Below are 56,481 nucleotides of genomic sequence, written 5' to 3' on the forward strand. Positions count from 1 at the left end.
TTCATTACTACAACCATGACCGCATCAAGCTAAGGCTTAACGGCCTGAGCCCTGTTGATTACAGGGCTCAGGCTGCTAGCTGAAACTGTCCAACTTTCTGGGGGCAGTCCACATTGTGGGAGCGGGGTTTACCCGCGAAGAGGCCCGTGCAGACAACCCTGAAATCAGCTTATGTCTGGGTTGTATAGGCAACTGCTGAATCGATGGTTTAGAGTGCTGTTCTGCGTCGTTCACAGGACCGTGTCATGACAGATAAGAGCCAACAATTCGCCAGCGACAACTATTCCGGCATCTGCCCCGAAGCCTGGGCCGCCATGGCCAAGGCCAACATGGGCCACGAACGCGCCTATGGCGATGACCAGTGGACCGAGCGCGCCGCCGAGTACTTCCGCAACTTGTTCGAAACCGACTGCGAAGTGTTCTTCGCCTTCAACGGCACTGCAGCCAACTCCCTGGCCCTGGCCTCGCTGTGCCAGAGCTACCACAGCGTTATCTGCTCCGAGACCGCCCACGTCGAAACCGACGAATGCGGCGCGCCGGAGTTTTTCTCCAACGGTTCCAAGCTGCTCACCGCGCCCAGCGTCAACGGTAAGCTGACGCCTGAGTCGATCCGAGAAGTGGCGTTGAAGCGCCAGGACATCCACTACCCCAAGCCACGTGTGGTAACACTCACCCAGGCCACCGAAGTGGGCACCGTGTACCGCCCCGACGAGCTCAAGGCGATCAGCGCCACCTGCAAGGAACTGGGCCTTAACCTGCACATGGACGGCGCACGCTTCACCAATGCCTGCGCGTTCCTCGGTTGCAGCCCGGCAGAGCTGACCTGGAAGGCCGGCGTCGATGTGCTGTGTTTTGGCGGCACCAAGAACGGCATGGCGGTGGGCGAGGCGATCCTGTTCTTCAATCGCCAGCTGGCCGAAGACTTCGACTACCGCTGCAAGCAGGCCGGGCAGTTGGCGTCGAAGATGCGCTTCTTGTCTGCGCCCTGGGTCGGGCTGTTGGAAGATGGCGCCTGGCTGCGCCACGGCACGCACGCCAACCACTGCGCGCAGCTGCTGGCATCGCTGGTGAGCGACCTGCCAGGGGTGGAGCTGATGTTCCCGGTGGAGGCCAACGGGGTGTTTCTGCAGATGCCAGAGCACGCGATTGAAGCGCTGCGGGGCAAGGGCTGGCGGTTCTATACCTTTATTGGCAGTGGCGGGGCGCGGTTCATGTGCTCCTGGGATACTGAAGAAGACCGGGTGCGTGAGCTGGCGGCGGATATCCGCGCGATCATCACTGCCTGATAGATCGCATTCGCGGGGCAAGCCCGCTCCAACAGGTCCTGCACAGTTTCAGCATCTGTGAGGACCCTGTGGGAGCGGGCTTGCCCCGCGAATGCGATGCCAGCAGCTCCAACAATCTAAAGCTTGAACCCACCCATCTGCCGCGCCAAATCATCAGCCAACCCACGCAACGCCTGGCACTCCGCCCGGCACCCCTGCACCTCCGCCGCCGTCTCCCTGGCCAGGTCGGAAATCCCCTGTACCGTCCGGTTGATCTCCTCCGTCACCGCTGACTGCTCTTCAGTCGCTGTCGCCACCTGATGGTTCATGTCGCTGATGTGCTCGACCTTGTCGGTAATCGCCCCCAGCGAGGCACCGGTACGTTGGCTCGACTCAACGCCGCTGCCCGTCGCCTGCTGCCCTGCCTGCATCGACGTCACCGCCGAGCCTGCGCCCTGCTTCAAGCGCTGGATCATCTGCTGCACTTCATCGGTAGACAGCTGCGTACGCCGCGCCAGGGTACGCACCTCATCGGCGACCACGGCAAAACCACGCCCCATCTCCCCTGCCCGCGCCGCCTCGATGGCAGCGTTCAGCGCCAAGAGGTTGGTTTGTTCGGAAATACTGCGGATCACCGCCAATACTTCATCGATCGAGGCGACTTCGTCGGCCAACTGTGCGACCGCATCCGCCGCCTTGCCGATGTCGCCGGACATGCCTTCAATACCCTGGATCGAGCGCCGCACCACGTCACGCGCCTGTAAAGCTTCGTCGCGCGCCGATTGTGACGCTTCAGCGGCATTGCCAGCATTGCGGGCGATGTCCTGCACGGTCAGGCCCATCTCATGCACGGCGGTGGCGACCATTTCGGTCATTTCCTGCTGGCGACCGGAGCGCTCGGCCGTGTTGTCCACCACCTGGGTCACCTGCTCGACGGCCAGGTGCAAGCGTTCAGTCGTGCGCAGCACCTCGCCGATCAACCCGCGCTGGCTGTCGAGGAAGCGGTTGAAGCCTCGGGCCAAGTCACCCAGTTCGTCTTGGCGCGAATCATCCAGGCGGTGGCTAAGGTCTCCCGCGCCGCTGCCGATCTGCACCAGTGCGGCCGTGACGCGGCGGATCGGCCGTACCAAGCCGCGCGCCAGCAACACCACCAGCAGCAACGACAACAGCGCCACGCCGCCACCGATCAAGGTGGTAAGCCAGACTGCCTGATGCATCTGTGCGTAGATCTCGGCCTCAGGCACTTCGGCGACCAAGGTCCAGTTCAGGTCGCGCAGAGGCAAGCCTAATGCCAGGTAGCCTTCGCCATCACGCTGGAAGCGGCTGGTACGCAGGCCCTGGTCGCCACTCATCACCGCTTTCGCGGCCTGTGCGTCAAGCTGGTCGACAAGCTGGCGCTTGCCGCTGAAGGCGCTGTCCGGGTGCACCTGGATCAGCCCATCGTTGCGTACCAAAAATACCTTGCCGTGCTCGCCAAAGCTGAAATCGTGGATCAGCTTCGACAACTCGGTCATGCGCAAGCCCATACCCGCCACGCCAACCAGCTTGCCGTCTTTTTCCACGCGATAGTCGATGAACAGCGCCAACTCGCCCGTGGCACCGTCAATGTCGATATTAATCAGGCGCTCGGCGCCGCTGTCGATGTAGCCGTAGAACCACGTGTCCTTCGGGTTGGCCCGGCTGAGTGTGCGGTCCAGCCCCTTCTCGTTGTAGTAGTGGCCGGTTTCGGTGGAGGCGAACAGCGTGGTAAAGGCTTTGTTGCGCTGCTTGGCAGCCTCAAGGTATTCGATAAAGCGTGAGGTTTGAGCGGGGTCTTCGCCCTCGGCAAGCCAATCGCGCAGCAGGGTATTGCCGGCTATGTCGGCGGCCGCCACCAGCGGCTGGCCGAGCATGCGCTCGATATCGTTGCGGATTGCCTCGACACTGGCTGGCAGCGCGGTGTCGACCAGGTAGCGTTCGGTGAGGCGGTTGAGCGCCACCGTGAAAATGATCACCACCACCAGGATGCTCGCCAGCAGGGCTGCGCCCATGCTTGCGATCAATTGCCACTGGATACTTTGCCGCCAGATACGCATGCCCGTGCTCCCCGCCAATTATTGTTTTGGGGGAAGTGTATACACTCACGTATCCAGTTATTCCAGTGATCTGGGACATTGTAGGAGCAGCCTTGTGCTGCGAAGAGGCCGGTGACAGCAGCGGAAATCACTGCGTTTTCACCGGCCTCTTCGCAGCACAAGGCTGCTCCTACAAGGGATCGCGGAGTGCTTTATTGTTCGGCGATAGTCCGAACGATCGCGTCCACCGTGGCGTCGATCTGCGCCTGGGTACGCGCCAGCGTCTGCTGATGCTCTTTTTTCAGCTCAACCTGCTTGGAACACAGGTTCAGGGCCGCCAGCACCAGCAGCTTGTCACCGATCAGGGTCGGGTAGGAACGCTTGGTCTCGGCCAGGGCGGTGTTCAGCATCCGCACCGCCTGCGCCAGGGTTTCTTCCTGGCCTTCGGGCGCCTTGATCGAATAGTCGCTGCCGAGGATCGACACGACATTGACCGGCTGCGCTTGCAGACTCATGCGTTGACGACACCCGCATTGGCGCGGTCAACCAGCGCCTGAATGCGCGCGGCGGTGGCGCCGTTCTTCTCTTCCTGCTCCATCAGCGACAGCTGCAGGGTCTCGTTTTCTTCCTTGGCCTGGGCCAGTTGCTGACCCAGGGTAGTGTTCTGCTCGGTGAGTTGAGCGTTTTTCTGCATCAGGTCGCTGACCAGTTGCTCGATTTGATTCAGGGAGGCTTCCAGCATGGGGTCTATCTCAGGTTGTTGCAAAGGCCGCACACGATAAAGAAAAGCGTGAGTCCTCGCCATTAAATATCGGATTCTTAAGGTTTCTAACCCGCAGATTGACAGGGTAAGCGCCTGCTTGTTCCGACTTGGATCAACCGCCGGTCAGGAAAAGGTTAGCGCGCTCACAATTTTCACCGGTCTCGCTCAAGACTGACCAGTCACGACCGATAGCCAGGCAAGTCATATTTCGTCGCCCTCCCCTGCGACCTCTTTCCCTTGCCTGGATTACGCCCCTCATGTCCCTACGCAACATGAATATCGCCCCGCGCGCGCTGCTCGGCTTCGCGCTGATCGGCCTGTTGATGCTCGGCCTCGGCATCTTCTCGCTGATGCAGATGGGCAACATCCGCCAGGCCGGCGTTGCCATCGAAAGCATCAGCGTGCCCAGCATCAAGACGCTGGACGAACTTACTGCGCTGAACCTGCGTATGCGCACCCTTTCCTATCGCCTGCTGCTCAACCGCGACCCAGAGACGCAGCGCGACACCCTCAACCTGCTGGACCAACGCAACACCCAGATCGACCAGGCGCGCCGTGCCTACGAGCCCATGATCGGCGCACGCGACGAGCAAGCGGCTTACGATCAATACAGCCAACTGCTCAATCAGTACCGCCAGCTGGAGACGCGCATGCGTAGCCTGAGCCAGGCAGGCCGCACCGACGAATTGCGCGACCTGCTCAACCGCGACATGCTGGCCAACTCCGAGCAGATCAACAAGGTCATGGACACCTTGGTGCGCATCAACACCGACCAGACCCGCGCCACCAATGAAACGGCTGCCAGCCAGTACGCCTCTGCCTTCGCCCTGGTGATTGGCCTGTTGATCGCAGCCACGGTGCTGACCCTGCTGTGCGCCTTCCTGCTGACCCGCAGTATCGTCAAACCGATTGAAGAGGCGCTCAAATGCGCCGAGCAGGTGGCCGACGGCGACCTCACCCACGTCATCCGTGCCGAAGGCACCGACGAAGCCGCGCGCCTGCTACGCGCCATGGCCCGCATGCAGGAGAAACTGCGCGACACCCTGCAATTGATTGCCGGTTCGGCGACCCAACTGGCCTCGGCCGCGGAAGAGCTCAACAGTGTCACCGACGAAAGCGCCCGTGGCTTGCAGCAGCAGAACAACGAAATCGAGCAGGCCGCCACTGCGGTCACCGAGATGACCAGCGCCGTGGAAGAAGTGGCGCGCAATGCAGTCAGCACCTCGGAGGCCTCTGGTGAAGCCAGCCGATCGGCCGGCGACGGGCGCGACCTGGTACTGGAAACCGTCGGCGCCATCGAGCGCATGAGCGGTGATGTGCAGGCCACTGCCACGCTGATCACCCACCTGGCCGAGCAGTCGCGCGACATTGGCAAAGTGCTGGATGTGATTCGCGGCCTGGCCGACCAGACCAACCTGCTGGCGCTCAATGCCGCGATCGAAGCGGCCCGTGCCGGTGAAGCAGGCCGCGGTTTTGCCGTGGTGGCGGATGAAGTGCGGGCATTGGCCCATCGTACCCAGCAGTCGACCAGCGAAATCGAGCGGATGATTGGTAGCATCCAGGGCGGGACCGAAGAGGCGGTGGAGTCGATGCGCACCAGCACAGAACGTGCCGCGTCGACCTTGAATATCGCCCGGGGTGCGGGCATGGCGCTGGACACCATTGCGGGTGCGGTGGCGCAGATCAACGAGCGTAACCTGGTGATTGCCAGTGCGGCGGAAGAGCAGGCCCAGGTGGCCCGTGAGGTGGACCGCAACCTGGTGAATATCAATGACCTGTCGGTGCAGAGCGCGACCGGGGCGCATCAGACCAGCGCGGCGAGTGCCGAGTTGTCGCGGTTGGCGGTGGATTTGAATGGGCTGGTAGCGCGCTTCCGCACCTGATCTGCGGCCCCTTTCGCGGGGCAAGCCCGCTCCCACAGGTTCACCGCATACTTCAGGCTTGCGCAGAAGCTGTGGGAGCGGGCTTGCCCCGCGAAAGGGCCGGCACTGCCCTCCCTCCAACATCCAGCAACCATTTCCAGTCTCAGGCCACTACCCGCTAACCTAGTGTTTCACCTGAATCTTAATTCAGGGAGCATCACATGGACCGTGCCCAATCCCACCTACTGCGCCGTGGCCGTTTTTCTCAGCCGGGCGGGCTTTACCTGCTGACCACGGTCACTCTTGAACGCAAGCGGATCTTCACTCAACTGCAGTTTGCCCGAGGCGTGATCCAGCAACTGAGACAGGCCGAGCTCGACGGGCTTTGCCGATCCCTGGCCTGGGTGGTAATGCCTGACCACGTGCATTGGCTGATCGAACTGCGAAGTGGCACGTTGTGCTGCCTGATGCGCAGGTTCAAGTCGCGCAGCAGTCATGCGCTTTATCAGCGGGGTATGCGGCGCGAAAAGGTATGGCAGCCGGGCTATCAGGACCGGGCTTTGCGCCGGGAGGAGAGTGTGCTGCAAATGGCGAGGTACATCGTTGCCAACCCCATAAGAGCAGGGCTGGTAAACCGTGCTGGCGATTATCCACATTGGGATGCTGTGTGGATCTGATGGCCCCTTCGCGGGGCAAGCCCGCTCCCACAAAATCACCGTAACCCTCAAGACTGCGGTGAACCTGTGGGAGCGGCCTTGTGCCGCGAATGGGCCGCAGAGCTGCCCCAAAATCTGCAGATCAGTAATCGATCCGCACATCCCCTTTCGGCACACTGCAGCACGACAGGATGTACCCCTCGGCCTCGTCATCCTCGGTAATGCCGCCGTTGTGTTCCATCTCCACCTCGCCACCCAGCTTGAGCACTTTGCATGTCCCGCAAATGCCCATGCCGCAAGCCTTGGGGATCATCAGCCCAACTTTCGCCGCCGCCGCATGCACGGTCTCGCCCGGGGCGATGCGGATGCTCTTCTCGCTGCCGATGAACTCCACCAGGTTGAGGTCCGAAACATCCACTTCCGGCGCATCGGCAGCCTGCTCGGCATGCTCCACGGCATCGGCCTTGGCTTCTGCGGGCGTCGCGCCGAACGACTCTTCGTGGTAGTTCTTCATGTCGAAGCCGACGGCTTCCAGCATGCGTTTGACCGCGGTCATGTACGGCGTCGGGCCGCAGCAGAATACCGTGCGCTCCATGTAGTCGGGCGCGATCAGTTCCATCAAACGCTGGTTCAGGTAACCGCGGTAACCGGCCCAGGGCTCGCCCAGCCCGTGCTTCTCGCAAATGATGTGCAGGCTGAAGTTGGGGATGCGCGAGGCCATCTGCTCCAGCTCGCGGTGGAAGATGATGTCTTTCGGCGAACGGGCGCTGTGCACGAAGACCATGTCGACATTGGCGTTGGTGTCGTAGAACCACCGCGCCATCGACATTACCGGGGTAATACCGACACCGCCCGAGAGGTACAACACTTTGCCCGACGGGAAGTCGATGGCGTTGAACAGCCCCACCGGCCCGTGCACAGGCAGTTCGGCGCCTTCGTGCATGGTGTCGTGCAGGTAGTTGGAGACATGCCCACCCGGCACCCGCTTGACGGTGATAGAGAAGCTGTATGGCACCGACGGCGAACTGGAGATGGTGTAGGAGCGCATCACCGGCTTGCCTTCGATCTCAAGCTCCAGGGTGACGAACTGCCCTGGCTTGAAGAAGAACATGATCGGTTGGTCGGCCATGAAGCAGAAGGTGCGCACGTCCCAGGTCTCCTGGATGACCTTGACGCAGCGCACGATGTGGCGGCCGTTGGCCCAGGTCTGGGTGGTGACCGGATTGAGGAAGGTATCGGACATGTTCATCTCCAGCAGCCGACTATTGGCCTTTTTATGGCGTCGATAATGCGCAAGCTGAAGGCGACGTACATTCCTGCCTGCGACATCGGCGTACTTATCGCGACCAGCCCCATGCTACAAGGGCTGTGGCGTCGTTATTCCAATCGGCCATGTCGCCCATGGATACGGTTCACGACGCCTTCGGACGCACACTCCACGGCAAAAGAACCTGCTGTTTTTTTAACGACAGCCTTGCGGCACCACAACAATGATTAGCCACCTTTTGCCGGCCGCACACGGCCCCGAGGACCACACGATGGACGTCACCGCAACCCTGAGCCTGGGCGATCCACTGGAAGCAGCACGCAAGGCCACCGCCGAGATGCTGCAAACCCGCGAGCGCACCTACTCGCTGCCCCAGCCTTTCTACACCGACGAGCGTCTGTTCCAGATCGACATGCAGGAGATCTTCCACAAAGAGTGGCTGATCGCCGGCATGACTTGCGAGATTCCGGCCAAAGGCAACTTCATCACCCTGCAGATCGGCAAGAACCCGATCATCGTCATCCGTGGCGCAGAAGGTAAGGTACACGCCTTCCACAACGTCTGCCGCCACCGCGGCTCGCGCCTGTGCACCAGCGACAAGGGCAAGGTGGCCAAGCTGGTCTGCCATTACCACCAGTGGACCTACGAGCTGGACGGCCGCCTGCTGTTCGCCGGCACCGAAATGGGCGCCGACTTCGACATGAAGGAATACGGCCTCAAGCCTGTGAACGTGAAGGTCGCGGGGGGTTACATCTTCATCAGCCTGGCGGAAAACCCGCCAGCCATCGACGAGTTCCTGGCCACTTTGGACCATTACATGGAACCGTACGACATGGAGAACACCAAGATCGCGGTGCAGACCCAGTTGCTGGAAAAGGCCAACTGGAAGCTGGTACTGGAAAACAACCGCGAGTGCTACCACTGCAGCGGCTCGCACCCCGAGCTGCTGCAGACCCTGCTGGAATGGGACGACACCAACGACCCGCGTGCCAGCCAGGAATTCAAAGACCACGTGGCTGCCTCTGCCGCCGCCTGGGAAGCCGAGAAAATCCCGTACCTGCACAAGAGCCACGGCCTGCGTAACCGCATCGTGCGCATGCCGCTGCTCAAGGGCACTGTGTCGATGACCATGGACGGCAAGCAAGCCTGCCAGAAGCTGATGGGCCGTATCAAGAACCCGGACCTCGGCTCGATGCGCATCCTGCACCTGCCGCACTCGTGGAACCACTGCATGGGCGATCACATGATCGTCTTCACCGTGTGGCCGATCAGCGCCCAGGAGACCTTGGTCACCACCAAGTGGCTGGTGCACAAGGATGCGGTTGAAGGCGTCGACTACGACCCGGAGCGCATGCGCAAGGTGTGGGATGCCACCAACGACCAGGACCGCCGCCTGGCGGAAGAGAACCAGCGCGGGATCAACTCCACGGCTTATCAGCCAGGGCCGTACTCGAAGACTTATGAGTTTGGTGTGGTGAACTTCATCGACTGGTACAGCCAGCGGGTGCTGGAGAACCTGGGGGCGGAGCCGGCGCCGTATTTGAAGGAAGTGCAGGCGCAGTAAACAATAGTGAACCAGGCAGGCAGAAAATTGGCTGCCTGGTTATGACCTTCATGCACGATCAATCGTGCCCACCGGGTTTCCACGGATCTTCTGCACAACGTTACTGACAATCGTCTGCACCGGGCTAATTCCTGTCTGAATCCGCATAAGGTCCACGACCACGCCGGGTATCTGGCCTGGTGATTTCCACAGATAGGGCACCACGACATCCGAGCTCAGCTTGAGGTTCACAAAACGCTCCGTGATACCAAGGCCCGTAGCCACAGCTCCCGCCATTGCACTTTCTGTCACGGACGGAATAGTCGGAGCCCCCTGCTCCTTCCAAGCAAAGGCAGACGCTGCAATTTTCGCAATCCCCTTTTGGGTTTTGGCAAGGACCTGAACTTGTTGCTTAAATGAAGGCGTCGAGCCCAGTTGGCGCGACTGAACGATCAGTTTGAGCGTCGCCATTAATCCATCCACGACGTTAAGTGCACTTTCTGCCAAGACAGCAAAATAAACTGAGTTGGGAAAGGAGAATGCGCCATTGCGATCGACCCGGTTGATCGGATCGTTTAAGCAATAGGCATAGGTATTTATCCCGCCCCTGCCAAACGGGCTGAGCGTATCGGCGCTGTTGAAGCGCATGAGCGCTGGGTTGTAGGCCCGTCGACCGTTACCGAGAAGGTAATGCCCAGCCAATGCGTCGCGGTATTCCCCGCAAAATGCCAGGCGGGAGCCAGACACCACCCCACACACAGCACCCCAGGCGGTATAGCTACGTGAGCGGGTATGGCGCATCACAGCCAAGTCGTCTGTAAATGCTGAGGGGGACTCACCTCCCCAGATCTGACCTCCGAGACTATTTCATGCATCTGAATGCTCATATGGCCCGAGTCCATATCGATTCTGAGCCCCCTGACAGTATTGGAAATAGCAGGTATTGACGACGCTGGGCTAGGCGTGGGAGGCAGAATTTGTTTTTGTTCACGCTTTATACTGAAAACACTGCGGATATTGTCTCCTATAGACCTCCAAGCTTCTCCCAACCCATTTCCCAACCTTTGCCCGATCGTTATTAACGATTTAAAGATCGAAGTTGTATTGCCAGCGGTAACCAAGCCCAACGCCACGGGCTGCAAACTAGGCGAGCCGGTAAACAACATTCCCACGCCTGTCGTCACCAATGCTGTTTCGACTGCCAGTTGCCGCAGCCCCCAGACACCCGCGTTGTTTTGGGCACGCGTCATCCAGGCAGCCACATTGAGGCCGGCATAGGCCGCAAGGGTCGTAGCTCTGGAAGCTTCAATTGAAGTCAGTACCGCCAGGAACCTGCCGCTAGGGTCGATGTGGTTCACAGGGTCCGCTGCACAGTAGGCATATGCATTCAACCCGCCCCTGCCAAAGGGGCTCAGGCGATCTGGGCTCAAGTAACGCATCTGGCGAGGGCCATACAGCCTATGTCCGTTGCCAAGGTGATAGCACCCTGTCAATGGATCATGACGCTGCCCCGCAAAGGCCGTGAGAGGGCCTGCCCCCAGTGGCGCATAGCCGTATGGGGTGAAGGCTCTTTCTATCGAGCTTGAGCTGCGCCCCGCCAACACTGAACGCTGCCTATCGGTCATCAGCAAAAGGTTATTCATCGATAGTCTGAGCTCGTTTCGATGGAATAACGAGACGATAGTACCCGTGAGCACATTAGGAAACTGGCAGAAATGACAGTTGCCTTGGTCGAATTTTGAACAAAACTCTACAGCCCAGGCCCTACAAGGGCTACGACCATTCACGAACACCTTGCCCACAGGTGGATGAACAGAATTCGTTAACAACTCCTCTTGTTGTCTGTTCAAGGCTGTGAATAAACGCTTGAAAGGCCCAGTTGGTAACGGTTTGCGCAATACGGAGAAGACTTGATCATTATTTGAACGATATCGCCAAGCCCGCTATGTGCATGTGCTACAGACGACGGCCAACATCTTATCCACAGAGCCGCCAACAGCGATTGTGGGGAACTTCGCGCATCAGCCCCGCATTCAAACAGCCCAATGCCAGCTTTTATTTGATCATTATTCGATCATGCCCTTGAATCCCGCGTCCCTCTTGGCCTGCAGAGAAGCACGAACACTTTATCCACACCTTGGCGAACAGATTCCGGGGGTAAGATCCCACCGGACCTGTCATTTCTGCCAGTTTCCACATAACCCCCTTTGTGTTTGATTGAAGCCACAGGTTGGGCTTAGCCAGAGGTCACTTATGCACAGGCGCCTGAACGGCACTGTGAAGTGGTTCCACGAGGTGAAGGGAGTGGGAGTGATCAAGGCTGAGGACGGCAGCGGGGACTATTTCGTGGCACGGTGTGCAATTCTGATGGTGGGCAGGGTGCGTCTGCTGGAGGGGAGCGGGTCACCTTCGAACCGGTGATCGAAGGGTTGGCCTTCTGGGCCTTCAATGTGGCTGGCGAGCTGCCTTGACGGCCCAGCAAACCGGCCCTGTAGGAGCAGCCTTGCGCTGCGAAGAGGCCCGTGACAGCAGCGAAGAATCACTGTGCATTTACCGGCCTCTTCGCAGCACAAGGCTGCTCCTACAAAGTGCGCGCATGATGCAAGGCATGTGAAGGGCCTGCTAATTCAGCGCAGGACCCCTTCCTCCACCAATAGCTTGAGGATTGCCTCAGCGCCCTCTTGCGGCGATACATCCTTGAGCACCTTGCCCCCGCCGCCACTGGCCTTGGCCGTTGCCGCTTTCATCCGGTCGGCGCCGCTCTTGGCCTTGATCACCTTCAGTCGCTTGGGCCGTGGGCGGGCCGGTTGCAGCTCTGCCTCGGCCAGCAGGTCGTCTTCGACAATCGCCACGTTACGCGCTGCCAACACACCCCGCCGCGCCGGCCCGAACGCGCTCTGGCGTGGCTTGGGCGCAGCGTTATCCACAGTCGCCAACAACGGCAGGCGCACCTTCAGGCGACGCCGCTGCCCGCGTGGCAGTGCCTGCAGCACCTGGGCGGTGCCATTTTCAATCGACTCCACTTCCGCCAGGCCAACGATCAACGGCCAGCCCAGCTTCTCGGCCAGCAGGAACGGCAACATGCCCGAACCTTCGCCCGTTTCAGCCTGAGTCCCGGTCAGCACCAGCTGGGCACCAGCGTCGCGCAGGTAGTCGCCAAGCACGTCCAACACATCCCCCCCGGCTGGCTGTTCCAGAACGTCCAGGTGCTCCAGCCCCATGCCCAGATAGGCCCGCAGCGCCTCTTCCTGCGGGTCACCGGCATGCACCACCTGCAAGTTATCCCCAGCCAGTTGCAACCCCAGCTCCACGGCGCGGGCATCTTGCTCGGCGCGGCGCGCGCGGCCAGAGCTTGGGTGAGCACCGATGGAAACCAGGCTGATGACTTTCGTACTCATGCTCGTGCCCTTATGCCGCGTCGCGCTGGGCGCCGCTGCGGAAGTTGTCCACAGCCTCGATCAACGCCTTGAGAATCGCCGAACTGTCGCCAATCACCGACAGGTCAGCCCGTTTGATCATGTCGCAGCCAGGGTCCATGTTGATCGCCACCACCTTGTCGCAGGCACCGATGCCCTGCAGGTGTTGGATCGCGCCAGAGATACCCACAGCCACGTACACCCGTGCCGTGACCCAGGTACCGGTAGCACCGACCTGGCGGTTGCGCGGCATGAAGCCGTCGTCCACTGCCACCCGAGAGGCGCCTTCGGTGGCGCCGAGGGCCGCAGTTGCCTTGTGGTACAGGTCCCAGTCCTTGACGCCGTTACCGCCCGAAACGATGAACTCGGACTCGGCCATGGCAATGGTGGCCGGGTCCACGGCCACCGAGCCGAGGTCTTCGATACGCGACAGGCTGCGTGCGACGCTTGTGGACAACTCTACGGGCAGCGCTTCGTGACGGGTTTCGCTGACCGGTTCCGCACATTCTGCCGCAGCCAGGATCAACCGTGGCACGGCGCGTTGCAGGTCCTGTTGACCCGCGCCGGCGCGGCCGATGCATTGGCCGTCCTTGACCTGCCAAACCCGCGTCGCGGGCCGTTCGCCCAAGGCGGCACCGAAGCGCCGCCCCAGCTCGCCGCCACCGGTGCGGCTGTCGGGCAGCAGCCAGTGGCGCGGCGTGAACTGGTTATCCACAGCCCGCAACCCCTGCACAAGCTGCTCGGGTGCATAACCCTCGAACGCTTCGCCTTCGATAACCAGCAGGCGGTCGACGCCGGCTGTGGAAAAGTTGCTTTCCTTATGTTCGCCAAATACCACGGCCAACACAGCACCGTCGTTGCCGGCCAGGCTATGGGCCAGGCCCAGCAGGTCGCGGTCGTGGCTGCTCAGGCGGCCACCGACCATGTCCGGCACCACGGCAATGTAGAACGCCGGCGCCGGCACCTGGTGCAGCGGCAACTGGACGGCCGCCGCCGCTGTGCGTCGCCCGCCGACACCCGTGCCCTGCTGGGCACCGCTGCGGTCGATACGCTTGATGCCACTGGGGCCGATGAAACCGGCGGCGATGGCATGCGGGTTCTTGCGCATGAGGCCGTTGGGCCCCATCCAGCTGGTTTGTTGCGTCTGCATGGCCGCGTGCAGCGGGTGCAGACGGTTACGGGCGATCCACTCGGCGCGTGGGTCGCGGCGGATGATGTCGCTCATCAGTGCACCTCCGCAGGTTCACGTTTAACCGTTGGCGACTTTGGGGCCGCAGGGGTTTCCTCTTCGATCAGCACATCGGCTACCAACTCGGCGAGGTCCTTGATCTGTGGGCGCGGTTCGACAACGCCCTCAAGCATCGCGGTGCACTGTGGGCAGCCCACTGCAACCAGCTCCGCCTGGGTCTCGCGAATGTCGTCCATGCGCATGTCGGGGATACGTTGCTTGCCCGGGATGTCGGTGATCGGCGCACCGCCGCCGCCGCCACAGCAACGGGAACGGAAGCCCGAGCGTTCCATCTCGCGCACTTCGATACCCAACGCCTTGAGCACTTCACGGGGCGCTTCGTATTCACCGTTGTAACGGCCCAGGTAGCACGGGTCGTGGTAGGTGACGCTGCCGCCCTTGTGCTGGCCGAGGTTGAGCTTCTTGGCTGCGATCAGTTCGGCGATGTAGGTGCTGTGGTGCTGCACCTGGTAGTCGCCACCCAGCGCGCCGTACTCGTTTTTCAGCACATGGAAACTGTGCGGGTCGCAGGTGACGATGCGCTGGAACGTATATTTGGCCAAGGTCTGGATATTGCGTTTGGCCAATTGCTGGAAGGTTGCTTCATCACCCAGGCGACGTGCCACGTCACCGCTGTCGCGCTCCTCCAGGCCAAGCACGGCAAAGTCCACACCCGAGGCCTTGAGCACTTTGACGAACGAGCGCAGGGTGCGCTGGTTGCGCATGTCGAAGGCGCCGTCGCCCACCCAGAACAGCACTTCGGTGGTTTTCACGTCCGACAGCAGTTTCAGGTTGAGGTCGGCCGCCCAGTTCATCCGCCCGCCTGGGGCGAAGCCGCCTGGGTTGTCGGTGGCGATCAGGTTTTCCAGTACTTCCGCGCCTTTGTTCGGTGTCGCACCTTTTTCAAGGGTAAGGTGGCGGCGCATGTCGACGATGGCATCGACGTGCTCGATCATCATCGGGCATTCCTCGACGCAGGCACGGCAGGTGGTGCACGACCACAGCGTTTCGGCGTCGACCAGGCCGTTGACGATCGGCTGGTGCGGGTGGCCACCATGTTCGCCGATCGGCTTGCCCGGGTACGGGCTGCCAGCAAACTTGGCGTCGGTGCCACCGGCCAGGCCGATGACCATGTCTTGAATCAGTTTTTTCGGGTTCAGCGGCTGGCCAGCGGCATAGGCCGGGCACATGGCTTCACATTTACCGCACTGCACGCAGGCATCGAACCCGAGCAGCTGGTTCCAGGTGAAGTCCACCGGTTTTTCCACGCCCAGCGGCGCATTCGGGTCTTCCAGGTCCAGCGGCTTGAGGCCGGTGGAGCGGCCGCCACCGAAACGTTCGGCACGGCGGTGCCAGGCCAGGTGCAAGGCACCGGCGAAGGCGTGTTTCATCGGGCCGCCCCAGGTCATGCCGAAGAACAGCTCCGACACGCCCCACAGCACACCCAGGCCAAGCACGCCGACCATCACCCAGCCACCGGTGTTGGCGGGCAGAATGCCGGCGACCGGCAAGGTGGCGATGAAGAAGCTTGCAGCAAACACCAGCAGGCTTTTCGGCAGGCGCATCCACGGGCCCTTGGACAGGCGCGCAGGTGGGTTAAGGCGGCGTTTGAAGACAAAGATCGCACCGGTGAACATGATCACCGTGGCGACCAGCAGCGCGTAGCCAAGGATCTTGCTCTGCAGGCCGAAGCCGTGCACGAGGATCGCCAAGGCCGCCGACAGCACAAAGCCGCCCGCCGTGGCGACGTGAGTCTTGGACATGTACTTGTCGCGTTCGACCACGTGGTGCAGGTCGACCAGGTAGCGTCGCGGCATGGCCAGCAGGCCGCCGATCAAATTGACCTTGGACGCTCGGCCACGCCGCCACATACGCACCCGGCGCAGGGCGCCGAGCACCGCCAGGCCAAGGGCAGCGAACAGCAGAATGGGTAGAAGGGTGTTCAACATGGGAGGCTCCCACAGGGGTTTACGGCGTTTATGCCCGCTGGATCAGAAATCCTTGCACAGGCGCAAGGCGTCGTAGATCGCCGCATGCACGTTGCGCTGGGCCACGCAGTCGCCAATGCGGTACAGCAGGTAGCCCTCGCCCGGCTGGCTGAGGATCGGCTGCGGCTTGATGGCAAACAGCGCCTCCACATCGATCTGGCCCTTGTTGCGCGAGCCATCCTTCAGCGCGTAGTACAGCTCCTCGTCAGGGCGCACGCCGTTCTCGACCACCACCTGGTCAACCACGCGTTCTTCCTTGGCACCGGTGTATTCGTTCTCCAGCACCGCCACCAACTTGTCGCCTTCGCGGTAGACCTTTTCCAGCATCATGTCGCCGGTCATGATCACTTCTTTGGGGTACATGCTGCGGTAGTAGGTCGGGAAGGTCGTGCCGCCCATGGCCACGCCTGGCTTGATGTCGTCGGTGACGATTTCGACCTGGCTGCCCTTGTCGGCAATGTAGTCCGCCGTCGACATGCCGGTGAACTCGCAGATGGTGTCGTACACCAGCACGTTCTTGCCCGGCGCAACCTTGCCATCGAGCACATCCCAGCTGCTGACCACCAGCCCTTCGGCCGCGCCCCAGTGCTCGTTCTGCTCGACGAACGGATGGCCGCCCACCGCCAGCACGATAACGTCCGGGCGCAGGTCCTGGATCGCGTCCACGCTGGCAGCGGTGCCCAGGCGCAGGTCGACTTTCAGGCGTGCCAGTTCCAGTTGGTACCAGCGGGTGATACCGGCGATCTGGTCGCGCTGCGGTGCCTTGGCGGCGATGGTGATCTGCCCGCCGATCTGGTCTTTCTTCTCGAACAGGGTCACGTCGTGGCCGCGCTCGGCAGCCACGCGGGCGGCTTCCATGCCGGCAGGGCCGGCGCCAACCACCACTACCTTGCGCTTGACGCCGGTGGTCTTCTCGATGATGTGCGGCACGCCCATGTATTCACGGGAGGTCGCGGCGTTCTGGATGCACAGTACATCCAGGCCTTGGTACTGGCGGTCGATGCAGTAGTTGGCACCGACGCACTGTTTGATCTGGTCGATCTGCCCCATCTTGATCTTGGCGATCAGGTGCGGGTCAGCCATGTGCGCGCGGGTCATGCCGACCATGTCGACATAGCCGCCTTCGAGGATGCGCGTGGCCTGGTTGGGGTCTTTGATGTTCTGCGCGTGCAGCACCGGGACCTTGACCACTTCCTTGATGCCGGCCGCCAGGTGCAGGAACGGCTCCGGCGGGTAGCTCATGTTCGGGATAACGTTGGCCAGGGTGTTGTGGGTGTCGCAACCCGACCCCACCACGCCGATGAAGTCGAGCATGCCGGTCGCGTCGTAATAGGCGGCGATCTGCTTCATGTCCTCGTGGCTCAGGCCATCGGGGTGGAATTCGTCGCCGCAGATACGCATGCCCACGCAGAAGTCGTCGCCGACCTCGGCGCGCACCGCCTTGAGCACTTCCATGCCGAACTTCATGCGGCCTTCGAACGTACCGCCCCATTCGTCGGTACGCTTGTTGACCCGCGGGCTCCAGAACTGGTCGATCATGTGCTGGTGCACGGCCGACAGTTCGACGCCGTCCAAGCCGCCTTCTTTGGCACGCCGCGCAGCCTGCGCGTAGTTGCCGATCACCCGCCAGATCTCTTCCACCTCGATGGTCTTGCAGGTGGCACGGTGCACGGGTTCACGGATACCCGACGGCGACATCAGGGTCGGCCAGTTGAAGCCGTCCCAACGCGAGCGACGGCCCATGTGGGTAATCTGGATCATGATCTTGGCGCCATGCTTGTGCATGGCGTCGGCCAGGTTCTGGAAGTGCGGAATGATGCGGTCGGTCGACAGGTTGACCGACGCCCACCACTCTTGCGGGCTGTCGATGGCGACCACGGACGAGCCGCCGCAGATCGCCAGGCCGATGCCGCCCTTGGCCTTCTCTTCGTAGTACTTCACATAGCGGTCGGTCGTCATGCCGCCGTCAGTGGCGTAGACCTCGGCGTGCGCGGTGCTGAGCACGCGGTTGCGGATGGTCAGTTTGCCGATCTGGATCGGCTGGAACATTGCTTCGAATGCCATGACGCTATCTCCGGCTTACAACGGCTTTGTAACGAACAGGCCATCTTCGTGGCCTTCTTCCGACCCGCCATAGACCTGCTCGGCCACGGTGCGGATCTTGCTGCCACGGGCAGCGAGAATCTGGTCCATTGCGCCGGCGAACCAGCCGGTGAACATGTAGTCGACCTTGCGGCCAACCTTGCCGTACACGTAGACGAAGGCGGAGTGCTTGAGCTTGACGCTGCAGGTGCCTTTGTCCAGGTCGATGTCCTGGATCTCGAACAGGCCCCAGCCACGCTGGGACAGGCGCTTCATGTAATGCTCGAACACCGCCACGCCTTCCAGGCCATGGCACTCGGCTTCTTTTTCACACCAGTGCCAGGCCGACTTGTAGCCCGCCTTGTAGAGGATCTCGGCATAGGCGTCGGCGCCCAGCACTTCCTCGATACCGATGTGGTTGTTAACGAAGAAATGGCGTGGCACGTACAGCATCGGCAAGGCGTCGCTGGTCCAGACACCGGTCTCGCTGTCGACTTCGATTGGCAATTGCGGGGCGATCTTGGCCATGGAAACTCAACTCCATAAAATTTTTTATTGGGATGCCCCGGCGTTGCTGGCAGGGGCTTTCAGGCTTGGAGAGCGGCTTACTCGCCCCAGACATCCTTGAGGACGTTTACCCAGTTCTCGCCCATGATCTTGCGCACCACACGCTCGGAGTGGCCGCGCTTGAGCAAGGTCTCGGTGAGGTTGGGGAACTCGCCAACGGTGCGAATGCCCAGCGGGTTGATGATCTTGCCGAAATTGGTCAGGCGACGGGCGTAGCCCTTGTCGTGGGTCAGGTATTCGAAGAAGTCCTGGCCGTGGCCCTGGGTGAAGTCGGTGCCGATGCCGATGGCGTCTTCACCAACGATGTTCATGGTGTATTCGATGGCTTCGGCGTAGTCGTCGATGGTCGAATCGATGCCCTTGGCCAGGAACGGCGCAAACATGGTCACGCCAACGAAACCGCCGTGGTCGGCGATGAACTTCAGCTCTTCGTCCGACTTGTTGCGCGGGTGCTCCTTGAGCCCCGACGGCAGGCAGTGCGAGTAGCACACCGGCTTCTTCGATTCGAGAATGACTTCTTCAGAAGTCTTGGAGCCCACGTGCGACAAGTCGCACATGATGCCGACGCGGTTCATTTCGGCGACGATCTCGCGGCCGAAGCCTGACAGGCCGCCGTCACGCTCGTAGCAGCCGGTGCCGACCAGGTTCTGGGTGTTGTAGCACATCTGCACGATGCCCACGCCCAGCTGCTTGAACACGTCCACGTAGGCGATCTGGTCTTCGAACGCGTGAGCGTTCTGGAAGCCGAAGAGGATGCCGGTCTTGCCCAGTTCTTTCGCCTTGCGGATGTCGGCGGTGGTGCGCACCGGCATGACCAGGTCGCTGTTGTCTCGGATCAGCTTCTGGCTGGAGGCGATCTGGTCGACCGTGGCCTTGAACCCTTCCCAGACCGACACCGTGCAGTTGGCCGCAGTCAGGCCGCCTTTGCGCATGTCTTCGAACAGCTCGCGGTTCCATTTGGCAATGATCAAACCGTCAATGACGATGCTGTCGGCGTGTAATTCGGCTGGGCTCATCAGGCTGTCCCCTTTTATTGAGTTGGGTCACGCCGAACATTGTGCCGGCGCTTTGGGGCCAGCATATGCCTGTGCCCCGCGGCGCCCCGATGCAAAAACGACAGGGGGTTTGCCGAAAGCGTCAATGCGCGACATGAGCACGTCTGGCACGCCGTTCGGGGATGAGAGACAGTCTCGATAACGACCTCTGCGGCCCTTAGATGAACATTTGGTCAGGGAGCTTTCGCGCGGCCTCTGGCTGAGCGAGAATCCCAGCGATTCCACAGCCTGTTGAGGAGATAACGGATGAAATCAATGGCATGGCTGGTGCTGCTGGCCGTCGTGAGCGGGGCCCAGGCCGGTGAGGAAGAAAGCACGCCTTGCGACAATGTCGAGACCGACCAGCAGACGTTCGAGTGCGCGGTGTTCAACAAGCAGACCGCCGAGCGTGAGCTGAAGTCGGCCTATGACGACCTGCTTCAACGCATGCGCGAGCAGTATGGCGACGAAGCTGGCCTGCAGTCGCGAATCGAATCCGCCGAAAAACTCTGGAGCCAACTGCGCGATGCCGACTGCAAAGTCGAAACCCATGCCGAACAGCCAGGCAGCAAAGCCTACCAGACTGCATTGAACAGCTGCATCGCCCAGCGCAGCGATGAGCGCTCGGAATACTTGCGCAGCCTAGGCCCACAAAACAGTGAAGAGCCGGCACCTGAAGACTGATCCAGACGGGTTCGAAGGATCTCCTCCAGAGGAACAACGTGCTGCTGATAGTCACTGCGCCATTTCCAGATAGTGCGCCAAGACCACGGACTTGCAACGTGTGTCTTGGTCCCCTCAACTATCAAGGAACAACGAAATGGCTGACATCAAAGTTGAAATGGAAAAAATCCGCAAAGAAGGTCAAGAGCGCGTAGCCGCTACCGGCCAGACGATCTGTGTATTCGCTGAAAATGTGCCTGCTGGCATTGCCGAAGACATCCTGGCAGGTATGCGGTTGATGACCGAACTGGCCAACAAGAAGTTCGACAAGGAAACCCAGCAGCGCGAGTGGTACAACTTCTACAACGATGGTTTGATCAAGTTCGGCTGGACCATGACGGGTGCCGCACATGCCGAAGATGCCATCGATGAGGACAACCTGACCCTGGCAGAGCTGATGACCAAATCCATCACCATCAGCGTGGCCCGTGACCCTCGTCGCACCGCCTGTGCCAAGCGTGTTCTGCAAGTCGTCGTGCAGAAGCCGGAAATCAAGGCACACCTGGAAAAGCACAGCCATAGCGAGTCCGGCAAGTCGAGCAACTTCGTGGTAGCCCAATGCGAAATGACGCCACAAGGCTTGCCAACGATGCACATGACCAGCTTCCAGGCCAGCTACAACTCGAAAATCGAACGTGAAGGCGCCCTGACCCGCAAGGTCGACAAGTCTTCGACCCGCGTCTATCGCGCGTCGCAACAGGGTACGTTCAGCGTTCGTCACTTCAATGCTGCGCGTGATCTTGTGAATGAGAAGATCAAAGGCGACATCGCCGCCTTCCTCGCTATCTAACTAGCGAGGCTGGGTACCAGGATTTGCTGGTACCCAGTTCCCCTCATCAAGGAGCGATGCCGCATGAGCGATGCAAGCCTGGACACTCGGATATTCGAGGAGCGGCTGAGAATCAAACCCGCTCCATGGCTGACACTCGAAACATGGGAAGACTTGCAGCTGTGCCTGCGTTATTCACAGGCCATGGCCAATGAAAAATACTCGATGGAAACCCAGCCTGAGCAATGGTTTACCGTCGTTATCGCCACGTTGCAAACACTGCAATTCACCGTGTTTGAACATACGCATAAAGCCATTGCATATGAGCCGCACCTGCTCGCTTTAAGCGATGTGTACAGTGGTTATCTGCCACCGCTGCGGGCTAAAGGTCCCTGGTTCAAAAGCCTTGAAGCAAACGTTAAAGCCGCTTTGCAATCTGCGGGCAGGCACACCTTTAACGTCATGAACGCCTCTTCACATCTGAGCATCGAAATGGATCATGAAGGGGACAAGATCCCCGTTGCGATCCTGTTTTTCGCCTACTGCGTAACCGACCCTGCCCAACCTACCCGGAAGTTGAACCTGGTATTTGACCATCTGGGCGCACGCTTCAACCCGGGCGACTTCGCTCCATTGCGCAAGGACCTGCAGGCCAGAAACCGTGAAAAGCTGCTGGCCATTCTCAAACGCGAGCTGGAATGAAGCTTATTTTGCACGGGCAGGTTGACGTTCCTCCCGTGGGCACTTTCCAAACCTCAACTTGTAGCGCCGCGTGAAATACGATGGCAGTTCAAAGCCACACGCAAGGCTGACCTCGGTCACCGACATGTCTGTCTGGGCCAACAGCTGACGCGCCTTGTCCAGCCGCAGTGCAAGGTAAAAACTGCTGGGCGTTTCATTGAGGTGCATACGGAACAGGCGCTCCAGTTGGCGCCGTGTCACTTTGATCGCAGCGGCCAGGTCCAGCGTGCTCAAGGGTGGCTCGGTGTGTTTTTCCATTTCGCCGATGGCATGGACCAGCTTCTTGTTACTGATACCGTAACGCGCACCTATCTGCATGCGCTGGTGGTCCTGGCGCTGACGGATGCGACCCAGCACGAATTGCTCGGACACCTTCACGGCCAGGTCGCTGCCGTGAGACTGGGCGATCAGGTGCAGCATCAGATCAATCGAAGCAGTGCCGCCGGCACAGGTAATGCGGCTGCGGTCGATTTCGAACAGCTCCTGGGTCGCCTGCAGGCCCGGGTAGCGCTCCTTGAACGCCTCCAGCGCCTCCCAGTGCAGTGTCGCCCGGTAGCCGTCCAGCAAGCCCGCCTCGGCCAGCACCATTGCTCCCGTGTCGATTCCCCCGAGCATGACCGCCTCATGGTTCAGCCGACGCAGCGCATGCAGGAGCTTCGGCGGGATATTGGCCAGTGGCTCGAAACCCGCTACTACCAGCAGGATGTTGACGGGCTCACCCTCCCCCAGTGCGGCGTCGGCATTCACCGACATGCCATTGCTCGCCAGCACCGCCTCACCGTCCAGGCTGAGCACCTGCCACCGGTACAACTGCCCGCCAAAACGGTTGGCCACCCGCAGAGGCTCCACCGCCGAAATGAACCCCATCGCGGAAAAGCCCGGCACCAACAGAAAGGCAATCGTCTCCATCATCCGCTACTCCACAGAAACTGGTCGCCCAGGTGCTAATTCCTGTCGCCAGCGTGCGCTTGACCAAGGTCCGGCCAGCGTAGCGTATTCAAACGGTCCGCAGAGGCCGCCCTCAATAACAATATGCACTGCCGATGGAGAGCCACCATGCACAGCTTGATCCGCCGCAGCCTGTTGTCCCTTGCCCTGAGCAGCATCGTTGCAACCCCGCTTTTCGCCGCCGAGCCCGCGGCCTGCAAGAACGTGCGCCTTGGCGTGGTCAACTGGACCGACGTCATCGCTACCAGCGCCATGGCCCAAGTACTGCTCGATGGCCTGGGTTACCAGACCAAGCAGACCAGCGCTTCGCAGCAGATCATCTTTGCCGGCATCCGCGACAAACGCCTGGACATGTTCTTGGGTTACTGGAACCCGATCATGACCCAGACCATCACTCCGTTTGTCGATGCCCAGCAGGTCAAGGTGCTCGACAAGCCCAGCCTGGAAGATGCCCGCGCCACCCTGGCAGTGCCTAAGTACCTGGCTGACAAGGGTTTGAAGACCTTCGCCGATATCCATAAGTTCGAGAAGGAGCTGGGCGGGAAAATCTACGGCATCGAGCCGGGGTCCGGCGCCAATACCCAGATCAAGGCGATGATCGCCAAGAACCAGTTCGGCCTGGGCAAGTTCCAGCTGGTCGAGTCCAGCGAGGCCGGCATGCTCGCCGCGGTCGACCGTGCCGTGCGGCGCAAGGAGGCGGTGGTGTTCTTCGGCTGGGCGCCGCACCCGATGAATGTGAACATCGACATGGCCTACCTGGGCGACAGCCAAGATGCGCTCGGCCCTGATGAAGGCCGCGCCACGGTGTGGACGGTCACCGCGCCGGACTACGCCGAACGCTGCCCCAACGCTCACCGCCTGCTGGCCAACCTGAAATTCAGCGCCGAGGACGAGAGCCGCATGATGCAGCCGCTGCTCGACCACAAGGACGCGCTGGAGTCGGCCCGCCAGTGGCTCAAGGACCACCCCGAGGACAAGGCCCGCTGGCTTGAAGGGGTGACCACCTTCGATGGCAAGCCCGCTGCGGACAACCTCAAGCTTACCGCCAACTGATCCGGCCCTTTCGCAGCACAAGGCTGCTCCTACAGGTACAGCGCTAAGCTCAGGGTCACTGCTGACCCTGTGGGAGCGGCTTGCCCCGCGAAAGGCCACCACCGACATCACAAGGAACCGCCATGAACCACGACGTCATCATCACCTGCGCCCTCACCGGTGCCGGCGACACCGCCTCCAAAAGCCACTTGGTCCCAGTCACCCCCAAGCAGATCGCCGAAGCCGCCGTCGAAGCCGCCAAAGCCGGCGCCACCGTGGTCCACTGCCACGTCCGCGACCCGCAAACCGGCCGCTTCAGCCGCGACGTGAACCTGTACCGCGAAGTCATGGAGCGCATCCGTGAAGCCGACGTGGACATCATCGTCAACCTCACCGCTGGCATGGGCGGCGACCTGGAAATCGGCCCAGGCGAAACGCCCCTGGAGTTCGGCCCAGGCACCGACCTGATCGGCCCGCTGGAGCGCCTGGCCCACGTCGAAGCGCTGCTGCCGGAAATCTGCACCCTCGACTGCGGCACCCTCAACTTCGGCGACGGCAACTCGATCTACGTCTCCACCCCGGCCCAACTGCGCGCCGGTGCCAAGCGCATCACCGAGCTGGGCGTAAAAGCCGAGCTGGAAATCTTCGACACTGGCCACCTGTGGTTCGCCAAGCAGATGATCAAGGAAGGCCTGCTCGACGACCCGCTGTTCCAGCTGTGCCTGGGCATCCCATGGGGCGCGCCGGCCGACACCACCACCATGAAGGCCATGGTCGACAACCTGCCCGCCAACGTCACCTGGGCCGGCTTCGGCATCGGCCGCATGCAGATGCCCATGGCGGCCCAGGCCGTGCTGCTGGGCGGCAACGTGCGCGTCGGCCTGGAAGACAACTTGTACCTGGACCGTGGCGTGCTGGCCAGCAACGGCCAGCTGGTCGAGCGCGCGGTGGAGATCATCTCCCGCCTCGGCGCTCGCGTGCTGACCCCGGCCGAGGGCCGGGAAAAAATGAACCTCAAACGCCGCTGATCCCACTGGAGACCGCTATGCCTTTCATCACCGAGATCAAGACCTTCGCCGCCCTGGGTAGTGGCGTGATCGGCAGCGGCTGGGTCGCTCGCGCCCTCGCCCACGGCCTGGATGTCGTCGCCTGGGACCCAGCCCCCGGCGCCGAGCAGGCCCTGCGCAAGCGCATCGCCAACGCCTGGCCGGCGCTGGAAAAACAAGGCCTGGCGCCAGGCGCTTCGCCACAACGTTTGACCTTCGTCAGCACCATCGAGGCCTGCGTGCGTGACGCCGACTTCATCCAGGAAAGCGCCCCAGAGCGCCTGGACCTCAAACTCGAACTGCACGCGAAGATCAGCGCTGCGGCCAAGCCTGATGCAATCATCGGCTCCAGCACCTCGGGCCTGTTGCCCAGTGAATTCTACGAGTCGTCCACCCACCCAGAGCGATGCGTGGTCGGCCACCCGTTCAACCCGGTCTACTTGCTGCCGCTGGTCGAAATCGTCGGCGGCAAGCGCACCTCGCCGGAGGCCATCGACGCGGCGAAAACCATCTACACCGCCCTCGGCATGCGCCCGCTGCATGTGCGCAAGGAAGTCCCCGGCTTCATTGCCGACCGCCTGCTCGAAGCGCTGTGGCGCGAGGCGCTGCACTTGGTCAACGACGGCGTGGCGACCACCGGCGAAATCGACGATGCAATCCGCTTTGGTGCCGGCCTGCGCTGGTCGTTCATGGGCACCTTCCTCACCTATACCCTGGCCGGTGGCGATGCAGGCATGCGCCACTTCATGTCGCAATTCGGCCCGGCGCTTAAACTGCCCTGGACCTACTTGCCAGCCCCCGAGTTGACCGACAAGCTGATCGACGATGTTGTGGACGGCACCTCGGACCAACTGGGCGATCGCAGCATCGCCGCGCTGGAGCGCTACCGTGATGACACCCTGCTGGCAGTGCTGGAAGCGGTGAAAACCAGCAAGGCCAAGCACGGCATGGCCTTTGGCGATTGAGGAGACTCCAATGCCCGCACTGATCACCTACCGCACCCCGGTCCAGGAGGACTGGGTGGATTACAACGGGCACCTGCGCGATGCCTATTACCTGCTGATTTTCAGCTATGCCACCGATGCATTGATGGAGCGTATCGGCCTGGATGCCGACAGCCGCGGGCAAAGTGGGCATTCCCTGTTCACCTTGGAGGCGCACATCAACTACCTGCATGAAGTGAAGCTGGGTACCGAAGTGTGGGTGCAGACGCAGATCATCGGTTTTGATCACAAGCGCTTGCATGTTTATCACAGCTTGCACAGGGAAAATGTTGAGGGGCCTTTGGCAGCCAGTGAACAGATGTTATTGCACGTCTGCTTGAAAGCGTCGAAGGCATCTCCATTCGGTGATGTGACCACCGAGTGCATACAACGCCTAACGAAGCTCCAATACGGCATTCCACCACCCGCCTACGTCGGCCGCATCATTGGCCTGTTGCCACGGTAATGCAGGTGGGGCGAAGTCCAAACCAGGTACCGCAGCCCCACCTGTTCCCTAATATACATTTTAGACGGTCAGGGTATAGTTTCCCATCGAGCATCATCTCTGTCATAACAATAGCTGAATTTAGGGCTGGCGCTTCTTCCATTACCTTCCATGCAGTTGGAGATACCCAAGGCTGAAAACTTAATCACCCCCCCCGCAAAACTAAAGTTTGAACGCAGACCTGAGCATGCACCCATGCCTGCCGCCTCACCATTTGCCGTCCATTGAAGGCATGATAAAACATCGCCTTGCTGGACGCGAATGGTCGTCAGCGCATTGTTGTTCCAGTACCAAAAATCACCTTCACTGATATTTCCGCAATCCGCAAAAGTCAGCGCACCCCTTGATGTGACCGTCAAGCAGGCTGGAAGCCCTAATTTGGCGCGTTCGACACTCCTGATTCTCTTACCCGTAAAAGGAGGGTAGAAATTCTCAACCGTTTCTCTGCGTTCATTCATCGCTCTAGCAACATCATGGTTCGCTACCGTACCCAGAGCTTGCCCTTGATAACTCAAGCGTGGATTGGAGAAGAACAATTGCCGAGGGCAGGCCGGGCTGCACTCGCCAGCCATCTGCGTGCGGAACCTGAGGGAGCCCGACGCAGGTTTATACTGATATCCATGCGTGTAGGCATTACTCACACCGTCCCAGCTATGGGTCATACCAAAGTTATGACCGATCTCGTGCGACAATGAAGGGATGCAATAGATTGCCGTAAAACCTAAATGTTTTTCTGGGCCAGGTTTACCGCCACCACACTGCTCGTTATTGGTCACTAACATCGAGACGAGATCAGCACGCACCCGATCCCGCACAACTTTCACCTCCGGCATCCGGTACGTCAGATCATTGAGAAGCGTGACAAAATCTTTGCCGGTCTCATCGTGATTAGCGTCCATAAAACCGGCTAACTCATACGTTATAGCGACCTGGCTATTTTTTGTGATCTGATTGGCATCCTGCAATCCAAGGGTCAGCGCGGCGCGGTAGTTTGGATTCTTAGCACGGGCCTGATTGGTAGTGACAAACAGCAACCTGATCGTACTGTGTGCTGATTTCGGCGGTAGGTTGGTCTTGACTGTCGATACTTCACTTGCATGCCCCTGTGGAGGTTGACTGTCTTCAGGCGGCAACTTCGAACCGTCAATCTTTATTAACGCATGCTGTCTGCCTCCGAGGTATTCCAGTTGATAGCGCTGGCCATCCACGATCAAGTTACCGACCAACTGGGTGCCGTGGCGCACGATCGACAGGTAATAGCGAGGGTCGAAATCGATCTCAGCAGGTGAAGGGTGATTCAGCTTCCACGCCGAACGTCTATAACCCACCCAGCCTTCGTAACCACCGGCCATTGAATTAAAGTCGCGCAGGTTGAATTGGGCTGTTTTACCATCGGGCAATGTCACTGCCAAATGTTGAGTGCTGTTGTTGATCAGCTCCGCACTGGCGTCAACCAGCGTAATTTCGTCGTTAGCTGGGTTCGCCAACAGAGTAGCCAGATACCCCGTGGCTGTTTTCTGAAGCGTACTGCGATCTGGGGTGGGTTCAAGCGTGAACAGTTGCGTAACCGCGCTTGAAGTTCCGCTCTCTCGCGGTGTCGATGACGAGCAAGCCGCGAGCAACGCGCACCCGGCTATGACGAGCCATGCCCTATAGGCAAATATTTTCATGATTCCGCCCCTCTGGAAGTCCATCGCCTATAGCAGAGCAGGTGTCACGCAGGCTCGTCACCTGGCAGAAATGTCAGGTAACCGCATACAAAACAGCGAATGACGGGCAATAAATGCCCCCGGAACGCCGGTAGCCAATGAACAACAACCCCAGGGGCTTACGCCGCCGGGGTCAGATGTTCGGTCACGGTAGCGGTGTTACTCCACGCCCTTCGAAATCCGATAAGCATTACTGTTCATGTAGCCGCTTCGGGTAGCCGCCAGGCCTTTGGGTAAATTCAGGTTGCTGGTGTCATAGTTTCGAATGCTGAAATCGCCCTGATACTGGCCGCTGTAACAGTGCATTCTCTTGGCGTCTGCGTTGGTGAAACATACCTGGCTGCCATCGAAACCCAGCACCTGGGCAGAACGGGACCTGCCAACAGTGGAGGGGCATTGGCCTTCGGTGTTCAGGGTCACCGTTTTCCCCTCCCCTATTGCAACCGTGCATAGCGGGCTCTTGAAGTCCTCTTGCGCATAAAGCCGAACGAAGGTGTCACCGGCTTTCTCGTAAGTGACTTGGGTCACCGACCCATTCATCGGCCAGCCTTTTACGCTGCGCTTCAGCTCGCCCGGCCAAGCCGAATCGAGGTCAAAGTTATTGATTTCGAAATCACCTGTATAAGCCCCCGTAAAGCAGCGGTTCCTGGAGTCATCCGTATTACGCAAGCACACCGTGTTGCCGGCCTGGAAATTTTCGATTTTAGCGGAGCGGGAGGTGGTCAGTGACCGACAAAGGCTGTCTTTCAGGGGTGTAACGCTTCCCTTCTGGAGGTACATTTCGCAACGCTTGCCCTGGAATCGAGATTGCTCGAACAAGGTAATCTTGGCGGCGTTCGCTGGAGAGGGATAAAAATTCTCTACGATGCTACGTCGCTCATTCAATGCGCGTGCAACGTCATTGTCCTTGACGGTCCCCATGGGAACGCCAGCGTAGCTCAGGCGCGGATTGGAGAAGTATGCAATGCGCGGGCAAGAGCGGCCTGTGCATTCATAAGACATTTGCGTACGGAAGGGTAAGAGGCCCTGATTCCAGCGGTAGCCATGTATGTATGACGGTGTCCTTGCGCCACCCGAGTTGTGCACCATACCGAAGTTGTGGCCAATTTCATGAGCCAGCGAAGACAAGCACGTCACCGCAGTAAACCCAGCGGCTTTCGAGGGCCCAAACTTTCCGCCGCCACACAGGGCGTTATTAACCACGATCATGGAGACCAGGTCCGCCAGCATCCCGTCCCGGGCCTGCGCCACGTCTTTCATGTAGTAGGTTACATCGTTGAGCAACTTCGAATATTCCTTGCCCGACTCATCGTAATTGGCATCGTAGATGCCGGCCAACTCAAAGGTGATGTTGACCTTGCTGTTCTTCATGGTCTGATTCACGTCTTGCAACGCTTGATTCAAGGTCAGTCGGGGGTTGGGGTACTTGGCCCTCGATTGTTGGGTGGTAACGAACATCAGGCGGATGGTGCTGTGCTCAGAGGTGGCTTGGGGCTGAACACTCGCCACTTGCGCTGCTACCGCCTTAGCCTCTGGGAGGGCATCCAGGGGCGCAAGCTTGGCTTCATCGATCGTGACAAGGGCATGTTGACCCGGGCTCACATACTCCAAACGGTAACGCTGCCCGTCGACCATGATCTCCCCTACCAGCTGATCGCCTTGGCGCACAATCGACAGGTAGTACAGCGGGTCAAACTTGAGCTCCGAGGCAGATTTCGATTTCACAGCCGACGGTTTGTAACCCACCCAACCTTCCAGCCCCTCGGGCAGGGCACTGTAAGTTTCCAGGTTAAAAGTCGCCGTCTTGCCGTCTGGCAGGGTGATTGCCAATGTGCTTGTATCGTTGCTGATGAGCGCCGGCTTCACATCGACCAGCACGACGTCTTTGTTAGCAGGGTCGCCTAGCAAGGTCCGCATATAACCCGCAGGCTTCGTTTGCAGGGCACTGTGGCGCTGCTCGAACGAGAAGAGTTGGGGAGAGGGCGATGAGGCATAGCAGAGCGAGGAGAACAACAGCCCCGCCCCCATTAGGCAGGTTTTGGACAGCATCTGTTTCATGGTTCAGTTCCTGTGGCATAGAGGAACTGAATTAATCAGCTGACGCCGCGACCGCCTACTCGTAGAGTCGCTAGGGAAACGGCAGCTAGGGAGAAAAAAATAACCCCGGAAAGCCGTGAGCATCCGGGGCCAAGAGCGAGCAACATCCACTGTGCACGAGCGAGGGTGACCAAACCCTCCGTTGCGGTAGATGGCTTGAGTGTGCGCACTTCAGGGGCGGGTGATTTAGCCGTAAACGACCTGTTCTTAGCCAAAGCAGCCATTGCGACATTCTGCCCTTGCGGGCCTGTCGCGGTGGACACAGAATCGGTCGTAAATCACAGCAGCACTCGCTTAGCGATAAAAGGGACAACAGCCATGATGCATGCGGATTTGATTGACCAGGACGACCTCGCCGGCCACCTGCGCGCGCGCGGTTTCGACATCCCCGCCGGGGCCAGCGCCGAGCAGGCCTGCGAGGCGGTGGTGCGTGGGCTGACCGAGCCCAATGCAAAGGCGCTGAAGGGCATGGTCGAGCAGATGTATACCGGCAGCGCGACCATATTGCCGGCGGTGCGACAGGCGATCGACAAACAGCTTTTGCCTGCGCTGGCACAGTTCAGCAAGCGCGCCTGACCGATTATTCCTGCACCGGCCTCTTCGCGGGCAAGCCCGCTCCCACAGGTATCGCGCTGCTTTCGAATTCAGTGCTGTACGTGTGGGAGCGGGCTTGCCCCGCGAAGAGGCCGGCTCTGTTTCAGAGCCTTACGCTGGCGAACGTCGACTCGTTGCGTGCCTGGCTCAGGGCCGCCATCGGCCCGCTGTGCGGCGACAGGGTCATGGCCTGCGGGATCGGCATCATCGCCACCTGCTGGGCAGTGTTGGAGCCCACACGCTCATCACGCGGCGGAATGCCGAAATACTCGCGGTAGCACTTGGAGAAGTGCGGGGTAGAGACGAAGCCGCACACCGAGGCCACTTCGATGATCGACATCGGCGTCTGCTTCAGCAACTGCCGCGCGCGGATCAGGCGCAGCTTCAGGTAATAGCGCGACGGCGAGCAGTGCAGGTACTTCTGGAACAAGCGCTCGAGCTGGCGTCGCGAGACCGACACATACACCGCCAGTTCGTCGAGGTCGATCGGCTCTTCCAGGTTGGCCTCCATCAGCGCGACGATTTCCTGCAGCTTCGGCTGGTTGGTGCCAAGCATGTGCTTGAGCGGCACGCGCTGGTGGTCTTGCTCGTTGCGAATGCGCTCGTAGACGAACATCTCGGAGATCGCCGCCGACAATTCACGGCCGTGATCGCGGCTGATCAAGTGCAGCATCATGTCCAGCGGTGCGGTGCCACCGGAGCTGGTGAAGCGGTTGCGGTCGAGGGTGAACAGGCGGGTGCTCATGTTCACCCGTGGGTAGGCCTCCTGCATGGCGGCCAGGCATTCCCAGTGCACGCTGCAATCGAAGCCGTCGAGCAGCCCGGCACAGGCCAGTGCCCAGCTGCCGGTACACACCGCGCCCAGGCGCCGCGACTGGCGCGCCTGCGCCTGCAGCCAGGTCACGTGTTCACGGGTAACGGTGCGCTGAATGCCGACACCACCGCAGACAATCACGGTGTCGATCGGCGGCGCATTGTGCATGGCCGCGTCGGGGGTGATCTGCAGGCCATCACTGGCCCAGACCTGGCCGCCATCGACGGTCAGGGTGTGCCAGCGGTACAGCTCGCGGCCGGAAAGCTGGTTGGCCATGCGCAGCGGCTCGACCGCCGACGCCAGGGAAATCAGGGTGAAGTTGTCCAGTAGAAGAAACCCGATGGACTGGGGAGCTGTGCGGTTCTGGGTTGGATTCCCGGAGGTGTACGACGTCATCGCGATTTCTCCTCACACAAATGCAGGGTGTGCCTCAGGCGGGCACTGATTTTTTTGTTATGGCCCCTTCTTCGTAGGTAGGGGCTTGTTGCCAATCTCAACGCAAACGCCGTGCCTGAAATTGAACGGCTATCCGAAAAAACCTGAAAACGACGCCTTAACTCGGCAAATCAGGGCCTTCGGTGCGAGCTGACCGAACTTCTGGAACCGCCGTGCTAGGCGCGCTCCTTGTAACTGCTGAGCACTTTGGTGACACGTGCCTGGTGGGTTGCCCAGAAACGACACTCTTAAGTGTCACCGACAATGCCCACACTCATCGCGACATCTGACGGCCGGTCATGCACAAACGCCCCATAGTGGGGCGTCGTGGTAACAAGCAGCGCGTGATTAGCGCATCAGCATTCGATGGCGCTGACCGCCAAGCCGCCGCGCGAGGTCTCTTTGTACTTGTCGTGCATGTCGGCGCCGGTGTCACGCATGGTGCGGATCACCTGGTCGAGGGAAATGAAGTGTTCGCCGTCGCCGCGCAGGGCCATCTGCACCGCGTTGATCGCCTTCACTGCGGCAATCGCGTTGCGCTCGATGCACGGCACCTGCACCAGGCCACCGACCGGGTCGCAGGTCAGGCCAAGGTTGTGTTCCAAAGCGATTTCGGCAGCGTTTTCCAGTTGTGGCGGTGTCGCCCCCAACACTTGCGCAAGGCCTGCCGCCGCCATGGCACAGGCCGAACCGACCTCGCCCTGGCAGCCGACTTCGGCGCCGGAAATCGAAGCGTTCTTCTTGCACAGGATGCCGACCGCTGCCGCCCCGAGGAAGAAGTCGGTCACGTTCGACTCATCCACCACATCACTGAAGCGCATGTAGTAATGCAGCACCGCCGGGATGATGCCCGCAGCGCCGTTGGTGGGCGCGGTCACCATGCGCCCGCCGGCGGCGTTTTCTTCGTTGACCGCCAGGGCGAACAGGTTGACCCACTCCATGGCGCTCATGGTCGAGCCGATCACGTTGGGCTTGCCGATCTCTTGCAAGCTGCGGTGCAGCTTGGCGGCGCGGCGCCGTACGTTGAGGCCGCCGGGCAGCGTGCCTTCGTATTTCAGGCCGTTGGTGACGCACTCCTGCATGGCTTGCCAGAGCTTCTGCAGGCCGGCGTGGATCTCTTCCTCGCTGCGCCAGACCTTCTCGTTGGCCATCATCAATTGCGACACGCTGAGGTCGTTTTGCTTGCACAGTTGCAGCAGTTCGGCGGCACTGTTGAAGTCGTAGGGCAATACGGTCTGGTCGGCGTCCAGCACACCGCTGGCGGCCTGCGCGGCATCGACTACAAAGCCACCGCCCACCGAGTAGTAGGTGTCGCGGTGCAGCTCGCCTTGCGCGCCTTCGGCGATCAAGGTCATGGCGTTGGGGTGGTACGGCAGGTTCTCGTCCAGCAACAGCATGTCGCGGGCCCAGACAAACTCGATGGGCAGGCGGCCGGCCAGCAGCAGGGTGTTGGTTTCGCGCAGGTCGGCGATGCGAGGGACGATCTGGGTGGGGTCGATGGCGTCCGGCCACTCGCCCATCAGGCCCATGAGGGTGGCGTTGTCGGTGCCGTGGCCGATGCCGGTGGCCGAGAGCGAACCATACAGCCGCACCTCGACCCGTTTTACCTGCTCCAGTTCGCCGCGCTCGCGCAGCCCCTGCACAAACAGAGCGCCAGCCCGCATGGGGCCAACGGTGTGGGAGCTGGAGGGCCCGACACCAATCTTGAACAGGTCGAACACGCTGATGGCCATTGTCGAATCACCTCTTGCTGGGCTTGTCTCTGCGCGCCATGCGCAGGGCGGGGCAACTGCTAGGCTGAAGCTGCGAGCCGCCATGAATGCACGCATCATCGGCCTTTTGCCTACCCCTTCGCCGTCTGCAACCGACGTAGTTTTGTCCACCTGCGCCGTGCTGTTTTTACCTGAGGTACGGCCGTCTTCACGCCGTTTTCCAGCGGCCTGGTGACGCAAAAACGCGGCCGAGGGGGTGGAAAAATCCATATGCGACATCGCCAGTACTGGATACGACCCGTTCCGTACTGGATACGACCCCACCAGTAGGCGATTGCCCGGCGCTGGAGGATTATCAAAAGCGACTCGTATAGCACGGCCACGCAACCTGCCCTCTGCAGGCCTGGTCGACCGGACCTTCAGAACGCCCGGCGACCCACGCGAACCCGAAGACAAAATCACAGGAGTCCATCCATGAAAGGTTCACCCTCGCTGTTGTTGGTTGCGTTGTTGTCCACCCCGCTGCTGGCCCAGGCCGCCGAGCCTGAGCAGTGCCAGACGGTACGTTTCTCCGATGTCGGCTGGACCGACATCACGGTGACGACAGCCACCACAAGCGTTGTGCTCGAAGCCCTGGGTTACAAGACCCACACCACCATGATCTCGGTACCGGTGACCTATAAGTCGCTGGCCACCGGCAAGGACCTGGACGTGTTTCTCGGCAACTGGATGCCGACCATGGAGAACGACATCAAGCAGTACCGCGATGCCGGCACCGTCGAGACCGTGCGCGCCAACCTGGAAAACGCCAAGTACACCTTGGCCGTGCCCCAGGCGCTGTATGACAAGGGCCTGAAGGATTTCAGCGACATTCCCAAGTTCAAGAAAGAACTGGACGGCAAGATCTACGGCATCGAGCCGGGTAACGACGGCAACCGTACCATCCAGAGCATGATCGACAAGAACGCCTTCGGCCTGAAGGACGCCGGCTTCAAGATCGTGCAGTCGAGCGAGGCCGGCATGCTGTCGCAGGTCGACCGGGCGCAAAAACGCGGCGAGTCGGTGGTGTTCCTAGGCTGGGAACCGCACCCGATGAACACCCGCTTCAAGATGCAGTACCTCACCGGCGGGGATGATTTTTTCGGCCCCGAATTCGGCAAGGCAACCGTATTGACCAACACCCGCAAGGGTTACGTGCAGGAATGCAGCAACGTTGGCCAACTGCTCAAGAACCTGTCGTTCGAGCTCAAGGATGAAAGCACCATGATGGGCTATGTCCTGGACGACAAGATGAAACCCGAAGCAGCCGCCAAAAAGTGGCTTAAAGACAACCCCGGCAAGCTGGATACCTGGCTGGCGGGCGTTACCACCGTTGATGGCAAACCCGGCCTTGAGGCGGCCAAGGCCAAGCTGGCGCAATAACGCACCACGCAATAGCGCTACCTCGGGGCGGGACCGTGCCCGCCCCGGACTGATTTCAATCTTTGCAGGTGGAAGCTCGCTATCATGCTTATCGATCAGAAAATACCCCTGGGGCAGTACATCGCGTCGTTCGTCGAATGGCTGACCCAGAACGGCGCGAATTATTTCGACGCCATCGCGCAAGGCCTGGAGTTCATGATCCATGGCGTCACCAGTACCCTGACCTGGTTCAACCCGTTCGTCCTCATCGCCCTGTTCGCCGCCCTGGCGCACGTTATCCAGCGCAAGTGGGGGCTGACGGCGTTCGTTGCGCTGTCGTTCCTGCTTATCTTCAACCTGGGTTACTGGCAGGAAACCATGGAAACCCTGGCGCAGGTGACCTTCGCCACCGTGGTCTGCGTGGCCATTGGCGTGCCGCTGGGCATCGTCGCCGCGCATAAACCGATGTTCTATACCGCCATGCGCCCGGTACTCGACCTGATGCAGACGGTACCCACCTTCGTTTACCTGATCCCGACCCTGACCCTGTTCGGCCTGGGCGTGGTCCCGGGGCTGATCTCGACGGTGGTGTTCGCCATCGCCGCGCCGATCCGCCTCACCTACCTGGGCATTTGCGATGTGCCACAAGAGCTGCTCGACGCCGGCAAGGCCTTTGGCTGCTCGCGCCGTCAGCTGCTGACCCGCATCGAACTGCCCCACGCGATGCCGAGCATCGCGGCCGGTGTCACCCAATGCATCATGCTGTCGCTGTCGATGGTAGTCATCGCGGCCCTGGTGGGCGCCGACGGCCTTGGCAAACCTGTGGTCAACGCACTGAACACCGCCGATATCTCCCTGGGCTTCGAAGCGGGCCTGGCGATCGTGCTGCTGGCGATCATGCTCGACCGTATCTGCAAGCAACCGGAAGTCACGGTAAGGGGTGAAGCATGAGCATCATTCGGTTCGAAGACGTCGACGTCATCTTCTCCAACAAACCGCGCGAGGCGCTGTCGCTGCTCGACCAGGGCAAAACCCGCGAGCAGATCCTCAAGCAGACCGGCCTGGTGGTGGGTGTCGAAAAAGCCAACCTGGATATCGAGAAAGGCGAAATTTGCGTGCTCATGGGCCTGTCCGGCTCGGGCAAGTCGAGCCTGCTGCGCTGCATCAACGGCCTGAACACGGTCAGCCGCGGCAAGCTGTTCGTCGAGCATGAAGGCAAGCACATCGACATCGCCCACTGCACCCCGGCCGAGCTGAAGATGATGCGCACCAAGCGCATCGCCATGGTGTTCCAGAAGTTCGCCCTGATGCCCTGGCTGACGGTGCGCGAGAACATCAGCTTTGGCCTGGAAATGCAGGGCCGCCCAGAGAAAGAGCGGCGCAAGCTGGTGGATGAGAAGCTTGAACTGGTTGGCCTGACCCAGTGGCGCAACAAGAAGCCCGACGAGCTGTCCGGGGGTATGCAGCAGCGGGTGGGCCTGGCCCGGGCGCTGGCGATGGATGCCGACATTCTGCTGATGGACGAACCGTTCTCGGCACTCGACCCGCTGATCCGCCAGGGCCTGCAGGACGAACTGCTGGAGCTGCAGCGCAAGCTGAGCAAGACCATCGTGTTCGTCAGCCACGACTTGGACGAAGCGTTGAAGCTGGGCAGCCGCATTGCAATCATGAAGGACGGCCGGATCATCCAGTACAGCAAGCCCGAAGAGATCGTACTGAACCCGGCGGACGACTATGTGCGCACCTTCGTTGCCCACACCAACCCGCTGAACGTGCTGTGCGGCCGCAGCCTGATGCGCAGCCTGGACAACTGCAAACGGGTCAATGGGTCGGTGTGCCTGGACCCGGGTATCGACTCATGGCTGGACATTGGCGAAGGCGGCTCGCTCAAGCGCGCACGCCAAGGCCAGAACGGCCTGGATATGCAGAATTGGGCGCCAGGGCAGAATGTTGAGTTGCTGGAGCGCAGGCCGACGGTGGTGCACGCCGATATCGGTATGCGTGAGGCGCTGCAGATTCGTTATCAGACGGGCAACAAGCTGGTGCTGCAGGATAACGACAAGGTGGTAGGGATTCTTGGGGATACCGAGCTTTACCACGCGTTGCTGGGCAAGAACCACGGGTGATGCCATTGGGGCCGCGTTGCGGCCCATTCGCAGCACAAGGCTGCTCCTACAGGGCCGGCGTACGCTATAGCGAATGGGCTGCAAAGCAGCCCCAATCAATGGCTCAGCGAACGACAATCCCGCGCGAAGCCATGTAGGCCTTGGCTTCCGGAACGGTGTACTCGCCAAAGTGGAAGATACTGGCCGCCAACACCGCGCTGGCATGCCCTTCCAGAATCCCGTCCGCCAGGTGCTGCAGGTTACCCACCCCACCCGACGCAATCACCGGAATCCCCAGCGCATCGCTGATGGCCCGGGTAACGCCCAGGTCAAAGCCGTTCTTCATGCCGTCCTGGTCCATGCTGGTCAGCAGGATCTCACCGGCACCCAGGCCTTCCATCTTCTTCGCCCACTCCACCGCATCCAACCCGGTCGGCTTGCGCCCGCCATGGGTGAAAATCTCCCAGCGCGGCGTTTCACCCGGCGCGGAGACCTTCTTGGCATCGATGGCAACGACGATGCACTGCGAACCGAAACGGTCCGCCGCCTCGCCCACGAACTCTGGGTTGAACACCGCAGCCGTGTTGATCGAGACCTTGTCGGCACCGGCATTGAGCAGGTTGCGGATGTCCTGCACGGTGCGCACGCCACCGCCCACAGTCAGCGGGATGAACACTTGGCTGGCCATGCGCTCGACGGTATGCAGCGTGGTGTCGCGGCCATCGACGCTGGCGGTGATGTCGAGGAAGGTGATTTCGTCGGCACCCTGCTCGTTGTAGCGACGGGCAATTTCTACCGGGTCGCCGGCATCACGGATGTTCTCGAACTTGACGCCCTTGACCACCCGGCCGTTGTCCACGTCCAGGCAAGGGATGATGCGCTTGGCCAGTGCCATGGTTCAGTCCTCAGCCTTGGTAGTTGTCGCAGAAGGCCTGGGCCTCGGCGACATCGAGGGTGCCTTCGTAGATGGCACGGCCAGTGATGGCGCCGATGATGCCGGGGGCCTTGGCGTCCAGCAGGGCCTTGATATCACCCAGGTTGTGGATGCCACCCGATGCAATCACCGGAATGCGCGTGGCTTCGGCCAGGGCTTTGGTGAAGGGCACGTTGCAGCCCTGCATCATGCCGTCTTTGGCGATATCGGTGTAGACGATCGCCGAGACGCCATCGGCCTCGAAACGCTTGGCCAGGTCGATGACCTGAACAGTGCTGACTTCAGCCCAGCCGTCGGTGGCGACGAAGCCGTCCTTGGCGTCCAGGCCAACGATGACCTTGCCCGGGAAGGCCTTGCAGGCCTCCGCGACGAACTCCGGCTGCTTAACCGCCTTGGTGCCGATGATGACGTAGCTGACGCCCGCCTTGACGTAGTGCTCGATGGTTTCCAGCGAGCGAATGCCGCCGCCGATCTGGATCGGCAGGGTCGGGTAACGCTTGGCGATGGCGGTGACCACTTCGCCGTTGACCGGCTGGCCTTCGAAGGCGCCGTTGAGGTCGACCAGGTGCAGGCGGCGGCAGCCACCCTCGACCCATTTGGCGGCCATGCTCACCGGGTCATCGGAAAATACCGTGGAGTCTTCCATGCGGCCCTGGCGCAGGCGCACGCAAGCACCGTCCTTCAGATCGATAGCGGGGATAATCAGCATCTTGGGAACCTGTCTATTTGTTGGGTTTCAGGGCTTCTCGAGTGCCCACAGGTCGCTCTCGATGCTCTCGAACCGCTCCTTGAGGTGCAGCTGAACATCGGCAATCGCCCTGTTGTAGTAATGGGGTGCAATCTCTTTGCTGAACAGGTCGAGGACCTCGGCCACTTCAAACGACCCCAGCTGCAACTCGAAACGGTCTTCGAGAAAACGCTTGAGCGTATCGAGCGCCTCGCGCTCCTGCTCGGGGGCCAGGGTGATGATCGGGGCCTTGGTCTTCGATCGGCTCATTTACCAGCGCCCGTCCCAGGCGACGAAGTTCTGCAGCAACTGCAGGCCATGGGTGTGGCTCTTCTCTGGGTGGAACTGCACGGCAAAGCGCGAGCCGTCGGCCAGCGCGGCGGCGAAGTCGACGCCATAGTGGCCGCGACCAACCACCTGGCTCGGCTTGCCGGCATTGATGTAGTAGCTGTGCACGAAATAGAAACGTGCGCGGTCAGGGATGTCGTGCCATAGGGGATGGTGGTTGGCCTGGCTGACTTCGTTCCAGCCCATGTGCGGCACCTTCAGGTGCTCGCCATCCTCTTGCAGGCCCTTGCCGAAAAACTTCACCTGGCCTGGGAACAGGCCGATGCAGTCGACGCCGTTGTTCTCTTCACTGTGTTCGAGCAGCGCTTGCATGCCGACACAGATGCCGAGGAACGGGCGGTCCTGGCTGACTTCACGCACCAGGCTGTCGAAGCCCAGGCGACGGATTTCGGCCATGCAGTCGCGAATCGCGCCCACGCCTGGGAACACCACGCGGTCAGCCTCGCGGATCACCGCGGCGTCGCTGGTGACCAGTACCTTGCCGGCGCCGACATGCTCGAGCGCCTTGGCCACCGAGTGCAGGTTGCCCATGCCATAGTCGATTACGGCTACCGTCTGCATTTACAGGCATCCCTTGGTGGAAGGCATCTGCCCAGCCATGCGCTCGTCCAGGGTAATGGCCATGCGCAGCGCGCGGCCGAACGCCTTGAACACGGTTTCGATCTGGTGGTGGGTGTTGTGGCCACGCAGGTTGTCGATGTGCAGGCTCACCAGGGCGTGGTTGACGAAGCCCTGGAAGAACTCCTGGAACAGGTCGACATCGAAGCCACCGACCGTGGCGCGGGTGTACGGCACGTGCATCTGCAGGCCTGGGCGGCCAGAGAAGTCGATGACCACGCGCGACAGCGCTTCGTCCAGCGGCACATAGGCATGGCCGTAGCGGAAGATGCCTTTTTTATCGCCGATCGCCTGGGCGAATGCCTGGCCCAGGGTGATACCGACGTCTTCGACGGTATGGTGATCGTCGATGTGCAGGTCACCCTTGCACTCGATGTCCAGATCGATCAGCCCATGTCGGGCGATCTGGTCGAGCATGTGTTCAAGGAAAGGCACACCGATATCAAATCGGGCCTTGCCGCTGCCATCTAGGTTGATCGAGCACTTGACCTGGGTTTCCAGGGTATTGCGCTCGACGGAAGCCTTACGTTCGACCATCACCAGCTCCGCAAAATCATTGGGCGAAAAGGGCTCCATTATAGGCCCAGATCGCGCCAGCTTGAAACGCGGATGACATATGGCAAAGCAAGCAATGACGGGGGGTGGATGCCGTTACAGGTCTATACAAGCTGTGAATCTGGGGCTGCTTTGCAGCCCTTTCGCCGGCTCTTGCACCCAACCACGCCCTTGTAGGAGCGGCCTTGCGCCGCGAAAGGGGCGCACAGCGCCCCCCTTACCTTCAATGGAACAGTACAGCCGTCTTCTGCAACGTAATCCACACCCCCCAAGCCAGCGGCACAACCACCGCAGCCCAGGCGATCAGCACTAACGGCAAGCTGCCCGGCGCGGCATGCCACTCCAGCGACCGCGCGCCATCGGCACCCTTGTCATGGCTCAGCGCACGCTCGGCGGCCAGTTGCTGGTCGCTCATGAAGTGCTTGTCGGCCACCGGGCGAATCAGCATGTTGCAGATAAAGCCCAGCACCAGCAGGCCCGCGAGGATATACAGGGTCATGTCATACGCCGCCGCGCGCTCAACGCCCGCCGCCAGCTGAGACTCGCGCAGGTAGGTGATCAGCACCGGTCCCAGCACGCCCGCCGCCGCCCAGGCCGTCAGCAGGCGCCCATGAATCGCACCGACCATCTGCGTGCCGAACAGGTCGGCCAGGTACGCCGGCACTGTGGCAAAGCCGCCACCGTACATCGACAGGATGATGCAGAACGCCGCCACGAACAGCGCCACGTTGCCCAGGTGACCCATGTTCGGCACCAGGCTGTAGAGGCCGACGCCCAAGGCGAAGAAGGCAAAGTAGGTGTTCTTGCGGCCAATGTAGTCAGAGAACGACGCCCAGAAGAAGCGCCCGCCAATGTTGAACAGGCTCAGCAAGCCGGTGAAGCCCGCTGCGATGGCGGCAATTTGCGCCAGCTGGGTGGCGTTCAGTTCGCTGAAGCTCAGCTCGTTGCCCAGCAACTTACCGGCGAACACTTCCTGCAACAGCGGCGACGCCATGCCCAGAATACCGATGCCGGCCGAGACGTTCAGGCACAGCACCAGCCACACCAGGGCGAACTGTGGGGTTTTCCAGGCCACGCTGACGTGCACATGGCGGTCGGTGACCATGCCATTGCCGGCCTTTTTCGCCGGGGCGGTCCAGCCCTCAGGCTTCCAGCCGGTCGGTGGCACGCGGTAACCCAGGGCGCCGGCCGTCATGAACACGAAGTAGATCGCCGCCATCACCACGAAGCTCTGCCATACCCCGACGTCTTCTGCGCTGCCAAAGTGGCCCATCAGCGCGGTCGCCAGGGGGGCGCCGACCATCGCGCCACCGCCAAAACCCATGATCGCCATGCCGGTAGCCATGCCGCGTTTGTCCGGGAACCACTTGATCAGCGTCGAGACCGGCGAAATGTAGCCCAGGCCCAGGCCAATGCCGCCGATCACACCAGAGCCCAGCCACATCAGCCACAGCTGATGGGTCTTTACCCCAATCGCCGAGATCAGCATGCCGCCGCACCAGCACAGCGCCGACACCAGCCCGGCCTTGCGCGGCCCAGCGTGTTCCAGCCAGCCGCCAAGCACCGCGGCCGAGCAGCCGAGGAACACGAAGAACAAGGTGTAGATCCAGCTCAGCATCGAAATCGGCCAGTCGCACTCGGCGCTGAACAGGCGGGCGATGAACCCCATGTCCGCCGAGCAGGCCACCGGCGCGGTGATGCCGATGGCTTGCGACAAGGGCAGCCAGAACACCGAGAAGCCGTAGGCCATGCCGATACACAGGTGGATAGCCAAGGCGGCCGGTGGCACCAGCCAACGGTTGAAGCCCGGACGGGCGATGATGCGCTCCTTCGACAAGAAGCTCGGCGCACCGGCCAAGGTGCCCGCCGTGACGTTACTGCTCATGGGTTTGATCCTTTTTGTATGGCCTTTACTGGGCGACGCACCGCGACAATGGGTCGCGGGCACACCGAAAGCGGCGCAAGGTTACCAGCACCCGGTGGGATGAAAGCAATCTGATATCGTGGATTTTTCCGTAGCTGAAACGGTATTTCGGTTCGCCTGTACCGGCCTCTTCGCGGGGCAAGCCCGCTCCCACATGATCGGATGAACCCTGGGGGAGCGGGCTTGCCCCGCGAAGAGGCCGGTACAGGCAACACAAACGGAACTGCCAGAACTGCGGCTGTCGAAAGCCGCAACATCTGATCCATTCGTAGGGAAATGCCCTGTATCTCTTGCCGGATACGCAGGGATAAGCACTGCGGCGCTATACTCTGCCGCTGAAATTCAAATCGGACTACAAGGACTCGCCCATGAAAGCGTTCGGCAAAATCCTGGGACTGGGGCTTCTCGGGTTGCTGCTGATCATCGTGGCGCTGGGCTTCGCCCTGACCCACCTCTTTGATCCCAACGACTACAAAGACGAGATTCGCCAGCTGGCGCGCGACAAGGCTCATGTCGAGCTGACCCTCAACGGTGACATCGGCTGGAGCCTGTTCCCGTGGTTGGGCCTGGAGCTGCATGACGCGAGCATCGCGACCTTGAGCAAACCCAGCGAGCCATTCGCCGACCTGAAGATGCTCGGCCTGTCGGTACGCGTGCTGCCGCTGCTGCGCCGCGAAGTGCAGATGAGCGATGTGCGCGTCGAAGGCCTGAACCTGACCCTGGCCCGCGACGAAAATGGCCATGGCAACTGGGAAGACATCGGCAAGCCATTGCCCGCCCCTAACGGCGCCCCAACCGATACACCGGCCCAGGCACCTGCCGAACAGGCCCCAGCGCAAGCCGACAGCGGCAGCGAGCGTGCGGTCAAACTCGACATCGACAGCCTGACCGTGAACAACGCCCGCGTGCAGTACACCGATGCCAAAAACGGCCAGAGCTACAGCGCCGAAAGCATCCAGCTGAGCACCGGCCCGGTCCACGAGGGCGCGAACATTGCGCTTAAGGCGAGTGCCTTCCTCAGTGCCACCCAACCGAGCATCAAGGCCCGCACCGAGCTTGCCGGCGAACTGCGCTTTGACCGCAAGCTCAAGCGCTACAACTTCGAAGACATGCGCCTGTCGGGCGAAACCTCGGGCGAGCCGTTTGCCGGCAAGACCGTGACCTTCGCCGCGCAAGGCCAACTGCTGGTCGACCTGGCAGCCAATGTCGCCTCGTGGAACGGCCTGAAAATTTCGGCCAACCAGCTGCGTGCACTGGGTGAACTGAACCTGCGCGACCTGGACAAGGCACCGCAACTCAGCGGCGGCCTGTCGATCGCCCAGTTCGACCTGCGCACCTTCCTCGACGGCATCGGCCGCCCGCTGCCCGCCACGAACGACCCGGCCGCGTTCACCAAGCTGGAACTGGTCACCCGCCTGCAAGGCACGTCGAACAGCCTGGCCCTGGCAGACCTGGCCGTGAAGCTGGACGACAGCACCTTCACCGGCCGCGTGGCTGTCGAAGATATCGCCAAACAGGCCCTGCGCCTGCAACTGAAGGCCGACACCTTCGACGCCGACCGCTACCTGCCCGCCAAGAGCGAACAAGCCAAAGGCGCCACGGCCGCCCGCCAGGCGGAGGTCAAGCAACAGGAGGCCAGCGCCGTAGCCGGTGCCAGCAGCTCCCCGCTGCCCAACGCCCCGACCCAGGTCGCCTGGAGCGACGACAAGCTGCTGCCGGTAGACCGCCTGCGCGCCCTCGACCTGCAGGCCGACCTGACGTTCGGCGCACTGACCCTGGACAAACTGCCCATTCAGGATGCCCAGCTCAAGGCCACTGGCCAAGGCGGCCTGGTGACCCTGCAGACCCTGCGCGGCGGCCTCTACAATGGCAGCTTCGAGGCCAAGGGCACCGTCGATGTGCGCCCTGCCGTGCCGCAGCTTGGCGTCAATACCAAGATCAACCGGGTACCGGTGGAACACTTCATCAAGGCCGAGGGCAAAGAGCAAACGCCACCGGTCAAGGGCCTGTTGACCCTGACCAGCGACCTGACCGCGACCGGCAACAGCCAGAAGGCATTGGTCGACACCCTCAATGGCAGCGCCAACTTCACCATCAACGATGGCGTGCTGGTCAATGCCAACCTTGAACAGCAACTGTGCCAGGCCATCGCCACCCTGAACCGTAAAACGCTCAGCGGCGAACCGCGCGGCAAGGACACGCCCTTCGAGGAACTGCGTGGCAGCCTGGTGGTGCGCAATGGCGTGGCCAGCAACCCAGACCTCAAGGCCCGCATCCCAGGCCTGACCGTCAACGGCCACGGCGACCTCGACCTGCGCGTGTTGGGCATGGACTACAACGTCGGCGTGGTCGTCGAAGGCGACCAACGCGCCATGCCGGACCCGGCCTGCCAGGTCAACGAGCGCTATGTCGGCGTTGAAGTGCCGCTGCGCTGCCGCGGCCCGCTGGAGCTTGGCGCCAAGGCCTGCCGCCTGGACCAGGACGGCCTGGGCAAGGTCGCCGCGAAACTGGCCGGCAACCGCCTGAAAGACAAGATTGATGAAAAACTCGACGAAAAACTCGGAGACAAAGTGAGCCCTGAACTCAAAGACGCGCTCAAGGGGCTGTTCAAACGATGAGCCCCGAGCAGTTCTCCAGCGCCGTGCTGGACTGGTATGACGCGCACGGCCGACACGACCTGCCCTGGCAACAGGGCATCAACCCGTACCGGGTGTGGGTGTCGGAAATCATGTTGCAGCAGACTCAGGTCAGCACCGTGCTCAATTACTTCGACCGCTTCATGCAGGCCCTGCCCACCGTGCAGGCCCTGGCCGAAGCGCCGGAGGACGAAGTGCTGCACCTGTGGACGGGCCTGGGCTATTACACCCGCGCGCGCAACCTGCAGAAGGCCGCGAAAATCGTCGTCGAGCAGCATGGCGGCGAGTTTCCGCGCAGTGTCGAGCAACTGACCGAACTGCCTGGCATTGGCCGCTCCACCGCCGGTGCCATCGCCAGCATCAGCATGGGCATCCGCGCGCCCATCCTGGACGGCAACGTCAAGCGCGTGCTGGCCCGCTTTACCGCCCAGGCCGGCTACCCCGGCGAGCCCAAGGTGGCTAACCAGCTGTGGGCCAGCGCAGAGCGCTACACCCCGCAAACCCGCGCCAACCACTACACCCAGGCGATGATGGACATGGGCGCCACGCTGTGTACCCGCAGCAAGCCCAGTTGCCTGATCTGCCCGCTGCAACGCGGCTGCGAAGCGCACCTGCACGGCGAAGAAACCCGCTACCCCGAGCCCAAGCCACGCAAGGCGCTGCCGCAACGCCGGACGCTGATGCCACTGCTGGCCAACCACGAAGGCGCGATCCTGCTGTACCGCCGACCGTCCAGCGGCCTGTGGGGTGGTTTGTGGAGCCTGCCGGAGCTTGAGCACATCGAGCAGCTCGACGACCTCGCCTACCAGCATGGCCTGCGCCTGGCAGAGAGCCGCGCACTAGACGGCCTGACCCACACCTTCAGCCACTTCCAGCTGGCGATCGAGCCCTGGCTGGTGAAGGTCGACCCGGTCGGCCAGCACGTGGCCGAGCCCGACTGGCTCTGGTATAACCTCGCCACCCCGCCGCGCCTGGGCCTCGCTGCCCCGGTCAAGAAGTTGCTCAAACGCGCGGCCGACGAACTGATTGCAGGAGATGCCCGATGACCCGCACCGTGATGTGCCGCAAGTACAAAGAAGAACTCCCAGGCCTGGAGCGCCCGCCCTACCCAGGTGCCAAGGGCCAGGACATCTTCGATCACATCTCGCAGAAGGCCTGGGCCGACTGGCAGAAGCACCAGACCATGCTGATCAACGAAAAGCGCCTGAACATGATGAATGCCGAGGACCGCAAATTCCTCCAGGCCGAGATGGACAAGTTTTTCGCTGGCGAAGAATACGCCCAGGCCGAAGGCTACGTTCCGCCTGCTGAATGACCCCAAAAAACGTAAGCGACGGAATTAATTTAAAATTTTTTCAAAAAGTCGTTGACGGACGGTCTGGAAATCTATTTAATTCACCTCGTCGCCCAGATAGCTCAGTCGGTAGAGCAGAGGATTGAAAATCCTCGTGTCGGCGGTTCGACTCCGTCTCTGGGCACCACCTTCAGCTTCTGGTGGTTGCAAAGTTACCCGAAGCGACAACAAGAAACCCGCCTAGTGCGGGTTTTTTGTTGCCTGCGATTTTTGCAGCAGCCACCTGCAACCCCGCCCAATAAAAAGGCCCCCTGAGCAATGCACAGAGGGCCTCGTCACAAATCAGCCATTACGCCTGGCTATCGAATTCCTCGGGGGTCATCTGCCCCCGATAGGAAATGCTCAGCAGCGCCCTGGCGTCATCAACGGATGCGACCGCCTTGGCCAACTCCGCCTCGGTGATCTTGTACTCATCCAGGGCCAGGGTAAGCCAATCGTTGTAACCGGTGCCGTCGTTGCTGACACAGCTCAACACCAGGTGAAAGTAGTGCTTCATGGGAACGTCTCCTGTTAGCCCCACCTAAGCGTGGGCAGATCAGGCTATTGCGCCCGCCCTTTGAGTATCAGGTGGAAACCACCCACCTGAGGCTGGGGCCGAGCCCACCTGTCCGGGTAAATTGACCCGCATCAATAAGCGCCAGGCCTGTCGCCCCTAGCATGGGAAAAGCACATCAGAACCGACAGGACCTCCATGAGCGACGACGCCACCCTGCTACTCACATCCACCTCGAACGCCACGCCGAACGCCACGCCAACCAGCCCCAACCGCCGCGCACGCCCCCGCAAGCCCGCCATCAAAGCCGTCGCCGACCCCGTCATCACCCAGGTCAGCCAGCAACCGGCAGCCATGGAAGTGGCCAGGGCGCCCAAGGGCAGTAACGAAGACAGCACGCGCGCACGCCTACCGGCCAGCTACCCGTACCGCACCCGCATGCACCGCCAGGAATACGAAAAGGCCAAGCACGCGCTGCAGATCGAACTGCTTAAAGTGCAGAGCTGGGCGAAGGAAACCGGCCAGCGTGTGGTGATCCTGTTCGAAGGGCGCGACGCGGCGGGCAAAGGGGGCACCATCAAGCGCTTCATGGAGCACTTGAACCCACGTGGCGCGCGGATTGTGGCGCTGGAAAAGCCTTCCGAGCAGGAGAAGGGCCGGTGGTATTTCCAGCGTTATATCCAGCACCTGCCCACGGCGGGCGAAATGGTCTTCTTCGACCGCTCCTGGTACAACCGCGCCGGGGTCGAGAAGGTGATGGATTTCTGCAGCCCGCTGCAGTACCTGGAGTTCATGCGCCAGGCACCCGACCTTGAACGTATGCTGTGCAACAGCGGCATCCTGCTGTTCAAGTACTGGTTCTCGGTGAACCGTGAAGAGCAGCTACGGCGGTTCATCTCACGCCGCGACGACCCGCTCAAGCACTGGAAGCTGTCGCCCATCGACATCAAGTCGCTGGACAAATGGGACGACTACACCGCCGCCAAAGAAGCGATGTTCTTCCATACCGACACCGCCGATGCACCCTGGACGGTGATCAAGTCCGATGACAAGAAACGCGCGCGCATCAACTGCATCCGGCACTTCTTGCACTCGCTGGATTACCCAGGCAAGGACCTGGCCGTAGCGCACGCCCCAGACCCGCTGCTGGTGGGGCGCGCATCACGCGACTTCGAAGAGGATGAAGCACCAGCGTCAAGCCACTGAACCGCCGAGACGGCCAGCCAGCGCCTAGCAGGTGTGTGCACACCTACAATGCTTGGGTTTCGTCTTTAACTGCGCTTCAATACGCGCACTTTTTCAGGCACACCCAAGGATTCACCCATGGCCACCACGACCAAGCAACAGAAACGCGCCAAGCGCGCCGCCAGCAAGGCCAAGCAAAACCGCATGGTGCGCAGTGGCCAGGCGGTCAAGGCCAGCGCCGGCGACAGCGCCAGCATCGAGCAAGTGTTCAACAAGGCCATGGAGTCGGACAGCTACAAGGAGCTATTCGACAAGATGAAGGCCGCACAGGAAACCAGCCTGGTCGCGATGATCTCGGTGTTCCTGGTCGACCCGCTGCTGGCCCTGGTGCTCAAGGGGCACAAGGAAGAGCACGCCACCGACTACATCGTGCTGGTGTTCAACGCCTACCGCACCTGGCTGGATGGCGCCGACGAAGACACCACCATGGCCTGGCTGGAAAGCGACGAGTTCCAGGAGGCTTACATCGCCGCCTCGGAAGTTGTGGCCAAGCAACAACAACAGCAGAAGCAGTTCGGCTAAATAAGCCATCACCGGCCCTAGGGTAGGAGCAGCCTTGTGCTGCGAAGAGGCCGGTGAATGCACCGCAACTATTGGCTGCTTTCACCGGCCTCTTCGCAGCACAAGGCTGCTCCTACAGCGGGACGCAGAATTCGCTAGCAGGCCGTAACATGCAAAAAGGCCGCGCCCTACACAGGGCGCGGCCTTTTCGTTCAAAGCAGCGCAGATCAGTTATCCAGCGCCACCCGCCCAGCCGCTTCGCGCTTGCGATGCACCAGCAGCCCGGCCGCCACCACACCAATGCTCAGCAAGGCAGTGGCGATGATCTCGGCGCGGTGATCTTCACGCAGCCCCATCACCACCAGCACAGCAACGATGAAGGCGATGGTCGCCCAGGTCAGGCCCGGGAACAGCCACATCTTGAAGTCGATCTTCTCGCCACGCGCTTCACGCTGGCTGCGCATGCGCAGTTGCGACACCGCGATCACCAGGTACACCAGCAGCGCAATGGCGCCGGAGCTGGCCAGCAAGAACTCGAACACCTGGGCCGGCGCCACATAGTTGGCGAACACGCACAGGAACGCTGCCGCAGTCGACATCAGCACCGCCACATGCGGCGTACCTGCCTTGGTGGTGCGTTGCGACATGGCCGGGGCATCGCCACGCTTGCCCAGGGAGAACAGCATGCGCGAGGAGGTGTACAGCGCCGAGTTCAGGCAGCTGGTGACGGCGACCAGCACGACGATGTCGACGATCAGTTTGGCATTCGGCACACCGATGCGGCTCAGCACCGTCTGGTAAGAGCCCAATTCAGCCAGGGCCGGATCGTTCCACGGCACCAGCGCCACGACCAGGAAGATCGACACCAGGTAGAACAGGCAGATACGCCAGATCACCGAATTGGTCGCGCGGCTGATCTGCTTGCCCGGGTCTTTGGACTCGGCAGCGGCGATGGTGACGATTTCGGTACCCATGAACGAGAACATGGTGGTCAGCATGGCTGCCAGCACTGCGCCCAGGCCATTGGGCATGAAGCCTTGGGTGTCGAACAGGTGGCTGACACCGCTTACCTGGCTGCCAGGCGCCAAGCCGAACATGGCCACGCAACCCACGACGATGAAGCCAATGATCGCCAGGACCTTGAGCAAGGCGAACCAGAACTCGAATTCGCCGTAGTTCTTCACACTGCACAGGTTGGTCAGGGTCAGCACCAGCGTGATGATCAAGGAGAAGGCCCACAGATCTACAGCAGGGAACCAGGCATGCAAAATGGCCGCAGCCGCGTTGGCCTCCAGCGGAATCACCAGCACCCAGAACCACCAGTACAGCCAGCCAATGGTGAAGCCGGCCCAGCGCCCGATGGCGCGGTCGGCATAGGTAGAGAAAGAACCGGTGTCAGGTGAAGCAATGGCCATCTCGCCAAGCATGCGCATGACCAGTACGACCAAGGTACCGGCGGCGGCGTAGGCCAGCAGTACGGCCGGGCCAGCGGCGGCGATGGCGTGGCCGGAGCCAACGAACAGACCGGCGCCAATCACGCCAGCGATGGACAGCATGGTGACATGCCGCGATTTGAGCCCCTGAGCGAGGTCATTGGAATTGTTACCGCTCATAAAACTACCTTTGTAAGGAGTGGACCACTCCGACTACGGGAACGAAGCGCGCCTGGGGTTAGTTAGGCGTCGCTGCAATCGGCGGTTTCCTACTGGCAATAAGTGAGCCATCGGCTGAATGCATTCGTCAGAAAAATCTGGCAACCGTAAAGGACGCGGCTTGCAGGGCTTTCGGCCATGCCTTGACCGAAAGGCCACCAAATCGCCGTGCAAGGTCCGGATTACTGAAATACCCACTTACAAATGCACCAAAGGTGCTCCCAGGTAACACCTATGCACCGCTGCAATGCAGAAAAGTACAACCGGCAGGTACAACCCTGCCTGGCAAGCGTCAGCAATGGCTTAGAGGGGGATTACCCGCGAATGGTCCAAAACCGCTTCCAAGCGCGGGCCAAAGCTGGCACCATCGCGCCTTTTTTCATCAAGGCTCTGGTGTTGGGCTAGACCTTCGCGGTCATCCTCGCGACGTTGCACTGCAGCGATGCGACAATCTGCCCCGACAGCGACCCGAGCCCCTAGCGACCCTGTTGGCCGCCATAATGCCGCTATGCTAGCTTGGCGCACGCCAGGAAGGCCGCCAACAGCTGGGAACGCACCCGAACACATGAGGACCGCACATGGCTCAGGCCACGCCCGCGCTGGAAATCCGCAATCTGCACAAACGCTACGGCGAGCAGGAAATTCTCAAGGGCATTTCGCTGACCGCACGCGACGGTGACGTGATCTCCATCCTGGGGTCGTCCGGTTCCGGCAAGTCCACCTTGCTGCGCTGCATCAACCTGCTCGAAAACCCGCACCAGGGCGAAATCCTGGTGGCCGGTGAATCACTCAAGCTCAAGGCCGCCAAAAACGGCGACCTGATCGCTGCCGACAACCGCCAGATCAACCGCCTGCGCAGCGAGATCGGCTTTGTCTTCCAGAACTTCAACCTGTGGCCGCACATGTCGATCCTCGACAACATCATCGAGGCACCGCGCCGCGTGCTCGGCCAAAGCAAGGCCGAAGCCATCGAAGCCGCAGAAGCCTTGCTGAACAAGGTCGGCATTTTCGACAAGCGCCACAGCTACCCCGCGCAACTTTCCGGTGGCCAGCAACAACGTGCCGCCATTGCCCGTACCCTGGCCATGAAGCCCAAGGTCATCCTGTTCGACGAGCCAACTTCGGCGCTCGATCCGGAAATGGTCCAGGAAGTGCTAAACGTTATCCGCGCATTGGCCGAAGAAGGCCGTACCATGCTGCTGGTCACGCACGAGATGAACTTTGCCCGCCATGTGTCCAGTGAAGTCGTCTTCCTGCACCAGGGCCTGGTTGAAGAGCAAGGATCGCCGCAGCAGGTCTTCGAGAACCCGACCTCGGCGCGTTGCAAGCAATTCATGTCCAGCCACCGCTAACGGAGCAACACGAATGCAGACCTATAAGAAATTCCTCCTGGCCGCTGCCGCCACCCTGGTGTTCTCGGCAAATGCCATGGCAGCCGAAAAACTCAAAATGGGCATTGAGGCGGCCTACCCGCCGTTCAACAACAAGGATGCCAGCGGCCAAGTGGTCGGCTTTGACAAAGACATCGGAGACGCACTGTGCGCCAAGATGAAAGTCGAATGCGAAGTGGTCACCTCTGACTGGGACGGCATCATCCCGGCGTTGAACGCCAAGAAGTTCGACTTCCTGATCTCGTCGCTGTCGATCACCGATGAGCGCAAGCAGGCCGTCGACTTCACCGACCCGTACTACTCGAACAAGCAGCAGTTCATCGCCCCGAAAAACGTCGACTTCAAAACCGACCGCGCCTCGCTCAAAGGCAAGACCATCGGTACCCAGCGCGCCACCCAGGCAGCCACCTGGCTGGACGACAACGGCGGCATGGACGGCGAGTTCAAGGTCAACCTGTACGATGGCCAGGAAAACGCCTACCTGGACCTGACCTCCGGCCGCCTCGACGCCATCCTCGCTGACAAGTACGCCAACTACGACTGGCTGAAGTCCGCTGCCGGCAAAAACTTCGAGTTCAAAGGCGAACCGGTAAACGACAGCGACAAGGTCGGCATTGCCGTACGCAAAGGCGACAATGAGCTGCGCAACAAGCTCAATGCCGCACTCAAGGAAATTGTCGCCGACGGCACCTACAAAAAGATCAACGACAAGTACTTCCCGTTCAGCATCTATTGATTCGCCCCGACCGGCACGCCCTTGAGGCGTGCTGGTCCCTAGAACGACCCTACCCATGACTATCGACCTGCACGGATTCGGTCCGGCCCTTGCGGCTGGCACCTTGATGACCGTAAAACTGGCGCTCTGCGCCTTGCTGCTGGGGCTGATCCTGGGCCTGCTCGGTGCCCTCGCCAAAACGTCCCCGGTCAAGCCACTGCAATGGCTTGGCGGCTTCTACTCGACCTTGGTTCGCGGTGTGCCCGAACTGCTTTGGGTCCTGCTTATTTATTTCGGCACCGTCGGCATGATGAACAGCCTCGGCGAGGCGCTCAACATGCCCGGCCTTGAGCTCAGTGCCTTCGCCGCCGGCGTCATCGCCCTCGGCCTGTGCTTCGGCGCCTACGCCACCGAAGTATTCCGTGGCGCCATCCTGGCAATCCCCAAGGGCCACCGCGAAGCCGGCCTGGCACTGGGCCTGTCCAAGGCGCGCATTCTGTCGCGGATCATCCTGCCGCAGATGTGGCGCATCGCCCTGCCTGGCCTGGGCAACCTGTTCATGATCCTGATGAAAGACACCGCGCTGGTGTCGGTCATCGGCCTGGAAGAGATCATGCGCCACGCGCAGATCGGCGTGACCATGACCAAAGAGCCGTTCACCTTTTACATGGTCGCGGCCTGCATCTACCTGGGCTTGACCGTCATCGCCATGACCGGCATGCACTTCATGGAAAAACGCGCCGCTCGCGGCTTTGCGAGGGCTGAATCATGAATTGGGAAGTCATCATCAAATGGCTGCCACGCCTGGCGCAGGGCGCGACCCTGACCCTGGAGCTGGTGGCCATCGCGGTGGTTGCCGGGCTGATCCTGGCCATCCCGCTGGGCATCGCCCGCTCGTCCCGCCACTGGTACGTGCGCGCCCTGCCGTTCAGCTACATCTTCTTCTTCCGCGGTACCCCGCTGCTGGTGCAGCTGTTCCTGGTCTATTACGGCCTGGCCCAGTTCGACGCCGTGCGCAACAGTTCGTTGTGGCCTTACCTGCGCGATCCGTTCTGGTGCACCGTGCTGACCATGACCCTGCACACCGCCGCCTACATCGCCGAGATCCTGCGCGGCGCGTTGCAGTCGATCCCCAAAGGTGAGGTCGAGGCAGCACGGGCGTTGGGCATGTCGCGGGGCAAGACCCTGTTCTACATCATGCTGCCGCGCGCCGCCCGGATCGGCCTGCCGGCCTACAGCAACGAAGTGATCCTGATGCTCAAGGCCAGCGCCCTGGCCAGTACCGTCACCCTGCTGGAACTGACCGGCATGGCGCGGACCATCATCGCCCGCACCTACCTGCCGGTGGAGATCTTCTTTGCCGCCGGGTTGTTCTACCTGTTGATCTCGTTTGTGCTGGTGCAAGGCTTCAAACTGCTGGAGCGCTGGTTGCGGGTAGACGCCTGCCAAGGGCGCTAAACCTTACTGGCCTCTTCGCGGGCAAGCCCGCTCCCACAGGAATGCCACCGGGCTCAAACCTTGTGCACCCTGTAGGAGCGGGCTTGCCCGCGAAGGGCTGCAAAGCAGCCCCAACCCTGCCGACCACAACCATGACCCCACCCCCCATCCTCCACAGCCACCCGCTAAGCGACCGCTTCCAGGCCCTAGACCAGTTCCTGACCGAGCACCAGCACCTGTGGAAACCCAGGCCATTCACCGCCCTGCGCCTGGAATGGGAAGCCCAACACCCAGCGCTCGCCGCCCACCTGCGCCAATCCCCCCTGGCCGATGCCGACGCCGAGCCCGACCCAACCACCCTGCCCGCGCCCTTCCCACAACTGGCCCAGCAAGCCCACCACTTCAGCGCCCTGGATAAACTCCCCGACGCCGGCCTGCCGCCCGCCGCCCACCGCCTCGACGTCGGCGTACCCGGCCGCAAGTGGCAGCAGATCGAAGCCTTCACCCGCCGCCTGGCCTTCAACCAGCAACCCCAGCACTGGCTGGACTGGTGCTCCGGAAAAGGCCACCTCGGCCGCCGCCTGCTGCAGCCCGGCCAGCAGCTGACCTGCCTGGAATACGACGCTGAGCTCGTCGCTGCCGGCCAAGCCCTGAGTGACCACCACCACCTACCCGCGCGCCATGTGCATCAAGACGTAATGGCCGCCGACAGTGCCCGCCACCTCGACAGCGACAAAACCGTGGTCGCCCTGCACGCCTGCGGCGACCTGCACGTACGCCTGCTGCGCCTTGCCAGCCAGCAAGGCTGCCGCCAAGTCGCGGTGGCCCCCTGCTGCTACAACCGCATCGAAGCGCAGCACTACCAGCCGGTATCCACAGCCGCCCAAGCCTCCAGCCTACGGCTTTCGCTGGACGACCTCGGCCTGCCATTGAGTGAAACCGTCACCGCCGGCGCCCGCGTGCGCCGCCAGCGCGACACCTCGATGGCCCGTCGCCTGGGCTTCGACCTGCTGCAACGCCAACAGCGCCAGTGTGATGATTACCTGCCCACCCCATCGCTGCCGGTGGCCTGGCTGGACAAGCCCTTCGAGGCGTATTGCCGCGACCTGGCCGCACTCAAGCAACTCCCGCTGAGCGGCACGCCAGACTGGGCTGCCCTTGAGGCCGCCGGCTGGCAGCGCCTGGCCGAAGTCCGCAACCTCGAACGGGTGCGCAACCTGTTCCGCCGCCCCCTGGAACTGTGGCTGGTACTCGACCGCGCCCTGTTCATGGAAGAACAAGGCTATGCCGTGCGCCTTGGCTTGTTCTGCGACTACCCACTCACGCCGCGCAACCTGCTCATCCTCGCGGAACGCGACCGTTAGCCGCAGCACAACCTGTGGATAAGTCTGTGCACAAGCTTTTGATGAATGGTTGGATCCAAGCGCTATTTCAAGCGTTTGGCTTATTCCTGCAGGCAGTTCAAGGCCCGCAAAAACAGGCATTTGCGCAAAGACCAGCGGCGTATGGGTTCGGCATGCCTTTCGCGCAAGTGGGCAATGCTACTTGTGCATAAACTTTTGTTGTGCTTTCTGCAGGGGCCACAAAGCGGCCCGATGCGTCAACGGTTTTTGTTCTTGGCCAGCTCGATATCGTTCATCAAAGCCTTGGCCAGCGCCGCCAGGTAATCGGCTGCGCCCAACAGCTTGTGGTCGTCTTCCATATCGCCCTCCCTGAGCAGGTGCTTGATATAGCCGAGCAAGATCGAGACCTGCTCGTAGGCATCGTCGATGGGGATGCCGGGTTGTACGCGCAGCAGGTTAACCGGTGGGTTGCCGACTTCGAGGAAGGTTTCCAGGCCTGCGGTGGTGATCTCAATGTGGGGCTGGGGTGGATCGGGGACGATTTTGATCATGGCGGACTTCCATTTTTTCTCAAAAAGGAACTGCCACCCGATCTTTCTCACGGATTGAAGGTGGCAGCCGTACGCGGGGTGAGAAACCGAGGAGAAAAAACGCGAAAAGACTCGGCCAGACCGAAGTCTGCCCGCGCACGGCCACCATTACAGTGCCGCCAATTTCTCAATCGGGTTCTCACACCCGGTCGCCGAAACGACCCGAAAACGGTATCCGTGAGGCACTTCCCCGACAACAGCGATACTTCGGCAGCGCGCGTAGGATAGGTCCGAAGCAGCCCAACCCCGAAGCATTTGGTTTCAGGTTCAGAAATGCCTTACAGGTCACGCACCGCCTCCCCTTCCAGGGTGTATTATCCGCCCCCCAAATCATTAAAAAGACACGTCGCACGCTGACCGCCAGCCCTGCGACCTTCTGGCGTTGCGCCAGAGCCGACAATGGAACAACGGACCCTTATCGTGACCCAAGCCAAGCCCCTTGCCCTGTTGACCCTCGCCATGGCCCTGACCGCGTGTGCCGGCGGCACCCCAAGCCAGCCTTCCAGCAACCTGGGCTGGGACACCCCCGCCATGCAACTGGGCGGCGACCGAGGCCTCCCCCTGCGCGCCGACACCCCTTGCCGCAAGCGCGGCTGCGACAACGACAAGCTGTTTTTCAACCCCGGCAAAACCGAGCCAAACGTCAACACGATCCACCGCGGCTGGTAGGAAAAATCTC

53 protein-coding genes, 1 tRNA gene and 2 pseudogenes are annotated in these 56,481 nt (G+C 61.2%); 29 read left to right on the forward strand and 27 right to left on the reverse strand.

Features of this window, described 5'->3' with window-relative positions; all coding sequences use genetic code 11:
- Both HU750_RS24630 and HU750_RS24635 read left to right on the forward strand, forming a co-directional pair.
- Positions 1-83: IS3 family transposase (locus HU750_RS24630; protein WP_186679064.1), on the forward strand; the 83-nt coding region annotated here is incomplete at its 5' end.
- Positions 84-245: 162 nt separating this feature from the next.
- Positions 246-1,286 carry a threonine aldolase family protein gene (locus tag HU750_RS24635; RefSeq protein WP_186682887.1) on the forward strand — a complete coding sequence of 347 codons (1,041 nt, stop codon included), beginning with the start codon at positions 246-248 and terminating at the stop codon, positions 1,284-1,286.
- A gap of 116 nt (positions 1,287-1,402) precedes the next feature.
- Here the strand turns inward: HU750_RS24635 and HU750_RS27655 are convergent, their stop codons facing one another.
- From HU750_RS27655 to HU750_RS24650, 4 genes and pseudogenes are all read right to left on the reverse strand, one after another.
- A complete protein-coding gene (locus tag HU750_RS27655; protein ID WP_374707387.1) occupies positions 1,403-2,140 on the reverse strand; it encodes a methyl-accepting chemotaxis protein in 738 nt (245 codons plus the stop codon).
- A gap of 126 nt (positions 2,141-2,266) precedes the next feature.
- Positions 2,267-3,340: pseudogene (locus tag HU750_RS27660) on the reverse strand (HAMP domain-containing protein); the annotation flags it as partial.
- A 191-nt stretch (positions 3,341-3,531) separates the two neighbouring features.
- Entirely contained in the window at positions 3,532-3,834 is a 303-nt protein-coding gene (locus HU750_RS24645) for a cell division protein ZapA (protein WP_186682891.1), read from the reverse strand.
- Positions 3,831-4,061 (reverse strand): MreC domain-containing protein, encoded by a 231-nt coding sequence (locus HU750_RS24650; protein WP_027594302.1) that lies wholly within the window; start codon positions 4,059-4,061, stop codon positions 3,831-3,833. The genes HU750_RS24645 and HU750_RS24650 overlap by 4 nt, the downstream gene beginning before the upstream one ends.
- Before the next feature lie 293 nt (positions 4,062-4,354).
- Here HU750_RS24650 and HU750_RS27665 point away from each other — a divergent pair.
- The 3 genes and pseudogenes from HU750_RS27665 to HU750_RS24660 form a co-directional block, all read left to right on the forward strand.
- A pseudogene (locus HU750_RS27665) lies at positions 4,355-5,110 on the forward strand (MCP four helix bundle domain-containing protein); the annotation flags it as partial.
- Positions 5,102-5,965, forward strand: coding sequence for a methyl-accepting chemotaxis protein (locus HU750_RS27670; protein ID WP_371918313.1), 864 nt, complete (start codon positions 5,102-5,104; stop codon positions 5,963-5,965). The pseudogene HU750_RS27665 and the gene HU750_RS27670, both read left to right, overlap by 9 nt.
- 200 nt (positions 5,966-6,165) lie before the next feature.
- On the forward strand, positions 6,166-6,621 hold the full coding sequence (locus HU750_RS24660) for an REP-associated tyrosine transposase (protein ID WP_186682895.1): 456 nt from the start codon (positions 6,166-6,168) through the stop codon (positions 6,619-6,621).
- 121 nt (positions 6,622-6,742) lie between these two features.
- Here HU750_RS24660 and gbcB read toward each other — a convergent pair whose 3' ends face one another.
- A complete protein-coding gene (gene gbcB / locus HU750_RS24665; RefSeq protein WP_186682897.1) occupies positions 6,743-7,843 on the reverse strand; it encodes a glycine betaine monooxygenase reductase subunit in 1,101 nt (366 codons plus the stop codon).
- 295 nt (positions 7,844-8,138) lie between these two features.
- On the opposite strand from gbcB, the gene gbca reads away from it, so the two are divergent.
- On the forward strand, positions 8,139-9,431 hold the full coding sequence (gene gbca, locus HU750_RS24670) for a glycine betaine monooxygenase oxygenase subunit (protein ID WP_186682899.1): 1,293 nt from the start codon (positions 8,139-8,141) through the stop codon (positions 9,429-9,431).
- Positions 9,432-9,479: 48 nt separating this feature from the next.
- On the opposite strand, the gene HU750_RS27440 is transcribed toward gbca, so the two are convergent.
- From HU750_RS27440 to HU750_RS24715, 8 genes are all read right to left on the reverse strand, one after another.
- A complete protein-coding gene (locus HU750_RS27440) occupies positions 9,480-10,211 on the reverse strand; it encodes an RHS repeat-associated core domain-containing protein (RefSeq protein ID WP_186682901.1) in 732 nt (243 codons plus the stop codon).
- A complete protein-coding gene (locus tag HU750_RS24680; RefSeq protein ID WP_186682903.1) occupies positions 10,211-11,053 on the reverse strand; it encodes an RHS repeat-associated core domain-containing protein in 843 nt (280 codons plus the stop codon). The genes HU750_RS27440 and HU750_RS24680 overlap by 1 nt, the downstream gene beginning before the upstream one ends.
- 984 nt (positions 11,054-12,037) lie before the next feature.
- A complete protein-coding gene (gene etfB / locus HU750_RS24690) occupies positions 12,038-12,808 on the reverse strand; it encodes an electron transfer flavoprotein subunit beta (RefSeq protein WP_186682907.1) in 771 nt (256 codons plus the stop codon).
- A 10-nt stretch (positions 12,809-12,818) separates the two neighbouring features.
- Positions 12,819-14,051: an electron transfer flavoprotein subunit alpha gene (gene etfA / locus HU750_RS24695; protein ID WP_186682909.1), complete on the reverse strand. Its 1,233-nt coding sequence runs from the start codon at positions 14,049-14,051 to the stop codon at positions 12,819-12,821.
- Positions 14,051-16,003, reverse strand: a complete 1,953-nt coding sequence (dgcB, locus tag HU750_RS24700) for a dimethylglycine demethylation protein DgcB (RefSeq protein WP_099428112.1) — start codon at positions 16,001-16,003, stop codon at positions 14,051-14,053. Before dgcB ends, etfA begins: the two co-directional genes overlap by 1 nt.
- 42 nt (positions 16,004-16,045) lie before the next feature.
- On the reverse strand, positions 16,046-18,106 hold the full coding sequence (gene dgcA / locus HU750_RS24705) for a dimethylglycine demethylation protein DgcA (RefSeq protein ID WP_186682911.1): 2,061 nt from the start codon (positions 18,104-18,106) through the stop codon (positions 16,046-16,048).
- A 15-nt stretch (positions 18,107-18,121) separates the two neighbouring features.
- Positions 18,122-18,652, reverse strand: coding sequence for a DUF5943 domain-containing protein (locus HU750_RS24710; protein WP_027594293.1), 531 nt, complete (start codon positions 18,650-18,652; stop codon positions 18,122-18,124).
- Positions 18,653-18,729: 77 nt separating this feature from the next.
- On the reverse strand, positions 18,730-19,707 hold the full coding sequence (locus HU750_RS24715) for a dipeptidase (RefSeq protein ID WP_027594292.1): 978 nt from the start codon (positions 19,705-19,707) through the stop codon (positions 18,730-18,732).
- A 285-nt stretch (positions 19,708-19,992) separates the two neighbouring features.
- Between HU750_RS24715 and HU750_RS24720 the strand changes: the two genes are divergently transcribed.
- From HU750_RS24720 to HU750_RS24730, 3 genes are all read left to right on the forward strand, one after another.
- A complete protein-coding gene (locus HU750_RS24720) occupies positions 19,993-20,409 on the forward strand; it encodes a lysozyme inhibitor LprI family protein (RefSeq protein WP_186682913.1) in 417 nt (138 codons plus the stop codon).
- Between the two features lie 136 nt (positions 20,410-20,545).
- The gene (locus HU750_RS24725; RefSeq protein WP_186682915.1) at positions 20,546-21,238 is read left to right on the forward strand and encodes a hypothetical protein; all 693 of its coding nucleotides are present in this window, start codon (positions 20,546-20,548) and stop codon (positions 21,236-21,238) included.
- A 63-nt stretch (positions 21,239-21,301) separates the two neighbouring features.
- A complete protein-coding gene (locus HU750_RS24730; protein WP_186682917.1) occupies positions 21,302-21,919 on the forward strand; it encodes a hypothetical protein in 618 nt (205 codons plus the stop codon).
- A gap of 3 nt (positions 21,920-21,922) precedes the next feature.
- On the opposite strand, the gene HU750_RS24735 is transcribed toward HU750_RS24730, so the two are convergent.
- Complete coding sequence (locus HU750_RS24735; protein WP_186682919.1) at positions 21,923-22,870, reverse strand: GlxA family transcriptional regulator; 948 nt, start codon at positions 22,868-22,870, stop codon at positions 21,923-21,925.
- Between the two features lie 144 nt (positions 22,871-23,014).
- On the opposite strand from HU750_RS24735, the gene choX reads away from it, so the two are divergent.
- From choX to HU750_RS24755, 4 genes are all read left to right on the forward strand, one after another.
- Positions 23,015-23,959 carry a choline ABC transporter substrate-binding protein gene (gene choX, locus HU750_RS24740; RefSeq protein ID WP_186682921.1) on the forward strand — a complete coding sequence of 315 codons (945 nt, stop codon included), beginning with the start codon at positions 23,015-23,017 and terminating at the stop codon, positions 23,957-23,959.
- Positions 23,960-24,081: 122 nt separating this feature from the next.
- Positions 24,082-24,966 (forward strand): 3-dehydrocarnitine:acetyl-CoA trimethylamine transferase CdhC, encoded by an 885-nt coding sequence (gene cdhC / locus HU750_RS24745; protein ID WP_027594288.1) that lies wholly within the window; start codon positions 24,082-24,084, stop codon positions 24,964-24,966.
- A gap of 17 nt (positions 24,967-24,983) precedes the next feature.
- Positions 24,984-25,949 (forward strand): L-carnitine dehydrogenase, encoded by a 966-nt coding sequence (locus HU750_RS24750; protein ID WP_186682923.1) that lies wholly within the window; start codon positions 24,984-24,986, stop codon positions 25,947-25,949.
- Positions 25,950-25,959: 10 nt separating this feature from the next.
- Complete coding sequence (locus tag HU750_RS24755; protein WP_186682925.1) at positions 25,960-26,433, forward strand: thioesterase family protein; 474 nt, start codon at positions 25,960-25,962, stop codon at positions 26,431-26,433.
- Positions 26,434-26,501: 68 nt separating this feature from the next.
- Here HU750_RS24755 and HU750_RS24760 read toward each other — a convergent pair whose 3' ends face one another.
- Together HU750_RS24760 and HU750_RS24765 are read right to left on the reverse strand one after the other, a co-directional pair.
- The gene (locus HU750_RS24760; RefSeq protein ID WP_186682927.1) at positions 26,502-28,142 is read right to left on the reverse strand and encodes a reprolysin-like metallopeptidase; all 1,641 of its coding nucleotides are present in this window, start codon (positions 28,140-28,142) and stop codon (positions 26,502-26,504) included.
- Between the two features lie 198 nt (positions 28,143-28,340).
- Positions 28,341-30,239, reverse strand: a complete 1,899-nt coding sequence (locus tag HU750_RS24765) for a M12 family metallo-peptidase (RefSeq protein ID WP_186682929.1) — start codon at positions 30,237-30,239, stop codon at positions 28,341-28,343.
- A gap of 357 nt (positions 30,240-30,596) precedes the next feature.
- Here HU750_RS24765 and HU750_RS24770 point away from each other — a divergent pair, with 357 nt between their 5' ends.
- Positions 30,597-30,854 (forward strand): hypothetical protein, encoded by a 258-nt coding sequence (locus tag HU750_RS24770; protein ID WP_186682945.1) that lies wholly within the window; start codon positions 30,597-30,599, stop codon positions 30,852-30,854.
- 121 nt (positions 30,855-30,975) lie between these two features.
- Here HU750_RS24770 and gbdR read toward each other — a convergent pair whose 3' ends face one another.
- Together gbdR and HU750_RS24780 are read right to left on the reverse strand one after the other, a co-directional pair.
- Complete coding sequence (gene gbdR, locus HU750_RS24775) at positions 30,976-32,082, reverse strand: choline metabolism transcriptional regulator GbdR (RefSeq protein WP_027594279.1); 1,107 nt, start codon at positions 32,080-32,082, stop codon at positions 30,976-30,978.
- A gap of 395 nt (positions 32,083-32,477) precedes the next feature.
- On the reverse strand, positions 32,478-33,854 hold the full coding sequence (locus HU750_RS24780) for an L-serine ammonia-lyase (protein WP_186682931.1): 1,377 nt from the start codon (positions 33,852-33,854) through the stop codon (positions 32,478-32,480).
- A 453-nt stretch (positions 33,855-34,307) separates the two neighbouring features.
- Here HU750_RS24780 and HU750_RS24785 point away from each other — a divergent pair, with 453 nt between their 5' ends.
- From HU750_RS24785 to choV, 3 genes are all read left to right on the forward strand, one after another.
- Positions 34,308-35,255, forward strand: coding sequence for a choline ABC transporter substrate-binding protein (locus HU750_RS24785; RefSeq protein ID WP_186682933.1), 948 nt, complete (start codon positions 34,308-34,310; stop codon positions 35,253-35,255).
- 81 nt (positions 35,256-35,336) lie between these two features.
- On the forward strand, positions 35,337-36,185 hold the full coding sequence (choW, locus tag HU750_RS24790; protein WP_172960399.1) for a choline ABC transporter permease subunit: 849 nt from the start codon (positions 35,337-35,339) through the stop codon (positions 36,183-36,185).
- Positions 36,182-37,360 carry a choline ABC transporter ATP-binding protein gene (gene choV, locus HU750_RS24795; protein WP_027594275.1) on the forward strand — a complete coding sequence of 393 codons (1,179 nt, stop codon included), beginning with the start codon at positions 36,182-36,184 and terminating at the stop codon, positions 37,358-37,360. Before choW ends, choV begins: the two co-directional genes overlap by 4 nt.
- A 103-nt stretch (positions 37,361-37,463) precedes the next feature.
- Here the strand turns inward: choV and hisF are convergent, their stop codons facing one another.
- From hisF to HU750_RS24825, 6 genes are all read right to left on the reverse strand, one after another.
- Positions 37,464-38,234, reverse strand: a complete 771-nt coding sequence (gene hisF, locus HU750_RS24800) for an imidazole glycerol phosphate synthase subunit HisF (protein ID WP_027594274.1) — start codon at positions 38,232-38,234, stop codon at positions 37,464-37,466.
- A 10-nt stretch (positions 38,235-38,244) separates the two neighbouring features.
- Complete coding sequence (gene hisA / locus HU750_RS24805; protein ID WP_016484508.1) at positions 38,245-38,982, reverse strand: 1-(5-phosphoribosyl)-5-[(5-phosphoribosylamino)methylideneamino]imidazole-4-carboxamide isomerase; 738 nt, start codon at positions 38,980-38,982, stop codon at positions 38,245-38,247.
- Between the two features lie 27 nt (positions 38,983-39,009).
- Entirely contained in the window at positions 39,010-39,270 is a 261-nt protein-coding gene (locus tag HU750_RS24810) for a DUF2164 domain-containing protein (RefSeq protein WP_027594272.1), read from the reverse strand.
- Positions 39,271-39,909, reverse strand: coding sequence for an imidazole glycerol phosphate synthase subunit HisH (gene hisH, locus HU750_RS24815; RefSeq protein WP_027594271.1), 639 nt, complete (start codon positions 39,907-39,909; stop codon positions 39,271-39,273). It lies immediately after the preceding gene.
- The gene (hisB, locus tag HU750_RS24820; protein WP_027594270.1) at positions 39,910-40,503 is read right to left on the reverse strand and encodes an imidazoleglycerol-phosphate dehydratase HisB; all 594 of its coding nucleotides are present in this window, start codon (positions 40,501-40,503) and stop codon (positions 39,910-39,912) included.
- Between the two features lie 241 nt (positions 40,504-40,744).
- Complete coding sequence (locus HU750_RS24825; protein ID WP_027594269.1) at positions 40,745-42,406, reverse strand: OFA family MFS transporter; 1,662 nt, start codon at positions 42,404-42,406, stop codon at positions 40,745-40,747.
- A gap of 407 nt (positions 42,407-42,813) precedes the next feature.
- On the opposite strand from HU750_RS24825, the gene HU750_RS24830 reads away from it, so the two are divergent.
- From HU750_RS24830 to HU750_RS24845, 4 genes are all read left to right on the forward strand, one after another.
- Positions 42,814-45,063, forward strand: coding sequence for an AsmA family protein (locus tag HU750_RS24830; RefSeq protein ID WP_186682935.1), 2,250 nt, complete (start codon positions 42,814-42,816; stop codon positions 45,061-45,063).
- Positions 45,060-46,127 carry an A/G-specific adenine glycosylase gene (gene mutY, locus HU750_RS24835; RefSeq protein WP_085273847.1) on the forward strand — a complete coding sequence of 356 codons (1,068 nt, stop codon included), beginning with the start codon at positions 45,060-45,062 and terminating at the stop codon, positions 46,125-46,127. Before HU750_RS24830 ends, mutY begins: the two co-directional genes overlap by 4 nt.
- Positions 46,124-46,396 carry an oxidative damage protection protein gene (locus tag HU750_RS24840; protein WP_027594266.1) on the forward strand — a complete coding sequence of 91 codons (273 nt, stop codon included), beginning with the start codon at positions 46,124-46,126 and terminating at the stop codon, positions 46,394-46,396. The genes mutY and HU750_RS24840 overlap by 4 nt, the downstream gene beginning before the upstream one ends.
- Positions 46,397-46,486: 90 nt before the next feature.
- A tRNA-Phe gene (locus tag HU750_RS24845) sits at positions 46,487-46,562 on the forward strand.
- Positions 46,563-46,724: 162 nt separating this feature from the next.
- On the opposite strand, the gene HU750_RS24850 is transcribed toward HU750_RS24845, so the two are convergent.
- A complete protein-coding gene (locus tag HU750_RS24850) occupies positions 46,725-46,931 on the reverse strand; it encodes a hypothetical protein (protein ID WP_085273848.1) in 207 nt (68 codons plus the stop codon).
- 351 nt (positions 46,932-47,282) lie between these two features.
- On the opposite strand from HU750_RS24850, the gene ppk2 reads away from it, so the two are divergent.
- Both ppk2 and HU750_RS24860 read left to right on the forward strand, forming a co-directional pair.
- Positions 47,283-48,134, forward strand: coding sequence for a polyphosphate kinase 2 (gene ppk2, locus HU750_RS24855; protein ID WP_238348940.1), 852 nt, complete (start codon positions 47,283-47,285; stop codon positions 48,132-48,134).
- Positions 48,135-48,251: 117 nt separating this feature from the next.
- Positions 48,252-48,695: a hypothetical protein gene (locus HU750_RS24860; RefSeq protein WP_027594262.1), complete on the forward strand. Its 444-nt coding sequence runs from the start codon at positions 48,252-48,254 to the stop codon at positions 48,693-48,695.
- A 206-nt stretch (positions 48,696-48,901) separates the two neighbouring features.
- Here the strand turns inward: HU750_RS24860 and gabP are convergent, their stop codons facing one another.
- Positions 48,902-50,287, reverse strand: a complete 1,386-nt coding sequence (gene gabP / locus HU750_RS24865) for a GABA permease (RefSeq protein ID WP_027594261.1) — start codon at positions 50,285-50,287, stop codon at positions 48,902-48,904.
- Between the two features lie 617 nt (positions 50,288-50,904).
- On the opposite strand from gabP, the gene HU750_RS24870 reads away from it, so the two are divergent.
- From HU750_RS24870 to HU750_RS24890, 5 genes are all read left to right on the forward strand, one after another.
- On the forward strand, positions 50,905-51,678 hold the full coding sequence (locus HU750_RS24870; protein ID WP_027594260.1) for an ABC transporter ATP-binding protein: 774 nt from the start codon (positions 50,905-50,907) through the stop codon (positions 51,676-51,678).
- A 13-nt stretch (positions 51,679-51,691) separates the two neighbouring features.
- Positions 51,692-52,453, forward strand: a complete 762-nt coding sequence (locus tag HU750_RS24875; protein ID WP_099428098.1) for an ABC transporter substrate-binding protein — start codon at positions 51,692-51,694, stop codon at positions 52,451-52,453.
- A gap of 55 nt (positions 52,454-52,508) precedes the next feature.
- Positions 52,509-53,204 carry an ABC transporter permease gene (locus HU750_RS24880; protein ID WP_027594258.1) on the forward strand — a complete coding sequence of 232 codons (696 nt, stop codon included), beginning with the start codon at positions 52,509-52,511 and terminating at the stop codon, positions 53,202-53,204.
- Positions 53,201-53,890, forward strand: coding sequence for an ABC transporter permease (locus HU750_RS24885; protein ID WP_186682939.1), 690 nt, complete (start codon positions 53,201-53,203; stop codon positions 53,888-53,890). Before HU750_RS24880 ends, HU750_RS24885 begins: the two co-directional genes overlap by 4 nt.
- A 131-nt stretch (positions 53,891-54,021) precedes the next feature.
- Positions 54,022-55,233: a methyltransferase gene (locus HU750_RS24890; RefSeq protein ID WP_186682941.1), complete on the forward strand. Its 1,212-nt coding sequence runs from the start codon at positions 54,022-54,024 to the stop codon at positions 55,231-55,233.
- Positions 55,234-55,469: 236 nt separating this feature from the next.
- Here HU750_RS24890 and HU750_RS24895 read toward each other — a convergent pair whose 3' ends face one another.
- Positions 55,470-55,763 carry a DUF3077 domain-containing protein gene (locus HU750_RS24895; RefSeq protein ID WP_186682943.1) on the reverse strand — a complete coding sequence of 98 codons (294 nt, stop codon included), beginning with the start codon at positions 55,761-55,763 and terminating at the stop codon, positions 55,470-55,472.
- A gap of 459 nt (positions 55,764-56,222) precedes the next feature.
- On the opposite strand from HU750_RS24895, the gene HU750_RS24900 reads away from it, so the two are divergent.
- Positions 56,223-56,471: a hypothetical protein gene (locus HU750_RS24900; protein WP_027594254.1), complete on the forward strand. Its 249-nt coding sequence runs from the start codon at positions 56,223-56,225 to the stop codon at positions 56,469-56,471.
- The last annotated feature ends 10 nt before the right edge of the window (positions 56,472-56,481 follow it).

It is taken from the genome of Pseudomonas sp. SWRI50, from assembly GCF_014269095.1.
Classification (GTDB): domain Bacteria; phylum Pseudomonadota; class Gammaproteobacteria; order Pseudomonadales; family Pseudomonadaceae; genus Aquipseudomonas; species Aquipseudomonas kermanshahensis.

Bases quoted from the DNA above. Each gene is read 5' to 3' on its own strand.
- gbcB (WP_186682897.1), bottom strand. From the start codon at position 7,843: ATGTCCGATACCTTCCTCAATCCGGTCACCACCCAGACCTGGGCCAAC.
- HU750_RS27670 (WP_371918313.1), top strand. From the start codon at position 5,102: ATGCAGGAGAAACTGCGCGACACCCTGCAATTGATTGCCGGTTCGGCG.
- HU750_RS24725 (WP_186682915.1), top strand. From the start codon at position 20,546: ATGGCTGACATCAAAGTTGAAATGGAAAAAATCCGCAAAGAAGGTCAA.
- HU750_RS24710 (WP_027594293.1), bottom strand. From the start codon at position 18,652: ATGGCCAAGATCGCCCCGCAATTGCCAATCGAAGTCGACAGCGAGACC.
- HU750_RS24810 (WP_027594272.1), bottom strand. From the start codon at position 39,270: ATGAGCCGATCGAAGACCAAGGCCCCGATCATCACCCTGGCCCCCGAG.
- HU750_RS24885 (WP_186682939.1), top strand. From the start codon at position 53,201: ATGAATTGGGAAGTCATCATCAAATGGCTGCCACGCCTGGCGCAGGGC.
- HU750_RS27655 (WP_374707387.1), bottom strand. From the start codon at position 2,140: ATGACCGAAATGGTCGCCACCGCCGTGCATGAGATGGGCCTGACCGTG.
- etfB (WP_186682907.1), bottom strand. From the start codon at position 12,808: ATGAGTACGAAAGTCATCAGCCTGGTTTCCATCGGTGCTCACCCAAGC.
- HU750_RS24760 (WP_186682927.1), bottom strand. From the start codon at position 28,142: ATGAAAATATTTGCCTATAGGGCATGGCTCGTCATAGCCGGGTGCGCG.
- HU750_RS24850 (WP_085273848.1), bottom strand. From the start codon at position 46,931: ATGAAGCACTACTTTCACCTGGTGTTGAGCTGTGTCAGCAACGACGGC.
- HU750_RS24860 (WP_027594262.1), top strand. From the start codon at position 48,252: ATGGCCACCACGACCAAGCAACAGAAACGCGCCAAGCGCGCCGCCAGC.
- HU750_RS24825 (WP_027594269.1), bottom strand. From the start codon at position 42,406: ATGAGCAGTAACGTCACGGCGGGCACCTTGGCCGGTGCGCCGAGCTTC.
- HU750_RS24770 (WP_186682945.1), top strand. From the start codon at position 30,597: ATGATGCATGCGGATTTGATTGACCAGGACGACCTCGCCGGCCACCTG.
- hisA (WP_016484508.1), bottom strand. From the start codon at position 38,982: ATGCTGATTATCCCCGCTATCGATCTGAAGGACGGTGCTTGCGTGCGC.
- HU750_RS24750 (WP_186682923.1), top strand. From the start codon at position 24,984: ATGCCTTTCATCACCGAGATCAAGACCTTCGCCGCCCTGGGTAGTGGC.
- HU750_RS24765 (WP_186682929.1), bottom strand. From the start codon at position 30,239: ATGAAACAGATGCTGTCCAAAACCTGCCTAATGGGGGCGGGGCTGTTG.
- HU750_RS24890 (WP_186682941.1), top strand. From the start codon at position 54,022: ATGACCCCACCCCCCATCCTCCACAGCCACCCGCTAAGCGACCGCTTC.
- HU750_RS24735 (WP_186682919.1), bottom strand. From the start codon at position 22,870: ATGATGGAGACGATTGCCTTTCTGTTGGTGCCGGGCTTTTCCGCGATG.
- hisB (WP_027594270.1), bottom strand. From the start codon at position 40,503: ATGGTCGAACGTAAGGCTTCCGTCGAGCGCAATACCCTGGAAACCCAG.
- hisH (WP_027594271.1), bottom strand. From the start codon at position 39,909: ATGCAGACGGTAGCCGTAATCGACTATGGCATGGGCAACCTGCACTCG.
- dgcA (WP_186682911.1), bottom strand. From the start codon at position 18,106: ATGGCATTCGAAGCAATGTTCCAGCCGATCCAGATCGGCAAACTGACC.
- HU750_RS27440 (WP_186682901.1), bottom strand. From the start codon at position 10,211: ATGCGCCATACCCGCTCACGTAGCTATACCGCCTGGGGTGCTGTGTGT.
- HU750_RS24880 (WP_027594258.1), top strand. From the start codon at position 52,509: ATGACTATCGACCTGCACGGATTCGGTCCGGCCCTTGCGGCTGGCACC.
- gbca (WP_186682899.1), top strand. From the start codon at position 8,139: ATGGACGTCACCGCAACCCTGAGCCTGGGCGATCCACTGGAAGCAGCA.
- HU750_RS24730 (WP_186682917.1), top strand. From the start codon at position 21,302: ATGAGCGATGCAAGCCTGGACACTCGGATATTCGAGGAGCGGCTGAGA.
- hisF (WP_027594274.1), bottom strand. From the start codon at position 38,234: ATGGCACTGGCCAAGCGCATCATCCCTTGCCTGGACGTGGACAACGGC.
- HU750_RS24875 (WP_099428098.1), top strand. From the start codon at position 51,692: ATGCAGACCTATAAGAAATTCCTCCTGGCCGCTGCCGCCACCCTGGTG.
- dgcB (WP_099428112.1), bottom strand. From the start codon at position 16,003: ATGTTGAACACCCTTCTACCCATTCTGCTGTTCGCTGCCCTTGGCCTG.
- HU750_RS24870 (WP_027594260.1), top strand. From the start codon at position 50,905: ATGGCTCAGGCCACGCCCGCGCTGGAAATCCGCAATCTGCACAAACGC.
- HU750_RS24785 (WP_186682933.1), top strand. From the start codon at position 34,308: ATGAAAGGTTCACCCTCGCTGTTGTTGGTTGCGTTGTTGTCCACCCCG.
- HU750_RS24840 (WP_027594266.1), top strand. From the start codon at position 46,124: ATGACCCGCACCGTGATGTGCCGCAAGTACAAAGAAGAACTCCCAGGC.
- HU750_RS24895 (WP_186682943.1), bottom strand. From the start codon at position 55,763: ATGATCAAAATCGTCCCCGATCCACCCCAGCCCCACATTGAGATCACC.
- HU750_RS24660 (WP_186682895.1), top strand. From the start codon at position 6,166: ATGGACCGTGCCCAATCCCACCTACTGCGCCGTGGCCGTTTTTCTCAG.
- HU750_RS24780 (WP_186682931.1), bottom strand. From the start codon at position 33,854: ATGGCCATCAGCGTGTTCGACCTGTTCAAGATTGGTGTCGGGCCCTCC.
- HU750_RS24635 (WP_186682887.1), top strand. From the start codon at position 246: ATGACAGATAAGAGCCAACAATTCGCCAGCGACAACTATTCCGGCATC.
- HU750_RS24830 (WP_186682935.1), top strand. From the start codon at position 42,814: ATGAAAGCGTTCGGCAAAATCCTGGGACTGGGGCTTCTCGGGTTGCTG.
- etfA (WP_186682909.1), bottom strand. From the start codon at position 14,051: ATGAGCGACATCATCCGCCGCGACCCACGCGCCGAGTGGATCGCCCGT.
- HU750_RS24755 (WP_186682925.1), top strand. From the start codon at position 25,960: ATGCCCGCACTGATCACCTACCGCACCCCGGTCCAGGAGGACTGGGTG.
- HU750_RS24645 (WP_186682891.1), bottom strand. From the start codon at position 3,834: ATGAGTCTGCAAGCGCAGCCGGTCAATGTCGTGTCGATCCTCGGCAGC.
- gabP (WP_027594261.1), bottom strand. From the start codon at position 50,287: ATGAGCGGTAACAATTCCAATGACCTCGCTCAGGGGCTCAAATCGCGG.
- HU750_RS24650 (WP_027594302.1), bottom strand. From the start codon at position 4,061: ATGCTGGAAGCCTCCCTGAATCAAATCGAGCAACTGGTCAGCGACCTG.
- choV (WP_027594275.1), top strand. From the start codon at position 36,182: ATGAGCATCATTCGGTTCGAAGACGTCGACGTCATCTTCTCCAACAAA.
- HU750_RS24680 (WP_186682903.1), bottom strand. From the start codon at position 11,053: ATGAATAACCTTTTGCTGATGACCGATAGGCAGCGTTCAGTGTTGGCG.
- cdhC (WP_027594288.1), top strand. From the start codon at position 24,082: ATGAACCACGACGTCATCATCACCTGCGCCCTCACCGGTGCCGGCGAC.
- ppk2 (WP_238348940.1), top strand. From the start codon at position 47,283: ATGGAAGTGGCCAGGGCGCCCAAGGGCAGTAACGAAGACAGCACGCGC.
- HU750_RS24720 (WP_186682913.1), top strand. From the start codon at position 19,993: ATGAAATCAATGGCATGGCTGGTGCTGCTGGCCGTCGTGAGCGGGGCC.
- HU750_RS24715 (WP_027594292.1), bottom strand. From the start codon at position 19,707: ATGAGCCCAGCCGAATTACACGCCGACAGCATCGTCATTGACGGTTTG.
- mutY (WP_085273847.1), top strand. From the start codon at position 45,060: ATGAGCCCCGAGCAGTTCTCCAGCGCCGTGCTGGACTGGTATGACGCG.
- gbdR (WP_027594279.1), bottom strand. From the start codon at position 32,082: ATGACGTCGTACACCTCCGGGAATCCAACCCAGAACCGCACAGCTCCC.
- choX (WP_186682921.1), top strand. From the start codon at position 23,015: ATGCACAGCTTGATCCGCCGCAGCCTGTTGTCCCTTGCCCTGAGCAGC.